General features: G+C 39.7%; 53 protein-coding genes and 1 pseudogene (2 of these 54 only partly in view). 12 read left to right on the forward strand and 42 right to left on the reverse strand.

The features are described from left to right. The 11 genes from MHB50_RS09065 to MHB50_RS09115 form a co-directional block, all read right to left on the reverse strand. Window positions 1-470: the 5' portion of a YitT family protein gene (locus MHB50_RS09065; RefSeq protein WP_340085318.1), read on the reverse strand. Its footprint begins 91 nt before the window's first position; only the first 470 of its 561 coding nucleotides appear in the window; it begins with the start codon at window positions 468-470; its stop codon lies beyond the left edge, outside the window. Between the two features lie 192 nt (window positions 471-662). Further along, on the reverse strand, window positions 663-809 hold the full coding sequence (locus tag MHB50_RS09070; RefSeq protein WP_171974007.1) for a hypothetical protein: 147 nt from the start codon (window positions 807-809) through the stop codon (window positions 663-665). A gap of 487 nt (window positions 810-1,296) precedes the next feature. After that, window positions 1,297-1,647 (reverse strand): ASCH domain-containing protein, encoded by a 351-nt coding sequence (locus MHB50_RS09075; protein ID WP_077113529.1) that lies wholly within the window; start codon window positions 1,645-1,647, stop codon window positions 1,297-1,299. Window positions 1,648-1,850: 203 nt separating this feature from the next. Then, window positions 1,851-2,366 carry a G/U mismatch-specific DNA glycosylase gene (gene mug, locus MHB50_RS09080; RefSeq protein ID WP_340085166.1) on the reverse strand — a complete coding sequence of 172 codons (516 nt, stop codon included), beginning with the start codon at window positions 2,364-2,366 and terminating at the stop codon, window positions 1,851-1,853. Window positions 2,367-2,438: 72 nt separating this feature from the next. Next, window positions 2,439-3,512 (reverse strand): branched-chain amino acid aminotransferase, encoded by a 1,074-nt coding sequence (locus tag MHB50_RS09085; RefSeq protein ID WP_077113483.1) that lies wholly within the window; start codon window positions 3,510-3,512, stop codon window positions 2,439-2,441. Window positions 3,513-3,559: 47 nt separating this feature from the next. After that, the gene (locus MHB50_RS09090) at window positions 3,560-4,831 is read right to left on the reverse strand and encodes a glutamate-5-semialdehyde dehydrogenase (protein ID WP_083717681.1); all 1,272 of its coding nucleotides are present in this window, start codon (window positions 4,829-4,831) and stop codon (window positions 3,560-3,562) included. Between the two features lie 24 nt (window positions 4,832-4,855). Continuing rightward, window positions 4,856-5,956 carry a glutamate 5-kinase gene (gene proB, locus MHB50_RS09095; RefSeq protein ID WP_077113484.1) on the reverse strand — a complete coding sequence of 367 codons (1,101 nt, stop codon included), beginning with the start codon at window positions 5,954-5,956 and terminating at the stop codon, window positions 4,856-4,858. A gap of 364 nt (window positions 5,957-6,320) precedes the next feature. Further along, the gene (locus tag MHB50_RS09100) at window positions 6,321-6,959 is read right to left on the reverse strand and encodes an MOSC domain-containing protein (protein WP_171974008.1); all 639 of its coding nucleotides are present in this window, start codon (window positions 6,957-6,959) and stop codon (window positions 6,321-6,323) included. A gap of 152 nt (window positions 6,960-7,111) precedes the next feature. Beyond that, complete coding sequence (locus tag MHB50_RS09105) at window positions 7,112-8,524, reverse strand: MBL fold metallo-hydrolase (RefSeq protein ID WP_321189696.1); 1,413 nt, start codon at window positions 8,522-8,524, stop codon at window positions 7,112-7,114. Next, on the reverse strand, window positions 8,524-9,087 hold the full coding sequence (locus MHB50_RS09110) for a hypothetical protein (protein WP_077113486.1): 564 nt from the start codon (window positions 9,085-9,087) through the stop codon (window positions 8,524-8,526). The genes MHB50_RS09105 and MHB50_RS09110 overlap by 1 nt, the downstream gene beginning before the upstream one ends. A gap of 19 nt (window positions 9,088-9,106) precedes the next feature. Beyond that, a complete protein-coding gene (locus tag MHB50_RS09115) occupies window positions 9,107-10,300 on the reverse strand; it encodes an FAD/NAD(P)-binding oxidoreductase (protein WP_077113487.1) in 1,194 nt (397 codons plus the stop codon). Window positions 10,301-10,950: 650 nt separating this feature from the next. On the opposite strand from MHB50_RS09115, the gene MHB50_RS09120 reads away from it, so the two are divergent. Together MHB50_RS09120 and MHB50_RS09125 are read left to right on the forward strand one after the other, a co-directional pair. Further along, window positions 10,951-12,297 carry a cytochrome ubiquinol oxidase subunit I gene (locus MHB50_RS09120; protein ID WP_077113488.1) on the forward strand — a complete coding sequence of 449 codons (1,347 nt, stop codon included), beginning with the start codon at window positions 10,951-10,953 and terminating at the stop codon, window positions 12,295-12,297. Further along, window positions 12,294-13,319 carry a cytochrome d ubiquinol oxidase subunit II gene (locus MHB50_RS09125; protein ID WP_077113489.1) on the forward strand — a complete coding sequence of 342 codons (1,026 nt, stop codon included), beginning with the start codon at window positions 12,294-12,296 and terminating at the stop codon, window positions 13,317-13,319. Before MHB50_RS09120 ends, MHB50_RS09125 begins: the two co-directional genes overlap by 4 nt. 381 nt (window positions 13,320-13,700) lie before the next feature. On the opposite strand, the gene MHB50_RS09130 is transcribed toward MHB50_RS09125, so the two are convergent. From MHB50_RS09130 to MHB50_RS09150, 5 genes are all read right to left on the reverse strand, one after another. Further along, a complete protein-coding gene (locus MHB50_RS09130; RefSeq protein WP_077113491.1) occupies window positions 13,701-15,140 on the reverse strand; it encodes a serine hydrolase domain-containing protein in 1,440 nt (479 codons plus the stop codon). A 7-nt stretch (window positions 15,141-15,147) separates the two neighbouring features. Then, window positions 15,148-15,660: a hypothetical protein gene (locus tag MHB50_RS09135; RefSeq protein ID WP_077113492.1), complete on the reverse strand. Its 513-nt coding sequence runs from the start codon at window positions 15,658-15,660 to the stop codon at window positions 15,148-15,150. Further along, the gene (locus MHB50_RS09140) at window positions 15,657-15,998 is read right to left on the reverse strand and encodes a PadR family transcriptional regulator (protein WP_077113493.1); all 342 of its coding nucleotides are present in this window, start codon (window positions 15,996-15,998) and stop codon (window positions 15,657-15,659) included. The genes MHB50_RS09135 and MHB50_RS09140 overlap by 4 nt, the downstream gene beginning before the upstream one ends. A 115-nt stretch (window positions 15,999-16,113) precedes the next feature. After that, window positions 16,114-16,968, reverse strand: coding sequence for a metallophosphoesterase (locus MHB50_RS09145; RefSeq protein WP_340085167.1), 855 nt, complete (start codon window positions 16,966-16,968; stop codon window positions 16,114-16,116). A 71-nt stretch (window positions 16,969-17,039) separates the two neighbouring features. Then, complete coding sequence (locus tag MHB50_RS09150; protein ID WP_340085168.1) at window positions 17,040-18,458, reverse strand: UDP-N-acetylmuramoyl-L-alanyl-D-glutamate--2,6-diaminopimelate ligase; 1,419 nt, start codon at window positions 18,456-18,458, stop codon at window positions 17,040-17,042. Between the two features lie 67 nt (window positions 18,459-18,525). Here MHB50_RS09150 and MHB50_RS09155 point away from each other — a divergent pair, with 67 nt between their 5' ends. After that, complete coding sequence (locus tag MHB50_RS09155) at window positions 18,526-19,689, forward strand: glycosyltransferase (RefSeq protein ID WP_340085169.1); 1,164 nt, start codon at window positions 18,526-18,528, stop codon at window positions 19,687-19,689. 22 nt (window positions 19,690-19,711) lie between these two features. Here MHB50_RS09155 and MHB50_RS09160 read toward each other — a convergent pair whose 3' ends face one another. The 9 genes from MHB50_RS09160 to MHB50_RS09200 all read right to left on the reverse strand — a co-directional run bounded on the left by MHB50_RS09160 (window position 19,712) and on the right by MHB50_RS09200 (window position 29,642). Next, window positions 19,712-20,734 (reverse strand): hypothetical protein, encoded by a 1,023-nt coding sequence (locus MHB50_RS09160; RefSeq protein ID WP_077113497.1) that lies wholly within the window; start codon window positions 20,732-20,734, stop codon window positions 19,712-19,714. A 101-nt stretch (window positions 20,735-20,835) separates the two neighbouring features. Next, window positions 20,836-21,264, reverse strand: a complete 429-nt coding sequence (locus MHB50_RS09165; RefSeq protein ID WP_077113498.1) for a cell wall hydrolase — start codon at window positions 21,262-21,264, stop codon at window positions 20,836-20,838. A 140-nt stretch (window positions 21,265-21,404) separates the two neighbouring features. Continuing rightward, window positions 21,405-22,343, reverse strand: a complete 939-nt coding sequence (metA, locus tag MHB50_RS09170; protein ID WP_077113499.1) for a homoserine O-succinyltransferase — start codon at window positions 22,341-22,343, stop codon at window positions 21,405-21,407. Between the two features lie 1,238 nt (window positions 22,344-23,581). Beyond that, complete coding sequence (locus tag MHB50_RS09175; RefSeq protein ID WP_340085170.1) at window positions 23,582-24,187, reverse strand: class II aldolase/adducin family protein; 606 nt, start codon at window positions 24,185-24,187, stop codon at window positions 23,582-23,584. Continuing rightward, window positions 24,180-25,457, reverse strand: coding sequence for a 3-oxo-tetronate kinase (otnK, locus tag MHB50_RS09180; RefSeq protein WP_340085171.1), 1,278 nt, complete (start codon window positions 25,455-25,457; stop codon window positions 24,180-24,182). The genes MHB50_RS09175 and otnK overlap by 8 nt, the downstream gene beginning before the upstream one ends. 322 nt (window positions 25,458-25,779) lie before the next feature. Further along, a complete protein-coding gene (locus MHB50_RS09185) occupies window positions 25,780-27,042 on the reverse strand; it encodes a TRAP transporter large permease (RefSeq protein WP_340085172.1) in 1,263 nt (420 codons plus the stop codon). Next, window positions 27,042-27,518 (reverse strand): TRAP transporter small permease, encoded by a 477-nt coding sequence (locus tag MHB50_RS09190; RefSeq protein WP_340085173.1) that lies wholly within the window; start codon window positions 27,516-27,518, stop codon window positions 27,042-27,044. The genes MHB50_RS09185 and MHB50_RS09190 overlap by 1 nt, the downstream gene beginning before the upstream one ends. A 71-nt stretch (window positions 27,519-27,589) precedes the next feature. Further along, window positions 27,590-28,597, reverse strand: a complete 1,008-nt coding sequence (locus MHB50_RS09195; protein WP_340085174.1) for a TRAP transporter substrate-binding protein — start codon at window positions 28,595-28,597, stop codon at window positions 27,590-27,592. Window positions 28,598-28,616: 19 nt separating this feature from the next. Beyond that, window positions 28,617-29,642, reverse strand: coding sequence for an alcohol dehydrogenase catalytic domain-containing protein (locus MHB50_RS09200; protein ID WP_077113045.1), 1,026 nt, complete (start codon window positions 29,640-29,642; stop codon window positions 28,617-28,619). A gap of 245 nt (window positions 29,643-29,887) precedes the next feature. Between MHB50_RS09200 and MHB50_RS09205 the strand changes: the two genes are divergently transcribed. Together MHB50_RS09205 and MHB50_RS09210 are read left to right on the forward strand one after the other, a co-directional pair. Beyond that, window positions 29,888-31,672 (forward strand): PrpR N-terminal domain-containing protein, encoded by a 1,785-nt coding sequence (locus tag MHB50_RS09205; protein WP_340085175.1) that lies wholly within the window; start codon window positions 29,888-29,890, stop codon window positions 31,670-31,672. A gap of 637 nt (window positions 31,673-32,309) precedes the next feature. Then, a complete protein-coding gene (locus tag MHB50_RS09210) occupies window positions 32,310-33,371 on the forward strand; it encodes a saccharopine dehydrogenase NADP-binding domain-containing protein (RefSeq protein ID WP_340085176.1) in 1,062 nt (353 codons plus the stop codon). A 187-nt stretch (window positions 33,372-33,558) separates the two neighbouring features. On the opposite strand, the gene MHB50_RS09215 is transcribed toward MHB50_RS09210, so the two are convergent. The 14 genes from MHB50_RS09215 to MHB50_RS09280 form a co-directional block, all read right to left on the reverse strand. Then, window positions 33,559-34,149, reverse strand: a complete 591-nt coding sequence (locus MHB50_RS09215) for a GrpB family protein (protein WP_083717647.1) — start codon at window positions 34,147-34,149, stop codon at window positions 33,559-33,561. Between the two features lie 473 nt (window positions 34,150-34,622). Then, window positions 34,623-36,155, reverse strand: a complete 1,533-nt coding sequence (locus MHB50_RS09220) for a cation acetate symporter (RefSeq protein ID WP_077113042.1) — start codon at window positions 36,153-36,155, stop codon at window positions 34,623-34,625. 2 nt (window positions 36,156-36,157) lie between these two features. After that, entirely contained in the window at window positions 36,158-36,466 is a 309-nt protein-coding gene (locus MHB50_RS09225; RefSeq protein ID WP_077113041.1) for a DUF485 domain-containing protein, read from the reverse strand. A 142-nt stretch (window positions 36,467-36,608) separates the two neighbouring features. Beyond that, complete coding sequence (locus tag MHB50_RS09230) at window positions 36,609-37,358, reverse strand: LytTR family DNA-binding domain-containing protein (RefSeq protein WP_077113040.1); 750 nt, start codon at window positions 37,356-37,358, stop codon at window positions 36,609-36,611. Beyond that, window positions 37,358-39,118: a LytS/YhcK type 5TM receptor domain-containing protein gene (locus MHB50_RS09235; RefSeq protein WP_083717646.1), complete on the reverse strand. Its 1,761-nt coding sequence runs from the start codon at window positions 39,116-39,118 to the stop codon at window positions 37,358-37,360. The genes MHB50_RS09230 and MHB50_RS09235 overlap by 1 nt, the downstream gene beginning before the upstream one ends. Next, window positions 39,106-40,656, reverse strand: a complete 1,551-nt coding sequence (locus MHB50_RS09240; RefSeq protein WP_077113039.1) for a cation acetate symporter — start codon at window positions 40,654-40,656, stop codon at window positions 39,106-39,108. The genes MHB50_RS09235 and MHB50_RS09240 overlap by 13 nt, the downstream gene beginning before the upstream one ends. Next, window positions 40,656-40,934 (reverse strand): DUF485 domain-containing protein, encoded by a 279-nt coding sequence (locus MHB50_RS09245; RefSeq protein ID WP_083717645.1) that lies wholly within the window; start codon window positions 40,932-40,934, stop codon window positions 40,656-40,658. The genes MHB50_RS09240 and MHB50_RS09245 overlap by 1 nt, the downstream gene beginning before the upstream one ends. An 828-nt stretch (window positions 40,935-41,762) precedes the next feature. Continuing rightward, a complete protein-coding gene (locus tag MHB50_RS09250; protein ID WP_340085177.1) occupies window positions 41,763-42,014 on the reverse strand; it encodes a hypothetical protein in 252 nt (83 codons plus the stop codon). A gap of 114 nt (window positions 42,015-42,128) precedes the next feature. Next, window positions 42,129-43,685, reverse strand: a complete 1,557-nt coding sequence (locus MHB50_RS09255; protein ID WP_340085178.1) for an FAD-dependent oxidoreductase — start codon at window positions 43,683-43,685, stop codon at window positions 42,129-42,131. A gap of 245 nt (window positions 43,686-43,930) precedes the next feature. After that, on the reverse strand, window positions 43,931-44,113 hold the full coding sequence (locus MHB50_RS09260) for a cold-shock protein (protein ID WP_077113036.1): 183 nt from the start codon (window positions 44,111-44,113) through the stop codon (window positions 43,931-43,933). A gap of 259 nt (window positions 44,114-44,372) precedes the next feature. Further along, complete coding sequence (locus tag MHB50_RS09265) at window positions 44,373-44,564, reverse strand: hypothetical protein (protein ID WP_340085179.1); 192 nt, start codon at window positions 44,562-44,564, stop codon at window positions 44,373-44,375. Window positions 44,565-44,955: 391 nt separating this feature from the next. Continuing rightward, entirely contained in the window at window positions 44,956-45,402 is a 447-nt protein-coding gene (locus MHB50_RS09270) for a hypothetical protein (RefSeq protein WP_340085180.1), read from the reverse strand. Then, on the reverse strand, window positions 45,399-46,007 hold the full coding sequence (locus tag MHB50_RS09275) for an ATP-binding cassette domain-containing protein (RefSeq protein ID WP_340085181.1): 609 nt from the start codon (window positions 46,005-46,007) through the stop codon (window positions 45,399-45,401). Before MHB50_RS09275 ends, MHB50_RS09270 begins: the two co-directional genes overlap by 4 nt. After that, the gene (locus MHB50_RS09280; protein ID WP_340085182.1) at window positions 46,004-47,971 is read right to left on the reverse strand and encodes a hypothetical protein; all 1,968 of its coding nucleotides are present in this window, start codon (window positions 47,969-47,971) and stop codon (window positions 46,004-46,006) included. The genes MHB50_RS09275 and MHB50_RS09280 overlap by 4 nt, the downstream gene beginning before the upstream one ends. Before the next feature lie 357 nt (window positions 47,972-48,328). Here MHB50_RS09280 and MHB50_RS09285 point away from each other — a divergent pair. From MHB50_RS09285 to MHB50_RS09300, 4 genes and pseudogenes are all read left to right on the forward strand, one after another. After that, window positions 48,329-48,588, forward strand: a pseudogene (locus MHB50_RS09285) (group II intron reverse transcriptase/maturase); the annotation flags it as partial. 624 nt (window positions 48,589-49,212) lie between these two features. Continuing rightward, window positions 49,213-49,947, forward strand: a complete 735-nt coding sequence (locus tag MHB50_RS09290; protein WP_077113035.1) for an ABC transporter ATP-binding protein — start codon at window positions 49,213-49,215, stop codon at window positions 49,945-49,947. Then, on the forward strand, window positions 49,925-51,253 hold the full coding sequence (locus tag MHB50_RS09295) for a hypothetical protein (RefSeq protein WP_340085183.1): 1,329 nt from the start codon (window positions 49,925-49,927) through the stop codon (window positions 51,251-51,253). Before MHB50_RS09290 ends, MHB50_RS09295 begins: the two co-directional genes overlap by 23 nt. A 94-nt stretch (window positions 51,254-51,347) precedes the next feature. Next, window positions 51,348-51,656 carry a hypothetical protein gene (locus MHB50_RS09300; protein WP_077113033.1) on the forward strand — a complete coding sequence of 103 codons (309 nt, stop codon included), beginning with the start codon at window positions 51,348-51,350 and terminating at the stop codon, window positions 51,654-51,656. Window positions 51,657-52,854: 1,198 nt separating this feature from the next. Here the strand turns inward: MHB50_RS09300 and MHB50_RS09305 are convergent. Continuing rightward, window positions 52,855-54,043, reverse strand: a protein-coding gene (locus tag MHB50_RS09305) for an IS3 family transposase (protein ID WP_340085184.1) whose coding sequence is annotated in 2 segments (ribosomal slippage) — window positions 52,855-53,772 and window positions 53,774-54,043 — 1,188 coding nt in all. Because the reading frame shifts where the segments join, the coding sequence is not laid out codon by codon here. Window positions 54,044-54,157: 114 nt separating this feature from the next. Here MHB50_RS09305 and istA point away from each other — a divergent pair. Genes istA through MHB50_RS09320 form a run of 3 tightly spaced genes read left to right on the forward strand, consistent with a single transcriptional unit; the run spans window position 54,158 to window position 56,507 of the window. After that, complete coding sequence (gene istA / locus MHB50_RS09310) at window positions 54,158-55,558, forward strand: IS21 family transposase (protein ID WP_340085319.1); 1,401 nt, start codon at window positions 54,158-54,160, stop codon at window positions 55,556-55,558. Next, a complete protein-coding gene (gene istB, locus MHB50_RS09315) occupies window positions 55,555-56,310 on the forward strand; it encodes an IS21-like element helper ATPase IstB (RefSeq protein WP_340085185.1) in 756 nt (251 codons plus the stop codon). Before istA ends, istB begins: the two co-directional genes overlap by 4 nt. Next, a complete protein-coding gene (locus MHB50_RS09320; RefSeq protein ID WP_340085186.1) occupies window positions 56,307-56,507 on the forward strand; it encodes a hypothetical protein in 201 nt (66 codons plus the stop codon). Before istB ends, MHB50_RS09320 begins: the two co-directional genes overlap by 4 nt. A gap of 457 nt (window positions 56,508-56,964) precedes the next feature. On the opposite strand, the gene MHB50_RS09325 is transcribed toward MHB50_RS09320, so the two are convergent. Together MHB50_RS09325 and MHB50_RS09330 are read right to left on the reverse strand one after the other, a co-directional pair. After that, the gene (locus MHB50_RS09325; protein WP_077112053.1) at window positions 56,965-57,489 is read right to left on the reverse strand and encodes a PepSY domain-containing protein; all 525 of its coding nucleotides are present in this window, start codon (window positions 57,487-57,489) and stop codon (window positions 56,965-56,967) included. Window positions 57,490-57,592: 103 nt separating this feature from the next. After that, a protein-coding gene (locus tag MHB50_RS09330) for a PepSY domain-containing protein (protein WP_077112055.1) crosses the window boundary here: on the reverse strand, window positions 57,593-57,671 show its 3' portion. The gene runs 611 nt beyond the window's last position; only the last 79 of its 690 coding nucleotides appear in the window; the start codon falls outside the window, past its right edge — the gene reads right to left on this strand; it ends in the stop codon at window positions 57,593-57,595.

Consider the following 57,671-nt stretch of genomic DNA (forward strand, 5'->3'; position numbering starts at 1 on the left):
CAGACAATCGCAAAAATGACAATCTTATAATCTATCACGAGCGATGTAAGCAAAAAAATGCCCAAATTAATACACATCATCACTTTTCCAGGGCTCCAGTTTTTATGAAAGGCAATCATGAGTGCCGGTATAACCATTCCTCCGCTCGATGTCCCCGCCCTGATCAGCAGCCCCACTCCCAATCCAAAAAACAAGCTGCCAGCTAATAGATCGATTACAATATGCCCGTGGGGAAAAGTGACTTGGGCTGTTAAAACACTGATGGTCGCTGAGGTCGTGGCAACAGAAAGGATCGTTCGAAACGTCCATGTATAACCAAAATAATTTAAGGCAAACAACAAAAATACGGCATTGGCGAGCCATAGAGAAAATCCGAGTGTTAAATCAAACCAGTGATTCAATAACAACGCTATGCCGGCTGCCCCTCCGGAAGGAATAGAATGTGGAAAAAGAAAGATGGACATGGACATCCCTTGCAAAAAAGCGCCGCCAAATAAACAAGCATATGTTAGGAATAGACGTCTCATAAGAAGTGGTCATTACCTTTTAAACGGACATTTATATCTTCCACATCGTTTCCCCTCCGAAAAAATTTCCTTCCTTGTCCATTTTATGAGCAAGTAAGAAGATTATGAAACATCGAGGAAATCTTACGGCTTTTCTTATTCATATACATCATCGGCGTTTTTGTAGCGCATCCTCTCAGATTGGACAGACTTGCGGTTTTTTCTTTTAGTGTTTGTTGTCGCGTCGTCATGGTGAAATGGTTGTTTGCTTGTTTGCTTTTCACTACCCGCCTTACGTTTCATAAAAAAACCTCCTCCTTTTCGGAATGGGATTATTATTTCCGGCTTTTTTAATTTTACCCATAATCAAAAACCACCACATCAGCAATTTATCGTTTAAGTAGTCCCGAACAGACGACAATACAATGAGTTGTCAAGTATGTTATCTACATGGCGGGAGCCATGTTAATCGTCTTTTGTTCAGAAGCTTTTCCACTATATTTTTGTTAAAAGCATAATAGGCGATTTGAATGATTAAAAAATGAGTATCTCAGCCTTGTGAAATACTCATCCAAATTATTTTTCAATAAAATGCAATTTCGTTAAGTTCAATAGTAGCAACAATTCTGGCCGCCAAATCCTTTGAGCTTGGAAAAAAGCGCTTTAAGATTTGTATCTTTCATTTGTCGATGAACATGATTAACCTCATCATCGAGCCTATGGATCACATAGCAATAAACTCTTGCATGCCTGGCAACAGCTTGGATATCTCGGCATTTGGATTGAGGGCTTATTTTTGCAACGGTGAAAATTCATGTACCCACACTTTCATCTTGGGAGACCACGGCATGCCTGGATGCAGCTTCAATATATTTTCTTTATACTTTTCCAGACTTTCATAGCCTTCTTGTTGCGCATGCTCGTCCTTCATCTCTCCCAGTGATTGGGAATATACATTATGAACGACAAATTGATATCCATTCAAATCCATCACTTCGCCAATGTCTGCATATCGTCCATTTCTTCGTGTTGCGGTTTTGATTCCTTTAATGACATTTTCAACATCTCTTTTTACAGTAACAAGTCTTTCAATCGTACATGTTTTTGGGGGAAGCTCTCGATTTTTATCTGTAGTCGTCATGTCAATCACCTTATTTCTTTTATTATTCAAGATATATTTTAACATAGCCGAAATATAAAGAGTCATAAAAAACAAAGGGCTATGCTACTCTTAGCCTTGCTACTTCATGTTCCACCTTTTTGATATGTGCGGGTGTTCTCCAGTAGGTGGATCTTATAGCCGTTTGCCTATTGGCTTTTGGCGGATTTCTTCTATCCGAGCTTTTACTTTTCCAGTTGCGAAAGCAGTTCTTTTAGTTCGCGGTAGATTGCGGCTATTTCAACGATTTTCATGCGGACTAGGCCACTCGAAGAAGGCGCGACAAAATCAATTGTTCCAGGGACAACCGAACGCTGTTGCTTCCCCCAGGGAATGTTCTTTTGCCTGCTGAATTGCTCATAGACTCCCTTCCCAACAAAACAAGCGATCTTCGGCTTATATCGGCTTATTTTTTGAATTAATGCTTTTCTACCCGCCTCATATTCTGCTTTTGTAAGTTCCGCGGCATTTTTCGTCGGTTTTGCCACAATATTTGTCAAGCCATATCCCAAATCAAGAAGTTTGTAATCTTCTTCAGACGAGTATTTCCTTTCCGTAAGCCCCGACAGTTGCAATATGGTCCAAAAGCGATTTGTCGGATTCGCATAATGGTGTCCTGTCTCACCGGAGCGAATACTGGGGTTAAAGCCAATAAACAACACTCGCAAATTTTCTTTTGTATGGTCTGGTATCGATTCCAATTACATGCCTCCCTTGAATGGAAAAAGCCTCCGAAGCACATATTTCAGCTTTTTAGAGGCTTTATTTTTTCGTTATTGAACTGTCACTCGCCAACCAAATGGATCTTCGACCTTACCTGTTTGTATGCCGGTTAACGCATCATATATTTTTTTGGCCAACTCTCCCGTTTTTCCATCGTTAATGATAAGTTTTTCGCTTTTCCAAAATAACTCGCCAATAGGTGAAATAACGGCTGCAGTACCGGTTCCAAACGCTTCTTCGAGCTGTCCGTTTTTATACGCATCATAAATGTCGTCAATCGAAATTTTTCGTTCCGATACAGGGACATTCCAATGTTTCAGCAATTCGATGACCGATTTTCTGGTAATACCTTCCAAAATGCTGCCGCTTAGTTCCGGGGTTACCACTTCCCCGTTTATTTTGAAAAATACATTCATGCTGCCGACTTCTTCGATATATTTATTTTCTTTACCGTCCAGCCACAAAACTTGCGAATAGCCGGATTTTCCGGATTGCTTTTGGGCGAGCATGGCTCCGGCATAATTCCCGGCTGTTTTGGCATTTCCCGTTCCGCCCCTGACCGCCCGGACATACTCTTGCTCAACCGCTATCTTTACAGGATTTATCCCCTCTTTGTAAAAAGCACCAACAGGCGAAAGGATGATCATGAATGTATACGATTTTGACGGAGTCACGTCCAAATTGGGCTCCGTAGAAATGATGAACGGACGAATATAAAGGGCCATCCCTTCGACATTCGGAATCCATTCCCGGTCAATGTCAACAAGCTTCTGTAAAGCTTCCAAGGCAATTTCCTCATCGACCTGCGGGATACAGAGTCGTTCACATGACCGATTTAACCTTTTGATATTTTCTTCTGGTCTAAAAAGAAAGACTTCTTCATTTTCTGACAAATATGCTTTTAGTCCCTCAAAAACGGTTTGTCCGTAGTGAAAGATGGTTGCTGCTGGATCGAGCGTGATCGGTTGGTAAGGAACAATTCTTGGATGATGCCAACCTTGATCTTCCGTATAATCCATGACAAACATATGGTCCGTGAACGTTTTTCCAAATTGAAGGCTCGAAAAGGCGGGTTTTTCCTTTCGATTATCGCTAATTTCAACGGTAATTTGATTACTTTTCAAGATACTATCTCCTTCTCTCATAATCTGCTTATCTCTATTTAATCATTTTATTCCCGGATTTGTCCATCTCCATAAACATAAAACTTGGATGAGGTGAGGGCTTTTAATCCCATGGGACCCCGCGCGTGCAATTTTTGTGTGCTGATGCCAATTTCGGCCCCGTAACCAAATTCAAACCCATCTGTAAAACGGGTAGAAGCGTTGTGGTAAACCGCTGAGGCGTCAACGCTGCTTAAAAATTTCTCGGCATTGGCTTCGTTGCTGGTCACAATTGCTTCGGAGTGTTTTGTTCCGTATGTGTTAATATGGGCAATGGCCTCATCTACGGATTGAACAGTCTTTACACTGACTTGCAGGCCCAAGTATTCTGCTGCCCAGTCTTCTTCAGTGGCGCGTTTCGCACTTGGAAAGCTGGAACACACTTGCTCATCACCATAGATTTCCACTTGTTGTTCAGCAAGTTTTTCCAAAATCCCCTTGCCATTTTGCCGCAACCAATGCTCATGTATCAAAATGGACTCGGCCGCATTACATACTGAAGGCCTTTGTAATTTTGCATTTAAGACAATCTTTTCCGCCATTGTCTTATCAGCATGTTCATCAATATAGATATGACAATTTCCGGCACCTGTTTCAATGACTGGCACGGTAGATTCCCGAATGACTGTTTCAATGAGGTTTTTACCTCCACGGGGAATTAATACATCCAAATATTCGTTCAACCGAAAAAGTTCCCTCGCCGTTTCCCTGCTCATATCCTCGATCAATTGCACCCCGTCTGCCGGAATACTGCTTTTGTCAAGTGCTTGATGAATGATCTTGACGAGTGCCATATTCGAATATTTGGCAGATGAGCTTCCTCTTAAAATCACTGCGTTTCCAGTTTTCAGCGAGAGCGTGGCCGCATCGATGGTCACATTGGGTCTCGCTTCGTACACCATGCCGATCACACCGATGGGAACCCGTTTTTTCTGGATGGACAGACCGTTATCTTTTTGAATCGTCTCCAATGTTTCACCAATCGGATCTTGTAATTCAGTAAGCAACCTTACAGCATGCGCCATATCATTGATTCTTTTTTCATTCAGCATAATTCTGTCCAACACGGCATCGGACAAACCATTTTCTTTTCCCAACTGCAAATCTTTGGCATTTTCCGTCAAAATCAAGGCTTGTTGCGCCAACAACTGTTCTGCGATCAACTCCAAACCTTTGTTTTTCTCTGCCGTTGACAAATTCACCATCTTTAGGCTAGCCGCTTTTGCGGCCTTTCCCTTCCTCTTCACTTCGCCCGCTGTTACCTGTTCCATAATATCCATGTTTTTCATCCCCCTTTAAATTGATTAAACACTGACCCAACGGTTTCTATGAATAACCTCAACGGTCGGTATCAATGTTCTTTTGTTTATATTCGCTCGTTTACTTTGAATAAAATCTCGTAACTCATCCGCGGAACATTCCACCTCGCCCCGGCCAAGCAAGCCGCTGACACCAAATACTTCTACAACATCCCCTTTTTGAAATGTTCCTTTTACTTGATCTACGCCTGCGGGCAATAAACTGCTGCCCCTATACAAAATGGCTTCCTCCGCCCCTTCATCAACGTAGATTTTTCCGGAAGTCTCGGAGTGGAGCGCGATCCACTGGCGAATCGCATTAATAGAGCCGAGCGATTCATTTGTAATATAAGTTCCGTCTCCGCATCCCTTTAAAATCTGAAGCAGTTTATCTGTTCCTTCCCCTTTGCCGATAAAAACGGGAACTCCCAAAGATAACGCCGTTTTTGCCGCCAACAGCTTTGATTTCATGCCTCCTGTTCCGACCTTCGAACCCGTTCCGTTCGCCAAGGCAAGCAGTTCATCCGTAATTTCCTCGATTCTGTCAAATCTTTTGGCGTGTGGATTCGTCTGAGGGTTTGAATCATACAGACCGTTGATGTCCGTTAAAATAATCAGCATATCCGCATGAATAAAGCCGCTCACGAGGCTTGAGAGCATGTCATTGTCCCCGAATGTCAATTCATCCACAGCAACCGTATCGTTTTCATTAATAATCGGCAATAAACCGCGATCCAATAATTCTGTAATCGTGGCAAACGCATTTCTAAACCGCGATCTGTCCGCAAAGTCGCTCCTCGTTAAAAGCAGTTGGGCAGGAACAATGTGAAATTCGCTCAATTTTTCTGAATATAATTGGATGAGAAGGCTTTGTCCGACAGCAGCGGCAGCTTGGCGACCTTTGACCGTAACAGGGCGGGTCGGATATCCTAGCTTTTTAAAACCTGCCGCCACCGCCCCCGAAGAAACCAATATAACCTCATGTTTAGCCTTTTTTAAAGCTGCCAATGCGTACACATGATCCATAAACTTTGTTTGATCTATTTCCCCTTGGTCATTTGTCAAGGAGCTACTCCCTATTTTGACGACAATTCTTTTCTTTTTCATGATCCTTCTCCTCGTACATGATCCTTCAGTAAATAAATGGAAAATAAAATAGCCCTTCCATCCTTCCATAAGGACGAAAGAGCTTCTTCCGCGGTACCACCATTATTTGAGTGCCCGCAGGCACTCCTCTTTCCCTGATAACGCCAGGACGCGCCCGTGTTTGCACGGGACTCGGGAGGCAGGTTCGGCGGTTTTCTTGTGACGAAATCTTCCAGCTTATAAATTTCGCTCTCTTGCACAGAAAGATCCGCTTACTGATCCTCCGTTAACGTTCATAGTTTGTAACTCATTATGATGATTATCACGAAAAAAGTCAAGGGGCATTAGTTGACGAGAGCGCTTTTTTCCTTCTGTTGATCACTTTTCATATTTTATCCAGCAACTGCTTCAGTCTGGATCTCATATCTTCTGCCAGTTCGGGGATGGAGACCGCTCTTTCAAGTTCAGGCTTGTTAGTACGGTCGAAGAAAAACAAATGGTTTAAGTGAGCAACGGTCATCGCTGATTCCAGACGATCAGCCAATTTCACCGGACTATTTTCCGTAACTGTCCCCTCTTTAAGCACCCTTGCAAAATAACCTGTTTTTCCTGTTTGAATCACTTTATAAAACATGCCATTGACACGGTTAAAAATATCGATTTTGGCACATGGTATGCGGCCATGAGTAATTTGGACAGCCGCTTCGCCAATTTCTATTACATCTCCCACACATGCTTCGGTTTCCGGAAAATGGGCAATCGTGATGTTTTCGCCAAAAGCCGGTATGGAAAGCTCTCTTTCAACCAAATCGTTCCATTCTTCATAGTGTTCATATGGATAAAAACAAACCGCCCGATCATCCCCGCCATGATTCGCTTTATCAGCGACATCATCCCCTTGGAATCCGTTTTTTGCAAGGAAGACGGAGGCGACCGGCTTTTTTCGAATGCCAGACTTCACGACTTGTCCCTTTTGATTACTGACCAACTGGGGCAGGCCTACATTTAACGAATAAATCTTCAATTTAAGCACCTCCCGGTCATTTTTTCGACCAAATCGCAAACTATTATTTGATTATACCTTCTTTGGTGCATGAAGACGACATGTATGCTTCCATAAAACAGAAATAGCCGGCAAAAAACGCCGGCGAACGATCTTATGATCCGGAAATCCGCTTAGACGGACGCTTCCGCCCCCTGTTTCCACTTGTTATACCCGCCTGACAAATTAACGACATCTTTGATCCCTTGCGCTTGCAAAATACTGGCGGCTATTGCCGAACGGAAACCAGAAGCGCAATAAACAACAATCGGCTCCTCTTCCGGAATTTCATTCAGCCGTTTTGGCAATTGTCCCAGTGGAATATGAAGCGCGCCGGATATATGCCCCTGCTCCCACTCTTTTACATTACGAACGTCAAGGAAAGCGTATTTTTTAACATTTGAGCTGTTTTGAATATGATCAAGCTCCACGTTATCGAACGTTTCCAATTCTAAATATTTTCTTAATGCAGTGTGAACATTCATATATCCCGCTATAGAATCGATACCAATTGATGAAAGGACTTGCGCGATTTCCGCGAACTTTCCGTCAGCCGCCAATATATATAGCGGTTTGTCATAATCGATCAGCCAGCCTGCCCAATTGGCAAAACTTTGATTGAATGGGAGGTTGATGGAGCCCGGAACATGCCCGTTGCCAAAATCTTCCGCTGGCCTTGTGTCGACTACCGTTCCTTTTTTCAGCCAACTGTATAAAGAGCCCGCGTCATTGACTTTTACAGGAGAGCAAAGGTGCTTTAATAATGGAGGGCCTGATTGGTTCACTTTTTTCATAATAGAAAAATAAGGTGGTGGTTCGGGCTGACCCGCCATCAAATCCTTGGCAAATATTCGGATATCATCATACTGCAAAGCCCAATTATACATTTTTTCATAGCCGACAGTTGAGCTTGGGATCGCGCCCAAAGCTTTTCCACATGCGCTTCCGGCGCCGTGAGCCGGCCAAACTTGTAAATAGTCCGGCAATGCCTTAAAACGTTCAAGTGAACGAAACATTGCTTTCGCCCCATCTAATGCCGCCCCTTCAACTCCTATCGCCGTTTCCAAAAGATCCGGGCGGCCGACATCCCCGACAAACACGAAATCTCCCGTAAATATACCGACCGGCGCCTCTTTTCCATCAGATGTATCTGTCAATATCAAGGAAATACTTTCAGGTGTATGTCCCGGGGTATGAATGACCATTAATTCCAGACTCCCGATTTGCAGTGTGTCCCCTTCCCTTACTAGCTGATGGCTCACATGTTCGAGGTTTTTGTATTGCCAATGCTCGCCACCTTCATCTGATAAATACAATGTCGCGCCATATTGATCAGCCAGCTCACGGGAGCCGGAAACGAAATCGGCATGGATATGTGTCTCGACCGCCGCCGTCAATGTCAAGCGCTGCTGCTCGGCCACTGTGACATACGGATCAATATGCCGCGCCGGGTCAATGACAATCGCCTCCCCTGTTTTTTGACAACCGACCAAATAAGAGGCATGGGCAAGGTATTCATCATAAAAATAGCGCATAAACAAGACCATTACACTTCCTTTCTATTTTCTTCCGCTGGAAGAACATAGATCAATGCTTGCACATAAGCTAAAAGCTTTTGCACTTTCGGCTCCTTCATCCATTTCATGACGGTAAACAGGGTGATTTGCTTTTCGTTGTTTTCGGCCATTTGTTTGACTTGTTCCCAAAGTTGCTTCCCTTCTGCCACTTTGTCAGTGGCATCGGACAAATATTCTTCCATATTCCTTTGTAAATAGCTCAGGGACTGTTCATCTTTTAAAACACTTTCGATAAATCTGATGAAAGTCTCTAGCCGATCCGCCACTTCCACAAGAAATGGCAATTTCTCAAGTAAACGGATCGCGGCTGTAATCGTTCCAATATCCAAATTGGAATGATCCAAGAACAATTTGACTTTGTGTAATGTCTCGTCGTCTTTCAGCAGTGTCTCACCAAAAGAGGCGGCCCGATTCATTTTTTCGATATGATCTGCCAGTTCGGGCAGTTGCTTCAAAATGTTTTGCAACGCCTCTTGCGTGTCGGGATCACTTTGATCCAGCCAATCTTTATTCGAAACGATTGTCTTGGCCATCACGCTTCCCCTTTCTACTTTACAACGTTCCTTTCAGCATCCCATTCCAATACATAATGGGTAAAACGTCCTTTTTTAACATATACATGCTCTTCCGTTCCTTCGCCTGATCTATTGGAAATGATTCAACCGGCTCTTTATCATAATTAAATTCAGCCAGAATCAAAGAGTTATATCCCGTTACCAACGGACAAGAAGTATATCCGTCATATGTGGCGGCAGGCACTTCCCCTTTCATCATTGCAATGATATTCTCCGTGACTACTGGAGCCTGCTTACGAATGGCAGCACCTGTTTTCGAAGTTGGCAAATTGGAACAATCACCGAGAGAAAAAATATTCTCATATTTTGTATGCTGGAGCGTACGCGGGTGTACATCGACCCATCCCGCTTCATCCGCGATGGGACTGTTTCTAATAAAGGAAGGCGACCGCATCGGAGGAGTAACATGCAGCATTTCATAGCGAATAACAGCTTCTTCTTTTGTTTCAATATGTTCAAATACCGCCTCTTTTGCATCAGGGCGTACTTCTGTCAAATTCATCAGGAACCGGGCATCGATTTTTTTCCGATCCAAAACTTTTTCGAGCGCTTTCCGATATTTGACAACATCAAATATGGCCGGGTTGGCTGATGCAAAAATGACATTCGTTTTATGCCTAATACCTGTTTGGGTAAAATAATCTTCCGCCAAGTATGCTATTTTCTGCGGTGCCCCTCCGCATTTAATAGGTGTTGCCGGTTGGGTAAACACGGCATTTCCCCCATTAAAGCCGCGAATCACCTCCCACGTATAATCGGTATACTCGTAGGAATAGTTGGTGCAAACACCGCCTTTGCCAATCGATTCTCGCAATCCTTTAATTCCGCCCCAGTCTATTTCAATGCCAGCTGCCACAACCAAATAATCATAAGAAACTTTGGAGCCATCCGCCAGATCAATGACATTCTCTTCCGGATAAAACGAAACTGCCGCATCTTTCAGCAAAACGGCTCCATCCGGAACGAGTTGGCCCATGCTTCTGACCGTATCTTCCTTTTTAGCCGCACCGCCGCCAACCAGTGTCCAAAGCGGTTGATAATAATGCTTGTCAGACGGATCAATCACCGCAATCTCTCCGGACAGGTTTTTCAATTCTTTCAACAGCCTTGCCGCCGTACTAATTCCGGCGGTGCCGCCGCCAATGATGACAACCCGATAATGCTCGCCCACATAGTTCCCCCCCCCAGGCTTTACTTTGAAAAAAAAGCTTTGCAAATGAAATCTTGCCTTTACTAATATAGTGGCTGTTACAGAAATTTATGCCGTCTCTGCGTGAAATCCATTTCGATCAAGAAAAGCGCCAACACCAACCCTTTAACTGCTATATGCCGGGAGAAATTTCATGTTTACTTCATTAAATAACTTTTGTGCCAACATCTGCTACCCACTAAAAATCCGTTGCACGCAACGAATGAATAATATTCAATTATGTTTTTTGATTTCAAGGTGATGAATGCAATTCAATTGCATCATGAAGTATTATGACCTACCATAAATATCAGAAGCCTTTTTATGACCTGGTCATGATGCCGCAACTGCCCACCTTCAACATTATATGAAAATAACTTTTCTGTCTTTCTGTTGTTTTCACTCTATTCAAACACCTTCTGGATTTCACCTTTTTATCATAAAGACGAGATGAATTTGCCACACAATATCCGTTCCAAAAAAGAAAATGAGGGTATGATAAGAATAGAGGTGATGTGTTTTGTATAAAAAACATGAACGTTATTTGATCGGACTTGCATTTGGTGTTGCGATCATCATGCTATTATCACTCCTCGGCCGGATATTTAGTTAAACGAAAAGGGTGAATAGGATTGATCAACGAAGATGCGTTATTTTATAGCCGAGTTTTGACGGAGCTTACTCTATCTTTTCACATTATTTATGCCACTATCGGTGTTGGAGTTCCTTTAATGATTATGATCGCCCAATGGGTCGGGATCAAAAAGAACGATGAGCATTATATTTTGCTCGCAAGAAGATGGACACGCGGTTTCGTTATTACGGTCGCGGTTGGTGTTGTCACCGGGACAGCCATTGGTTTGCAATTATCGCTCCTATGGCCCAACTTTATGGAATTGGCGGGCAACGTAATTGCTTTGCCGTTATTTATGGAAACTTTCGCCTTTTTCTTTGAGGCCATTTTCTTAGGGATCTATTTATATACTTGGGATCGGTTTGAAAACCAGCGCAAGCATTTATTGCTGCTCATTCCGGTTGCCATCGGCGCCTCGTTTTCAGCTGTATTTATCACGATGGTAAACTCATTTATGAATGCGCCGCAAGGGTTTGACATTGTGAATGGAGAGCTTGTAAACATCAATCCAATTCTCGCCATGTTCAACCCGGCCATGCCGACGAAGGTGGCTCACGTTGTCGCAAGCGCCTATATGACCTCCGCGTTTGTATTGGCAGCCATTGCCGCATTCCGATTGATAAAAGGCTCCGATCATATTTATCATAAAAAAGCACTTTATTTAACGATGAAGCTTGGGTTGATTTTTTCGATTGCGACTGCAGTGATCGGAGATTTCTCTGGTAAATATTTGGCGGAATATCAACCGGAAAAATTGGCTGCGGCCGAATGGCATTTTGAAACAGAAGCCGATGCACCCCTTATCTTATATGGGACGCTGGAAAATGGAGAAGTAAAATACGCCATTGAAATTCCAAAGGCACTCAGCATTTTGGCGCATGGAATACCTTCTGCAGAAGTGATAGGTCTGGAGGAATTTCCGGAGGATGAGATCCCTCCATTATATATTCACTATCTCTTTGACATTATGGTAACGATCGGCGTATGGATGATGTTTTTGTCCTTCCTCTATTGGTTGGGCACAAAGAGGTCATGGGCATTCATTCATACAAAGTGGTTCCGCTGGTTGATCGTTCTTGGCGGACCGTTATCGATAATCGCCATCGAAATGGGCTGGTGGCTGGCGGAAGTCGGAAGACAACCGTGGGTTCTCCGGGGTATCATGCGTACGGCCGAAGCAGCCACTTCAAGCGACCAAGTTGATTTAATGCTCATATTATTCGCAGGGCTATACGTGATTCTTGCGATTGGCAGTGTCGTCATTTTAAGCCGGATGTTTAGACGAAACCCGGTCGAACGCGAGTTGGAAGACCGCGAGGCGGACAAAGGCGGTGTCATTCAATGAATCTTGAAATTATCGGAATCATGGTGCTTTGGACGTTTCTGTTCGGTTATGTCATCGTCGCTTCCATAGACTTCGGTGCGGGCTTTTTCAACGCATACAGTTTATTTACAGGAAAGCAGCATATTTTAACCAACATTATTCAGCGTTATTTGTCTCCCGTTTGGGAAGTGACCAACGTTTTTCTCGTTTTCTTTTTCGTCGGTATCGTTGGGTTTTTTCCCAAGACAGCCTTCTATTATGGAACAACACTGCTTGTCCCGGTGAGCATTTCGATTCTGTTGTTGGCGATCAGGGGCTCGTATTACGCATTTGAAACATACGGTTCGCGAGGACATAAAGGATACTCGTTCATGTATGGATTATCCGGCCTGTTCCTCCCGGCTTCCCTGTCGATCGTGCTCACCATTTCTGAAGGCGGGTTCGTATCCATCGAAAATGGCCAACCTGTACTTGATTACTTGGCTCTTTTCAAGAGTCCGCTCACGTGGAGCATCGTGGTTCTTAGTGTTGTGGCCGTTCTCTATATTTCAGCTGTTTTTCTAACCTGGTACGCGAACAAAGCCAATGACAAAAAAGCAACAGAATTGATGCGCAAGTATGCGCTCATCTGGTCTTTGCCTTTAATTATCACGGCCTCCGGAATTATCGTTGAGCTTCGGCGTCATAACATAGAACATTTTGACAGAATGCTCGATGTATGGTGGATGTTTGCCCTTTCTTTCTTGCTGTTTCTAAATACAGTATGGCTCATTTGGAAAAGAAAACATTACGGCAGAGCGTTCTGGCTGCTTGTAGGCCAATTTGCTCTTGCATTTTATGCATATGGCATCTCTCATTATCCGTATTTGCTGTATCCGCATTTAACACTTTATGACAGTTTTACAAATGAAGCCATGGCCATTTCGCTGATCATCGCTTTCATAGCGGGCCTTGGATTATTGATCCCATCCCTGTACCTGCTATTGCGGCTGTTCCTTTTTGATAAAAATTATGTAAAAGGCGATAAGAAAAACAAAGCTTAAACGGGGGTTCTAACATGCAACAATTTTTTATCTTTTATGCTCCATTTATCGTTTTGATTGTTTCTATCATTGCTGCCTTTTGGTCGGCGCCAAAAGATGACGCCGTCAAAAAATAATTGAGGATTCGTAGCCCAAAGACGAAGAGGGATTCGTTCTTTGGGCTCATTTTATTTCCCTTTTCACCTGTCACTTAGCCAACGATTGAATTGGATAAATTCCAGCTTGATTCTGACCCTCCCTCCTTTAGCTGATGAAGCTTTCCCGAATAATTGCCAGCTTCGCCGCTCCGTAAAAAAATGAATTACAACACATACATTCATCCTATTGAAATAAAAAAGCTTGCAGAGCACTTTTTCTACAAGCTGAACAATTTTCACTTTTTTATTTTCTAAATGATCTGATGATAATGGATATCCCATTCACTGCCAACAAGGCAACTAATACTAGCGTAAGCAAGGCGATATCAGCAGCAAATAATGTGATCGAATGCCACGGGGAGCCTGTACTATAAATGAACAATGGAATAATGGCAATGGATAAACCTAACAGGATGACTCCGGAAATACGCCACAACTTTCTTTTGCGAACTGTTCCTGATTTCACCTTGACTAACTGATAAATACACATGGCAAGAAGCAAACATATGATTCCAAGCATGATAAATTGAACAGTAGGTGTGTATTCAGGAACTTCAACAGGTTCTTCTCCATGTAAAATGTTGATGATCCCTTGCTTCAGGTAGATGAGTGCCTCTTCTTCTAAAATATGATTTTTATTCGTAAGAATCGCTCCACCCCAACCGGTTTCTGGTATAAAGAACACCTCAGCATGCGAATCAGGGGTTGAGCCTGAATGCCAGATCATTTCTTCTGTAGAATCTGGGTTTGTAATCCTTATTCCAAGACCATAATACCGATGTTCACCGGTTTGAACATAAGGAGTTGTATAAAGGTCCATCGTCTTCTTGCTTAAAAAAGGACTTTCCTGCTGACGAAGCAACGATATAAAATGGACCATATCTTCCGCACTCGCAGTTATGTATCCATAAGGCGCGCCTCCATTATCATAAGCCACGGCACTCTTTCGGGGAATTCCAAACCATGATTGGTAACCGGCCAAATATCCTTTTTCATACGCCGAACGCTTATCAGCCGCTGCATGCTTCATCCCCAATGGCGAAAAAACTTGCTGTTCCATGTACTCAGAATAAGTTTGATCTGTCACTTCTTCAATGATAGCGGCAAGAATTAAGAAGTTGGCATTGCTATACTGGTGTTTTTCTCCGGGTTTAGCGGTTAGCGCAACATTCGAAAAACTTTTTGTATTCTCCCGGATCATGCCCATATCTTGAGATTCTTGATCCGATATAGATAGACCTGAATATGTACTCATTCCGCTTGTTTGCGTTAATAAATGTTTAATAGTGATTTGCGAGGCGGCTTGGCGATCTTTTAGTGTAAACCATGGAAGATATTGTTGGACCGGGTCCTCCAAGTTCACAGCACCTTCTTCTATTAATCTCATGATGGCTAGTCCAGTCAATGACTTACTGATTGATCCTATCGTAAAAGGTGTCTTAGTCGTTACTTTTTCCCCCGATTCTCCTGTTATACCCCACGCTTTAGAATAAAAGAGGTTATTTTCATGTACAATAGCAATAGCGGCCCCCGGAATCCGTTGTTCTTCTAAATAGGCTTCTACATAATTGTCTATCTCAACCTGAATATCTCGTTCGGCGGAGACATTCGCGACCGGCAGAAATAACATGAACGGATTTAATAATAAGCATACAAAAACGACTTTCACTTGCAGTATTTTCATGCTTTTTTCACCTGTATCCTTTTATTTTTCGCATAGAAAACACCACAAGCGCGGAAACGAGCAAGGATGCAGATATGCTAATCATCATGAGTAAGACATTCCACCATGAATGTTCCGAAATCCGATAAAAAATATGATAATCAAAGGAGTTATATGTTTTTTGCGGGTTAAAGGCTTCTGTTAAAAACATCGATAGTATAAGCTGAGAGCAGAGATAAGCCAGTATAAAAGCAAAGAGGCCTGTCACCCATAACAATCCTGGCCTGCTTTTGAATTTTTGTATTTGCTTCATTTTAGAATGGAGATCTATGCCATTCACTTCTAAAAAATCCTTGACAAATGTTGTCGGCTCCCCAAAATCTTGGATACTGTCTTGGCCGTGTTCACGCGATTCTTGGATATGCTCCAGAAGCTGCAGTCTAATATTTCTTCTATCCTTTGAATGTATTTGATATTGCTTGAGTTCTGTCATCACTTCATGTAAAAATTGCTTTTCTGCCAAGGTTAAGTGAATGTTCATTCTAAAAGCTCTCCTTTCAACCCTTTTCGCAGTAAGGATTTAATATCCATTTGCAGTTCCAACCATTCAATGATCTTCTTTTGAAGGTACAATTTCCCTTTTTCATTGATTTCATAATAAACTCTCACCTTGCCGCTTTCTGTCATTTCACGATGTGTATGGACCCATTCTTGCTCTTTGAGCTTCGTCAAGATGGGATAAATGCTTCCCACTCCTTTCAATTTCAAATTGTGTTCTTCCAACTTTTTCATTATTTCATACCCATAGCTTTTTTCCTTTGATAAAATCGATAATACACACATTTCTAAATGGCCTTTGATTAAACTTGTCCTATCCATGGGATAAATGTAACAGAAATATATATTTCAATCAAGTATATATTTTTCACAAATATATACTATGCTTTTTTTCCATCAAAAAAAGCGCTCCCCTCAGGAACCGCTTCAAGAAAGACTACATAGCTGCCCCAACTTCTTTAACTTCTTCCGGTATGGTTACGTTATGGACAGTAATTTCTGGCCGGCTTCCAATCCGGATATTCACACCTGTTTGGCCGAGGCCTTCGTTGATATAGAACGGCCGTTCTTTGTAGTGGTGCAACCCTTTGAGCATATTCATTTTTACTAATTTTCCCATTTTTACAAGATGGTATGGTTTTGGCCAATGAATTTGCCCGCCGTGGAAATGGCCGGAAAGAAGATAGTCGAAATGATATTCTTCTTTCATCGAAAGGACAACATTCGGGTCATGGGTGAAAACGAGATTATATCCATTTTCCACTCCTTTATAAGACTCTTTTAAGTTGCTGCGCTTGGTGCTGAAGTCATCGATGCCAATAATATTGATCCGTTTGTTTCCGATTTGAATCAGGTCATTTTGATTTTGCAGCGTTTTTAAGCCAAAATCATTCAGTATTTTTTTAAGCTGATGAAAGTATTTGTCTTTTAAGACATAATCATGGTTGCCAAAAACAGCATATGAGCCGTATGAGGGATTTAATTTATTGAGAACTTTCAAGTATGGGATGAGCTTTGGAAGGCTGCGCTTTCGGTCTAAAAAATCACCCGTCACCGCAACGAGGTCAATGTCGAGTTTTTTTACACGATGATATAGCGTGTTTGGGCAAATTGAAATATTTTCAAGATGCAGGTCGGATAAATGCAAGATTTTCAGTGAACTGCCGCCAGCACGATCAGCAGAACGATGATTTATATGAATTTCGTTCATAACGACAGAATGAGTATTTTGATAGCCTTTATAGATGACAATCCCGATGAGGATGGCCATCATGATGGTAACAATGAACATTCATGATCCTCCTCTCACCACTCCATTATAAAGAGAAATGAGAGGAGTTTTAACCTGTAATTTATGGATATTTATTGGGAGCAGACGAAACGAACTGTTTCAACGTCGGATCTTGCAGGAAGCGAAAATGTTTGCTGATAAGTTTCCGTTCCTTTTCCAGTGATCACGATCCAGTCTCCTTTACGGGCATTTTTGACAGCATACTCGATGGCTAACGTTCGATCAGGGATCACAATTCCTTTATTCGCCTCATTTAGCAAGTGAAGCTGACCAACCATTTCCTCATATAAAATGCCGTTTAAGTCGTCTAATGTAAGAATGATAAAATCACTTAATCGCGAAGACATTTTCACCATTTGCTGTCTCTTGCTCTCATCACGGCTTCCCCTAAATCCAAACACATGAATAATTCGTTTTGCGCCATTATAACGTGCGGTGTTCAAACAATGAAAAAAAGCGTCGGCTGTATGGGCATAGTCAATCACAATAATCGCTTCACTTTGATGTAGAAACAGTTCAAATCTGCCGGGAACTCCTTTGAACGACGCTAAAAAGGAAATGATTTCTTCTTCGTTCAAATCCAGCATTCTTGCCGTCCAAAACGCCATCGCAGCATTGTAAAGATTATGGATGCCCAACACGCCAGGCTTTAACTCCAGTGATTTCTCCTTTGTCTTCATCAAAGCGATGGGACGCTCCTTTTGATTCTTACGGATAATTTGCAACGGATACTCTTCGTCGCCAATGACATGGGTGGCTTGTCCTCTGGATCGCAATTCCTGAACGACCTTTTTTCCCCACTCGTTATAGGCATTCACAATCGCTTTTCCTTTTGGCTTTAACTGTTGAAAAAGTTTGCTTTTCACATGAAAGTACTCATCCATGTCTTTATGATAGTCAAGATGCTCATGATCCAGATTTGTAAATAAACAATAATCAAACTCAATTCCCTCAACCCGGAACTGGGCCATTCCATGTGACGAAACCTCAATAATAATCACATCATCCCGGCTGTCTGAAAGCAGCTTATACAGGTTAAGAGGATCTATCGTTGTCAAGGATGAGGCCCGTTTTTGTCCATTTATCATGTTCTGGACACTGGTAAACATGGAGCAGGAAATACCCGCTTGTTCCAATATATGCTTAATCATAAAACATGTTGTTGTTTTTCCGTTCGTTCCTGTTACACCTATCAACACTTTTTTCTCTAACGGCGGCCGATAATAAGCTTTTGCTAATCTGGCAAGAGCCTTCATATACGGAATTGTCCGGAGTCGGAGATCTTTTTCTCCAATAACTGCCGCCGCACCAGCTTTGACAGCTTCCGGTATAAATTGATGGCCATCATGGCGATAACCACTGATCGCAATAAATAAATAGTTCTGTTGTATGAGCTTTGAATTTGTGGCGATGCCATTTACCTCTATATGATGAAATGGCCTCCATTCATCATGTTCGTCTATCGTTTCCAACAATTGACTTAATTTCATTTTTCGGGACTTCTCCCTTTTCAGCATATTTTTATTGATATTTTTGTACTGAAGGAAGAAAATATGAATGGAAATACAAGGGGGTAAAAAAGAATACGATAAGGGGTGCATATCATTGTTCCGTATCCTGTTTTTGCCTTTATTGAACATTCCTTCGGGCCATCACCATGTTGCCGATGTCATGAAAAGGCAATTGGAGACTTGCGAAACAGAGATACAGTGTGAAAAAGTTGATCTATTGTCATTTAGCTACGGAAAACTTGAAAATCTTGTATCCTCCGCTTATCTGTATTGGATTCATCGCTTTCCAAACCTATACAGCTCCCTTTATAAATTTGCGGCGGTAAAAGAAAGAAAAGCGGAACATCGCTTCTTTGCATATGAGTTGTTCTTTTTAGCAAAAATGAAGCAACTGATTGATGAAGCCAAACCGGATGCCATTATCTGCACCCATGCTTTTCCCTCCTATTTGTTATCCCGCCTTAAACAAATGAGGATATGGGACGGACTGGCCATCAATGTCTATACTGATTATTTTGTCAACAGTTTATGGGGGATGAAATGGATTGATTATCATTTCGCTCCCAGCGTTCATGTAAAAAACCATCTGGCAAGCATGGGAATTAAGGAAAGCCAAATTTATATTACAGGCATTCCGATCGATCCCGTGTTCCAGACTCAACGGGGGAACCGGGACAAAAAAGAAAAGCTTACTGTTTTAGTATCTGGAGGAAATATGGGGGCAGGTTCCATACGCCGGTTTATTTTTATGTTACAGCCATCGGGCAATATTCAATATAAGGTTCTTTGCGGAACGAATGAAAAGCTTTTCCAATATGTTAAGCAACACAACGACCCATACATTGAACCCTTGACTTATATTACATCAAAAGAAGAGATGAACCGGCTGTATGAAGAAGCCGACGCTATTATAACGAAGCCGGGAGGTGTAACAATCAGCGAGTGCATCGCAAAAGATTTGCCCATTTTTGTATATGATGCCCTGCCCGGCCAAGAAGAACAAAATTTGCGTTTTTTAAAAGAGGAATGCTTAGTACAAGAATTAAGCAATTGGGACAGAGGCATAAATCCCGAAAAAGAAATGTTAAGGGTATTAAAAAGCGATATAAAGGATCATCAGTCAAAAAAAGAGCAGTACAAACAGCAAATCGAGCTTACCGATCCACACTCCTTTATTATCCATCATTTAAAGAAGCTGAAAAGAGCCTGAGCCTCATGGACCCAGACTCCCTCTACACTTGTTCATGAAAGCGGGATCTCGCAAACGAAGCAACATCTTCAGGCACTTTATATGTAAGCGGCTCCTGATGAAGCGCCTGGAAAAAGTTGATATCGCTTGTATGTAATGCGCCAATCGTTAACCGGGGAATAAGCCTGGCGTGGATCGGGCTTTTTCCCTTGGGATCAGCCGATAAAATAAAGTTGAAGCTCGAAAAGCCCTGTTCCCGCATAGCAGAAAAAATGGCCTGCAGTCCGGCTGCAAAATGATCCCAGTCAGCTTCTGTAATCGAATCAAAAGTGTGGCACCCCTTAAAAAGAGCCACGTAATCATGATGGCTTTTGGGAGCAAAGGCATGCATCCAGGCAACATTTCCTTTTTCCCCAATCCACCGTTCTCCTATCGTCTTTTCCGCATCATAAAGCGCTGTAAAAAATTCCTTTCCTGTTTCTTTTTCAAATGAATCGGCTTTGCTTCCTGTCAATGCTTGGTAATTTGTCCCGGTCTCTGAAATAATGACATGCAGATGAGGATGGATGATGCTGCCGCCTGATGTCGGAAGATAGTTCCAATTAATGGAAGCATATGTTGCTGTTGAATCGAAGGCTGCGGCTCTTTGTATGTATGTCTGCGCGGCCATGAAGGCATCCTTTATCAATTGGCGTGTAAATTCTTCTAAACGCACATAATGTTGGCGCGACATGACTACAACACCATTATGTTTGCTATACGGAAACAGGTTGGGAAATAAAGTCGCTTCACCTTTTACGATCCGCCCGGTTTCTGTCATTTCTTTTGAAAAGACAGGTGTCATTTTCATAATGTTTTCCGGGCAAAAAGGACATTTGGCACCTTCTGTTTGTTCGGCCGCCTTCTGATAATCAGCCGGGGTAATGTGTAAGCCGGGATCAAAAACAAGCCGGGATGATTCCCCTGTCAACGGATCGAAACGCACCTCCGTTTTGCGCTCAATTGTGTTTCCTTCACCATCATAAAACGTAAATATTTCGGGTTCCATTCTAAACGTAATCGCCACAAAAATTCCTCCTCTCCCTTTTAATATATCATGTTACAATTAAAAAGTCTGTAAATTCAATCTAATAAAAAACCCGCACTTCCGGCGGGTTTGCAAACAATTCAAAAGGTGCTGTAAATATTCGGACATTCTTCTCCCGTCGGCTCATAAAAACAGTGTGATTTATACCGAGCGACAAGCGGCTGGCCATACCATTGAGCGGGACAGTCTCCTTCCGGGCGGAAATACCATAAGCTGTATTTGGCGGGCCATTGTCTCTCCCCCCGGATCGCTCTTCTCGCCAACCTTCTTTCACTTTCCCTTGCCCTTTGGTAAAAATAACCATGTATTACCGCTTCAAACGCATGGGGCTGGTAGATCATTTGCGGAACTGTTCTAATTCCAACAAAATCAGAGCAATTTGCCCGGATTCTGTTCACTCCAACCGCCCCTACATGCAACATGCCTTGGATTCCTTCACCCTCTGCTTCAGCTCTTAAAAGTCTTGCCAGCAAATCGATATCAGACTCCCTGGCTTTTACGACCGCCATGCCATCACCTCCGAATTCACTTTGCGATCCATGAATAGTATATTGACACGCGCCCGGTTTGTTGAATGGTGAAACAGGCTGTTCTTCCTCATGACAGAAAGCATAAAAAACGAGGGACGGTATATTCATCCCCCAACAAATTAAAGCGAAGTCGGATACTCAACTTTGATTTTTCGATCCTGTTCATAAGGAGTTTCTTGGTAAACGTAATAATTTAACCAGTTAGAAAACAGCAAGTGGCTATGGGATCTCCACGTGTTGACCGGTTCTTCGTTTGCATTATTATTTGGAAAATAATTTTCTGGAACGCGAATATCCAGTCCTTTTTTGATGTCACGTTCATATTCGGTTGCCAGTGTGTCTGTATCATATTCAAGATGCCCGGTAATCATAATATGCTTTTCATCCTTCGATATGATTAAAAACGGCCCCGCCTCTCCATCCGAAAGCAAAATCAGTTCGGGATGGTCATGAATTTCTTTGCGGCTGATGCTTGTATAACGCGAATGAGGAGCCAAAAATATATCATCAAAACCTCTGACAAGCTTTATTTTATGATCAGACACCTTATGTTTGTATACACCGGAACACTTGCTCGGCAATTCGAATTTTCCGATTCCGTAATGGTAAAAAAGCGCGGCTTGTGCTCCCCAACAAATGTGCATGACAGATGTTACATGTTCCTTGGACCACTCCATAATCGCTTTTAATTCTTCCCAATAATTCACCTTTTCAAATGGCAGATGCTCAATAGGCGCCCCCGTAATGATCAATCCATCGAAATAGTATTTTTCAACATCGGAAAACGTTTGATAAAACTGTTCCAAGTGCGATTTGCTCACATTTTTAGACTGGTGGGTTTCCATGCGTAAAAAAGTAATATTCACTTGGAGCGGCGTATTGCCCAAAAGCCTTAGCAATTGAACTTCTGTTTTTTCTTTTTCGGGCATCAAATTTAAAATAAGTATATTAAGAGGACGGATATCTTGCGTACTGGCCCTTTCCTCATCCATCACAAATATTTTTTCTTTGTCAAGAATTTCCCGCGCCGGCATTTCCTTCGGAATATTAATTGGCAATTAAAACCCCTCCTGCTTTCACAAGCTAATAAAACTTATTATAAAGCTGAATGAAAATTTCAGCAACGGTTATTCCATTTTAAGTTAAGAATTTTCATTTCTGTTTAACATTTGGAAAAGCTACTAGACGAAAAGCGGCACGTTTTGAGATTGAATGGTTCATTTCAAAGGACGAAGCTTATTTTGATCACCACACTTCAGTCTATGTATTAAAGAGGAAGGAACCAGACATAAAAGGATTTAAAAAGATTAACAAGCTACATATAGAGCTTTTTCGTGCACGGACATTCATCAGGGGTTCACAAAAGGCTGGGTCACAACTAAATCAGCTGATGAAAAAACGAACAATAAAGTGAAACTTCATTCAGTAGGAGTTTTCTTCCATCTCCTACTGGATGTTAGTTGAACCAATCGGGCATTTAGGTGCCGTTTTCTTCCACTTAGACCTTTTGTATTCACTCAAGATTTTGAAGTGGGAGTCTTACGGCACCTTACATGCGGGATAAAGTGAAACTTCATTCAAGGAATGCTTTTCTCCTTGAATGTTAGTTGAACCAATCGGGCATTTAGGTGCCGTTTTCTCCCACTTGGACCTTTTGTATTCACTCAAGATTTTGAAGTGGGAGTCTTACGGCACCTTACATGCCGGATAAAGTGAAACTTCATTCAAGGAATGCTTTTCTCCTTGAATGTTAGTTGAACCAATCGGGCATTTAGGTGCCGTTTTATCCCACTTAGACCTTTTGTATTCACACAAGATTTTGAAGTGGGAGCTTACGGCACCTTACATGCCGGATAAATTATCCCAGTGTATAATACGCAACGTTTTAGCGTAGTAAAAATAGGTAGACTCCTGCGGGAATAGCTCGAGCTGAAGATCCCGCAGGAAAGCGACTTTTGCTTTCCAAGGAAGCTGAAGAAACCTGCGGAAAGCGAACTATGTTGACGTAGCGATGATAGGGATTTTTTTGAAAGCTGATTCATATTCGTAAAAATCGCGAAAATAAAACCGCGTGAAATCAAGGGGTAACCACCGTTTTTAAACTTGATTCCATGCGGTTTATTTCATTTTACAGGGTTTTGTCCCGACCCCTTTTGCTGTTCCGTATTTGCTTATGTCCCAGCACCGTTTGGCATAATTGATTCGTCAGTTCAAGCAAAACACTCTTGAAGTCGGTTAAATCTGCTCATCAATCCAAGCTACAGGTGGATAACCTATGCACTAGGAACTGACATATTTAGGCATCGATCAAAACTGCACGGTTACCTTCATTCCGTAATTCCCAAGCAATTCTTGCACTTTCTTCTAATTCTTCCAAGCAATAAAACGCGGTCATTAAATCTTTTCCGCCTACAACGGGGCCGTGATTTTGTAAAATATAGCCACCACTATCATGAACCCGATCTCTAAAATGACGAAACAGTGTTTCGGAGCCGGGCTTCCCATATGGAATTAATCCAATTGTTCCGATCATCATTTTTAAATAAGGAGTGTATGATGGCATAATATCTTTTTCATTTTCATGCTTTAAACAAGACCAAAGAGTTGAGTAAATACTATGGGTATGAATGACCGCTTTAGTGGCGGAATCTTTCTCATAAAGCGTTCGATGAAGAGGAAGCTCCTTACTTGGCTTTACTCCCGCAACATGCTCCCCTTCCATAGTCAATATCGCAAAATCTGATTCAGTCAAGTTGCCAAAGCATGTTCCACTTCCCGTAATATACATCTTATGATCGTGTAAAAAACTCATATTCGCGGAAGACCCTGTTGCTTTTCCCCGGTCAAACAGAACTTTTCCAATCCAAATGGCTTCCTCATATTTTGATTGCAAATCAGCCATTTATATCACCTCTTGTCATTTCCACCGCTTTAATGAAAAAGTCCTTATCACCAAAATTGCCAGATTTTAATACAAGACGTACTTTTTTATTTTCAACCGGCACCATAATCGGTACGCCGGGAGCAATACTATCTCCTACATAGTAAGCATTATATCCCAAGATCCTGGTTACTGCGCCGGACGTTTCTCCCCCTGCGACAATAACTCGGAAAAAGCCGTTTTCGACCGCTTTTTTTGCTATGTACGCCGTAGTGCTTTCCAATATGGCAGATACCTTTTCCATCCCGGCTTCTTGCGCTTCCTTCACTTTTTCAGGGCGATCAGAACTATAGATTAATATTTTTTCTTCTTGTAAGATTTGAATTTCTTTCCATAAATCCTCTTTTGATAGTTTGCCGGAAAGCAATTGTAACGGTTCAATTTTGATTGCTTTGCCTCCAGAATTTATAAATTCTTCGATTTGCCGCAACGTTGCCGCGGAACAGCTTCCAGCCAAAATAATCGCTTTTCCGGAAGTCCCGCTTGTAATAATGTTCGTTTGATCGTTATCTTTTTTATATTTTTTTCCTAGCTCGCCCATCAAGCCGGACCCGCCAGTTAAGAACGGCAAATCTCCAAAAAGCTCTACGATTTTTTGCGCATGCTTTTCTTCCATATAATCAGGGATAACATAAAAATGTTTCTTATCCTTGCCGAATTCATCCATCATTTCCATAATTTCTTCTTTAGAACGCTCAAGACTTTCATAATTGAGCTTAATACTCGGATACTTGCCTTGTGGTTCCAGTAGACGGGCAAGATCTGAATCCCACATTGGTGTTAATGGATGATGTTTCATATGAGTCTCATGTAAAGGGACACCATTCACAATTAATTGCCCGTTTTTAACGATTCTCCCATTGATAGGAAGCGCCGGAGCAATAATCGTATATTTGATTCCATACGTTTCTAATACTTCGTCTATGATTGGCCCGATATTGCCTTCCTTTGTGGAATCAAATGTGGAGCAGTATTTAGCATAAAGCTGTTCTGCGCCATGATCCCGAAGCCATTGAAAAGCTTTCATGGATTCATCGACTGCTTTTTGCTTCTCAGCTGTCCTTGTTTTCAGCGCAATAACAACAGCTACATTGTCTTCCATTTTCTGCTCATGCAGTTCGGGAATCCCATTATACAAAAATGTTTTAATCCCTTGTTTCACCAAGAAAGAGGCTGCATCACTCCCCCCTGAAAAATCATCTGCTACAATTCCTAAAATGATCTTCCCCATAATACATTCCCTTCTTCACTTGATTTTGTTCATCATATTAACTGCCAGTAAGCAACCCCCGCTAAACACTCATGCAAGTAAGGGGGCAACTGCCGGTAAAAGTTCGATTGATTCGAGGCAAAAGAACAAGAAAAGCTTCGATAGTATCGTGATCGCACGAAAAAAAGCATAAGTTTTTTCGAAGAAGCCCGTCACAAAGAGGTCCAGTACGAGCGCAAGCGAAGCGAGTGGATGTCGCTGCCTAAGCTGCCAACAGGACGTTTGCGATCATAGTCTTAGCTCCCCTTCTCATCACCGGATTAAAGCACCGCATGAATCTTGTCTATTGAATAACCATTGTTGTTATTCCTGGAATAAAGGTAATGAGTAACAAAACAGTGATCATAATAAGCCAAAACGGCATTAATTTTTTTGCAAGCTGCATGATAGGAACCCCTGAAACATTGCTGGCAACATACATGGACGTGCCAACTGGCGGTGTCAATAAGCCAATTGTAAGGTTAATCACCATTATGATTCCGAACTGTACCATATCCACACCTAAACTCTGGGCAACAGGAGCCAATATAGGAGCCAATAACATAATGGCCGGGCCGCTGTCCAAAAACATACCTACGATTAATAACAGTAGATTGATAATAAGAAGCAACAAGATGGGATTATCGGTTATGCCCAATAGAAAAGCAGTAATCTTTTGCGGAATTTGTTCACTGGATAATAACCACCCAAACAAAGATGTAGAAGCAATGATTGTCGATATGACCGCCGTACTAAGTGCCGCATCGTAGAAAATTTTAGGGATGTCTTTTAATTTGATTTCTTTATAAATAAAGGCACTAATGAAAAAAGCATAAACGGAAATAATCGCTCCGCCTTCAGTCGCGGTGAAAACGCCCCCACGAATTCCTAATATGATGATAACAGGCATTAACAGGGACCAGACCGCTTTTTTAAAGCTTGTCCAAACACCTTTAGCACTTACTTTTCCTTCCTTGGGATAATCCTTCTTGCGTGCCACAAAATAGGAATAAATAAAGAAACCCACTCCAATGGCGACACCTGGAATAATCCCCGCAACGAAGAGATCGCCAATGGATGATTGGGTTGTCACACCATAAATAATTAAGGCAATACTCGGTGGAATAATAAGTCCTATGCTTCCAGATGCTGCCACTAAAGCCGCGGAAAAACCAGCATCATACTTTCTTTTTTTCATCTCGGGAACCATCACCGCTCCCAAAGCAGCCGTATCAGCCACCCCGGAACCAGAAATACCACCCATCATGATCCCACTCGTGGCAACAACATGAGCTAACGCTCCTTTAATATTTCCAAATATGGATAGGGCAAAATCCACAATTCTTTTCGTTATACCTCCGTGGCTCATAATGGAGCCTGCCAGCATAAAAAGCGGGATGGCCATAAACGGAAATGAATCCAATGCTGTAAAAAGGCGCTGACTCAATATAACAAGTGGATAATCTGCTGAGAACATGGCGCCGACAGACGATAGTGCCAAAACAAATCCAATTGGCACCCCCAGTATTAAAAGCACGAGAAATAAGCCAAACAATATTGCCGCCATTACACGCCATCCTCCTTCCCTATGACCACTTGGATTGTTTCACTTAATACAAAATAAATGAGCAGCAGTCCAGAAATTGGAATGACTATGTATACAATATCCATTGGCAAACCTAGTGATGGACTATGTTGTCTCGCTCCCAATTCAACTAAGTTAAATCCACTAATCGTTAAAAAAACGGCAAAAATAAGAACAAGCAGGTTATTAAATACCGCAAGAATTTTTCTGCTCAATCCTTTTAATGCTCGTACTAACATATCCAGGGCAATATGTGAACCGACTTTAATAGCTGCCGCCATACCTAAAAAAGATACCCAAACAAAAGTATATCTACCCAGCTCTTCTGTCCAAGAAAATGGATTGTCAAATACATACCTGGAAACAACTTGAGCTGTAACGACTGCGGTCATTAAAAACATTAAAAAGCCACAAATATAAAACAGTAATTTTACAAGAATACCATCAAGTTTTTTCATGGGAAATCCCCCCAACTATCGAAATGAAAAATGAAGGGAGCAAAGATAGACTCTACTCCCATTACTTTTTATCATTCAAGTTCTTTCATGATTTTATGGTAAAGATCCAGGTCAACTGTTTTTGCAAAGTCCTCATGTGTGGCTCTTGCCGCCTCTGCAAACTCGTCAATATTCGGTTTTGTTACTTCCAACCCTTCACCTTTCATTTCGTCGAGTAATTTCTCAGTTTGCTCACTAACTAATTTATTCTCAAATTCCGTAGCTTTCTTAGCAGCTTGCTCAATTATTTTTTGTTGTTCTTTCGTTAGTTTGGACCAAGTGCTGTCACTCATCGCCAATGTGACATACTCATATTTGTGCGCCGTTAAAGCAATATACTTTTGCACCTCATGAATTCGGCCACCATAAATAAATGGAATCGGGTTTTCTTGTGCTTCTATTACGTTTTGTTCCAATCCTGTATAAACCTCATTCCATGCCATCGTGGTCGGAGCAGCGCCCAGTCCTTTCCATGTATGCTCCATTGCTTTTATTTCTGGTATTCTCATTTTCAAGCCTTGCAGATCATCCAATGTATTGATTGGTTTATTGGCTGTAATATGGCGCGGGCCACGTTCCCAAAAGTCCAATATCCGAATATCGGAAGCTTTTAGAACTCGATCAACAATTTCCTGTCCAACTTCTCCATTGACGATTTTTTGATAATCTTCTTCATTGCGGAAAATATAAGGCAACTCCAATAACTGAATTGAGGGTTCAAAATTCCCTAAAACTCCAGCAATCAAGGCAAAGTCAACCGTTCCTACTTGCAATCCTTCTGCCATATCTCTATCTCCGCCAAGGGTAGAGTTAGGATAAATTTCAATTTTGATTTTTCCATCAGAAGCTTCTTCCACTTCTTCTTTAAACTTTTCAGCTCCATCTTGCCATAGGTCATTTTCTGATTGAATGTGACCTAGCTTTAACACTAACACATCATCTTTTCCATCCTTGGAGGATGACTTATCATTAGAACATCCCGCTATGATGAGACCAACCAAAATCATTAATGCGATTAACTTGTAAGATATTTTTTTCATGATGCTGCTTCCTTCCTGATTATTGATTTACTTCAACGATTACTTTTACTACGTTTTCTTTTTTCTCGCTTAGAATATCCAAGGCTTGTTGTGATTGATTTAGTGGCAAACGCTGCGTTATGAAATCACTAATATCAAGCCCCTCATTGATTAGCTTACATGCTTTTTTAAAGTCTTTTGTTTCATAAGTCATAGCGCCAAACAACGAGATTTCGTTAAAAACAAATTGATATGTATTTACTGGGATTTGCTGCGTAATCATGGCCACAATCCCAACTTCCCCTCTTTTTCTCACAATCGACGCAGCTTGATCCACAATCACCTTGGAATCTGCCGCTACAATCGCTACATCTACTCCCCTCCCGTTTGTAAACTCTAAAATCTTAGCCGCCACATCTTCCTCTAAAGGATTTAAAGCCAATGCAGCTCCATGCCTTTCTGCCATTTTCAAGTTAAATGGCTGAGTATCTGTACAAATAATGTGCTTGTACCCTGCTTCCCTCGCAGCAACCAATGTGAGCAGTCCGATCGTTCCAGAGCCAAGAATAGCAATTGTGTCTCTTTCTGGAACAGAAATTCGCTCGATAGCATGAATTCCAACTGCAAGCGGCTCTATTAAAGTAGCAATTTCGTCACTTATATGATCGGCTATTTTATACACTTTGTTTTGGGGAGCGTTAAAGTAATCAGCAAACGTACCACCCCAGCTCTCCGTTCCGGGAACACATTTATTGCTACATAAATTAATGAGGTTTTTTATACAGTACTCGCACTTGCCACAGCCAATATGTGGTTCAACCGTGACACGATCACCCACTTTAAAATTCGTGACATCATTTCCTATCTTAATGATTTCACCTGCTACTTCATGTCCTAAAACCGCAGGAGGCTTTCTAAATGCATGGGTTCCTTTAAATAAATGCAGATCTGAACCACAGACACCAACTGTTTTCACTTTAATTAATACTTCATCACCCTTTATTTCTGGAATACCAATATCTTGGATTTCCACTTTATTCGGTTCAACTACTACTGCAGCTTTCATCCATTTCCCTCCAACACGTACTAGATTACAAAATATATTATGTATGACATGTTTCACAATTTCATTTTAGCACACAACCAAATGCTTTCTAGCACATATACAGTGTTTTTTGTATCAAATTGAAACATTTTGCGATTTTTACTAACAAAATTTTCCATTGATCTGTTTTAATTTGATACTATAATGAAAATATGGTTAGTATGTTACGATAGGAAAAAGTCAAATAGATGGAGGGAGGCAGCATCATGAATAAAATAAAAATTCTGGTAATTGCGCCGTATAACGGAATGAAAGATCTCATTTGTGAAATTGCCGAAGACATGAAAGAGTTGGAAGTTCACGCTTTTGTGGGAGATATGCTGGATGGCGTAAAAATAGCAGAAGAAAAAAAATACGAGGATTTTGATGTGATTATATCAAGAGCGGGAACTGCTGAATTAATTAAAGAAATAACCCACCTTCCCGTGATTGATATTAAACTTTCCGCAATCGACATGATGCGGGCGATTAAATTAGCTAAAAGTTATTCTGGAAAGTTTGGAATTGTTGGTTTTAAAAGTATAACCGATACAACAAAAGTCATTAGCCAACTAAATCATGGCGAACATCTGGAAATAAAAACGGTGCATTCCATTTCAGAAATCGATGACTGTCTTCATGAATTAATTGAACGCGGTATCAGTTTGATCATTGGTGATGTTATTACTGTCAAGCATGCCAAAAAAATGGGATTAAATACGATACTTGTTACATCTGGAAGAGAAAGTGTCATAACCGCCTTTACCGATATTATCCAGCTGTTTAAGCATATATCCACATTTAAAGAAAAAATTCTGTTAACTCACAACATTATTCGAAACGTGAATGATCATATAATCGCATTTAATGGAAAAAAAGATATCGCATTTTCCAATGTAGATGAACCAAAAGAAATAAAGGAGATGATCATTTCCGAAGCGGAAAAGCACGTCGATATGTTAACGCAAGAAAAGAAAGTAACGATTATGAAGCCATTGGGAAGTGAGTTATACCTTTTCCATGGAAAAATGATCTCATCGAACGGATTAAGCTATCCCACCTTTTACATTAATAAACAAAAATCGAAAATTAAGCCCGTTGACAAGTCGGTTATTTACACAAATGTCTCAGATGAGCCGACTATTCTACTGGATTCTTTGCCAACATCCAATAAATTATTTAAAAAAGTGATTCAAGACGCAAAAACTGTTTCTAAAACAAACATGCCGATCATCTTATTTGGCAAAAAAGGCACTGGAAAAGATACGTTCGCCAAAGCCATCTACCACGGCAGTAATTATCAGAAACAGCCCATGATTATAATTGACGCACATTATATGAATGAAAAAAAATGGAGTGCCATTTTTGAATCAGAAAACTCTCCTTTTCTCAATGAGAACTTTACATTTTATTTCAAAAATATGCATCTGCTAAATGAAGATAGCCAATTGCTTTTAGAATCTTATTTAACTAACACATACGTCCATAAAAGAAATCGTTTTATTTTTTCCTGTATGAGTGGTTATTCCCATTCCTTTGATCAGGGTTCTTTAATGCAATTTATTCAAAATGAATTATCTGCCTTCCCGTTGACTTTGCCTGCCCTAAATGAAAGAAAGGAAGATATTCCCAGTCTGGTAAGTATATTTTTAAGCGATTTAATGCCCAAATATGGAAAGCAAATTCTTGGATTAGAGCCGGAGGCAATCCACCTTTTGCAACATTTTCACTGGACATACAATTTGATCCAGTTGAAACGAATTATTGAAAAAGCCTTTTTATTAACAGATGATTTTTATATCGCTGACGAAACCATCGAAAAGGTGTTGGCTAACGAAAAAATAGAAGAGACTGAGATCATTAATCCAGTCCTCCATGGACATAAAACACTGGATGAAATAAATAAAGAAATTATTGAAAAAGTGTTATCGGATGAAAATTACAATCAATCAAGGGCTGCCCAGCGACTGGGAATAAGCCGCAGTACCCTTTGGAGAAAGCTGAAATATTAAACAGCCTCTCCTGTCAAGCCGGTTGTTTGCGACCGGCTTCCTGTTTGGGTCGCCCTGCTTGTTTAAGCTTTTACAGCCTCCTTTCCATCGGCCATATAACGGGTATGTCAAATTCGGCGCCAAAAAATATGCGGTCCTATTGATCCATAGTGACGATTGGATGGGAACTGTTGAAACTGTATTTCTTTTGAATGGCACTGTTAAAGATTAGTGTAGATATTTGAACCTTTAATAGCTCTGTTAAAGATTAGTGTGATATTTGATACCTTTTCAAAAACGTTGTTATAATTGGAACGGATATCCGCATTGGAGGGTTTAAAGATGAGTAAGGCGTTAGCAATTTATTACATACAGAGAAAGAACGAGTGTTTCAATGAATAAAACGCTATGTTGAACCTTCCTCTACTTCGCTGGTAAGAAGCACGTTTTAAAGAAGGCTTTGAATGCGAAAGTACAAAACATAACACCAAAGAGTTCTATGGACATTCTTTGTTTTTGAAGTGACAGAAATGTATCGCAGTCTACGCTTATCAAAATTCGCTGTATGGTATTTAGTACTCTATCGGAGCAGGATAGTTTAATCATTTTTACTATAAAATATGGTTAAAACACAAAAACAAATGGGTGATTTGCTGATATGAGAAAAATGATGGTTATTGGGGCGTCTGGGGTTCTTGGTAAATTAATTTGTATTGAATTAATACGGGTATTTGATAATCAAATAAAGCTAATAGTAACCGATTATAAAAACGAGAGAGGGAAACAGTTAGCAAATTCTTTGAAAAATGATGTTGAATTCAAATATTTAGATGTAAATAACATTGAGAATGTAAAGCAAGTTATTAAAAATATTGATGTTGTAGTAGTTGTATTAAAACAAAAAAATCCAACTATTCAAGAAGTTTGTATGAATAACAAGATATTATGTGTAGACGTTACCCCATTTTATGACTTTGTAGAGAAAGTAAATATTGTAAATCAAATGGCGGAAAATAATGATACAGGTTCTATTGTAATGTCAGGATTTTTCCCTGGTTTATCAGGATTAATGGTAAAAAAAGCTGTTTCAAATTTCGATGAAATAATAGAAGTTAATGTTGGATTGTTACAAAATACTAATGCTCAAGCAGGAATAACTGGAATGTTAGATATGTTAAAGATTGTTTCTCAACAAGTAAGCTTTGAAAATAAAATGATACCTGGATTTACTAAAAAGAGAAAAATGTATTTTGCTAATCACCTTAAAGAAAAAGAGCTTAGACTTATACATCATTCAGAAAAAATCGTCTTACAAAACCAATTAGCAATTCAATCTATAAATTATTGGACTTGTTGGAATGTTAATGTTTTCAATACATTAGTTTCTTTTCTAAGACAAATTGGATTTATTGAAGTAATTCATAAGTTAAATCATACATTTTTATCCCAAATAGTTAAACATAATCCAAATAAAAATGAAAATGCTTTTCTTACCGTTGAGGTAAAAGGAATCATTAATAACAAAGAGAAGGTAAAAATAGTATCTTTATCTACCTTTTCTGATTATCATACAACAGCAATGGTTACTGCTTCCTTAACAAAAATTGCTCAACAAAAAAAGTTGCAAGGTGTCATTTATCCTTTTGAGGTAGTACATTTAGATGAACTGTTATCTGAAATAAATTGCAGCAACATTGTAGTGGAGGAATTTGAAAAGTAAATTGCTATATTAGTAGACCTGCTAACGTATCCAGCTTTCGACTGAGACTTTACCGCCTAGTCGTTATAGTGCATTTTTCCAAAGTTGTTTTCTTATAAAAATGGTTTCACTAGTGTGATCTGTCCCCTTGAGTATAACGTAAAAATAAGCCCTGCCAGCGATGCAGACAGGGTTTATTTATATCAAGCTACACATCTGCGTTCGCCCGAGCCATAATCTGGTGAATAATCGAGGTTTTCGCATCCGCGTAATGCTGCACATGCCGCCACTTGCGTTGTGCCAAAGCGCGCTTGGCGCGTGCGTATTTGTCCCGATCAGTATGATTGGTCCGCAGCCAATCACGGAAGCGCAGCATTCGTTCGATCTCAGACACTCCTGCGCTGAATACGTGGAGGTTGATATCAATATCGGGTCCCTTGAACAGACGGTGCTCAAACCACTCGGGCTCGCGGATACGCAACATGTAGCCGGCTTCCTCCAAATCCGGGACATAGGCCGCCTCATCGGCTGCATCCGCCACGACCAGCAGCATATCGATAATAGGCTTGGCGCATAATCCTGGCACCGATGTCGATCCGACATGCTCTACAAGCAATGCTTCGTCGCCAAGTACAGTCCGAATCCGGTTCGCTTCTCGTGCGAATAACTTGGGCCAGCACGAATCATACTCGACAAGAGTGATGGGTGCGTTATGCGGTTGCCGCTCTCCCAGCGTGACCTTCTGAAGCTCTTCATCACTCTTGGCTATAAATCTCGAATCATCCTGCATCGCTGACATCTAAACTCCCCCTGCCGGTAAATTAGCTTTCAAGCGTACCATAATAACTGTTTATTGACAATAAATGAACGAATCCATCTCAATCCTCGACTCCATGGTTGGATTGCAGGCAATTCAATCATGCAGTCCTTTTGGTAAAAAGCTATTTTTCAATGGCGTTTTTTCTTTATGAAAAAGATCGACTGGTTATCTTGTATCATCCGGCATATCCTTTAAAAAGTGGCTCTACCCTTTGGGTGGAGTGAGGTGGAATCTCACCCTTCCCAACACTTGACATAGAACCAAAAAAGTGTGGAGCTGCCGAAAGTGGAAAACGATTGGCAAATACAAAGGTTGAAAAAGTATCCTAGCAGGCCTTCTTCCCAAACGGAATGATGCTTTTTTTATGGAGCATGATAGATTGGAAACAAAGACAAGCACTGTTCCAAAAGAAGTTTCTTTTGAAACAGCGCATTTCAATGGCTATTAAATCGTTACATTTCCGCTCCCAAGCCGGTATTCGATTTTACATCCAACTCATCGAATTTCTCAGCTGAAGATTCTGGCTTTGTGATTAATGTGACCACAATAGAGGTGAGGAAGCCTAACGGTATGCTGATGATACCGGGATTGGCCAGCGGGAATATGGCATTTTCCCCCATGACGCTGGGCCCGATAAATACAAGGGTTACAGCACTTACCATTCCGGCAAGCATACCAGCAATTGCCCCGGCTGTATTGAACCTTCTCCAATAAAGAGAGAAAATGATGACCGGCAAGTTGGCGCTGGCACCGACGGCAAAGGCCAAGACAACCAAATAGGCAACATTCATCCCTTTGGCGACAATGCCAAGTGCGATGGAAATGGCTCCGATTGCAAGAGCTGTGTTTCTTGCCACTTTAAATTGCTTTTTACTATCTACCTTTCCACGTTTAATGACGTTTGTATAAATATCGTGGGCAAAAGCACCGGAACCAGCGATAACGAGCCCGGCAACAACAGCGACGATCGTGGCAAATGAAACTGCCGAAATGAGCGACATAAAGATCTCTCCGCCAAGTGTTCCTTCTCCCCCGCCTATAAACTGCGCCAAAAGTGGAGCTGCCATGTTTCCGCCCTGGTCCGCCGCCCGAATGGCATCCGGCCCGACAAGAACCGACGCGGCAAACCCGACAAGAGCGATCATGATGTAGAAGACCCCGATTAAAATCATTGCCCATATTACGGACTTTCTCGCTTCCTGGGCAGAAGGAACCGTGTAAAAGCGAATTAAAATATGCGGCAGGCCCGCTGTTCCCAAAATAAGTGCCATCCCAAGAGACAACAGATCAACCGGATTTTTATACAGCAGTCCCGGAGATAAGAATTCCGCCCCGTTGCTGGCAACGACTTCTCCGAATAAACCTGATATATTGAACTTAAAAATCATCGCTACAAACAAAACGAGAATAAGCGTAGCAAACATTAACAACACCGCTTTAATGATCTGTACCCAGCTAGTGGCAAGCATGCCGCCGAGCATGACATATAAGATCATTAAGGCCCCAATCAAAATAACCGATATTTCGTACGGTATTCCCACCAATAGCTGGATGATGCCTCCCGCTCCCACCATTTGGGCAACCATATAAAACAATGTTACTACTAATGTGACCGTGGCAGTCATCATTCTGATGGGCCGCTCTTTGAGTCGTGACGCCAGCACGTCTGCCACAGTAAATTTCCCTGAGTTTCTAAGTGGTTCCGCTACGACATATAACACAATGACATAGCCAACCATCCATCCTACGGCATACAAAAAGCCGTCATACCCGTTCAATGCAACCAGCCCGGCAATGCCCAGAAAAGAGGCAGCACTCAAATAGTCGCCGGATATGGCAAGACCATTTTGCCATCCTGTCAGAGAACGGCCGGCTGTATAAAAATCAGAAGTACTTTTATTTCGTTTGGCCGCCCACAGCGTAATATAAATGGTTGCTGCTACAATTGCCACAAATAAAATAATGCCGAATGAATGCGCTCCCATATTTATGCCCCCTTTTGATGCCTGTACTTTTCAACGAGTGCTTTTGCTTTTTGATCAAAGCCTTTTGCTTTCAAGAAATAAACAAAGGCCAGTGCCCAAGCAACAAAATACAGGGACACCCCAAATAAATATCCGAATGTAATATTGCCAAAAAGGAATTTGCTCATTAACGGTTTCGCATATGCGGCCATTAATGGAAACGATAAATACAAACAGAAAAACAAAATAACGATTGGCCAAATAAATTTCATCTTGGAACGCTTTAATTCGACAAATTCTTTTGTGCAGGCGATTTTATCATAATTTGCCACTCTTTTGCACCCCCTATTATTAAAAATTTGTGAAAAAAGATTAATATAACTATATACAAAAAAGGGAGTGTGGTGGCATTATCGTCGTGATTTGCCTGAATATTTGTGCGAGTGGCATAAATATGTTTGCAAACGGTTACATTTATTCTTCAAGAATTTGGAACAACTTTTTTTGGGCATGGCGGCTTACTGGTATGCTCGTTTCTTTCCCATCCTTTAAAATCAAATTATAGGCACCGTTAAACCACGGCTTGATCTCCTGAATATAATCCAAGTTGACTAAATAGCTCCGGTGGGGACGAAAAAAAGGATAGCCTTTCAGTCTGTCTTCCAGTTCTTGAAGTGTCATTCTGCCGTGAAACAGCTCGTCTTTCGTATGAATTTCCACAACTCGCTCTACTCTCGTTGCGTAGCAAATGGTGTCAGGAGACAATACGACTACCCGCTCCCCATCATCGATCAACAACTTGGATTTCGTTTTGGAATTTACCGAACCACGGCTTTTTTCTTTTTGGGCGGCTTCTTGATTCAGCCTGCGCACCACCCTCTTAATCGCTTGCTTTAACCGTTCCTGATCATAAGGTTTTAATAAATAGTCCACTGCTTCCACTTCAAATGCGTCAACCGCATAATCATCATACGCAGTCGTAAATATAAAAAGTGGCGGGATTTTTTCTTTTTTAAAAATTTCTTTTGCCACGTGTACCCCGGACATTTTCGGCATTTGAATATCCAAAAAAACAACATCCGGTTTATATTTTTCATATAATTCCAGCAATTGTTCACCTGTTTCTGCGCTGGGACATAAAACAAGGCCCTCTTCCTGCTGCAACAAGTAAATGAGCTCTTCCCTTGCGAGGCGCTCATCTTCAGCAACCATTACCCTGATCATTAGGCCAGATGCCTCCTTTCTTGAGAAATAAGCGGAATATCAAAAAACACTTCGCATCCGCCCTTTGGGTGATTTCGAATCTGAAGTCTCGAATCCTCACCAAGCATTCCAATTAACCGTTGATTCACATTATACAAACCTGTGCCGCCTTCCCGCTCACTCTCGATCGGCGCATGTCCCGCACGGGAAAGTAATGTGCTCGAAAATCCTATTCCATTATCATACACAGTTATTCGAAGCTTCCCATGCATCTCTTTCATATCAATCCTTATGATTCCTCCTTTGGCAACGTTTTTTAATCCATGATGAATGCTGTTTTCCACTAAGGGCTGGATGGTTGATGGAGGAAGAAGTGCCTCCCCTTTTCCTTCATAAGGAGAAAAACTGATCGTAACCCGATCCAAGAATCGCGCTTGAATAATGGCTATATATGATTGGACATGTTCACATTCCTTTTTCAGTTCAACAAGAGAATTCGCAGCCAGGCGCAGATTAAATCTCATGAAACTTCCAAGCTGCACTGTTAAATGCCTTGCTTTTTCGGGATCCGTCCGAAAAAGAGTGGCGATCAAATGCAGTGTATTAAAGAGGAAATGAGGATTAATTTGGGCTTCCATATTTCTAAGTTCCGCATCACGGATGAGCGTTTGCAACTTTTCGGATCTCGCGACCGCAAGCTGATTAGACAATAATTTGCCGAGACCTTCAGCCAACACAATTTCCACGGCTCTTATATGCTGTGATTTTCTAAAATATAGATGGATCAATTGTATTGTTTTATTTGCTTCTTTTATCGGCAGAACAATGACCGCCTGTAGCGGGCAGTGGGGATGCGGGCAATGGATATGTTCTTTCGTATAAGCCACTTTCACTTCTCCCGTCCGCATCACTTCTTCGGCAACATCATCCTGCAGGGGGTCTCCGGTCTGGTGATGATCGTCCCCAAGGCCCACATAAGCCAATACTTTCTCACAATTGGACACCGATACCGCAGCCACTTTCAACCTTTTATACAACAACTCCGCTATTCCCCGAGCCATGTCAATCTGCGACTCTTTTTTCAAATATGGGAGCGCATCTTCTGCAATGGTAAGCGCCCTTTTGGTTTCTGAAGCTGCCTCCCGCTCCTGTTCATTAATCGCAGCGGCAATCATGGCAGTAAAGATGGCAATGGCAACACTGTTCGAAAAAACAAGCGGCAAGCTTACTTGATCGACAACATGTAAAATAAAAGCGGAATGGGGATTAAATATAAGCAGAAGTCCCATTTGTAAAATAGGTGGAAAGATGCCAATAAAAAGGGCCTTTAAAGGAGAAATGACCCGTTCCTGCGCAAAAAATCTGGCAGTCATTCCAACTAACAGACCTGTAAGAATATTAACCAGGCAGCTTGCCGAATAGCCCATTCCGCCAAGGAAAAAGAGGTGGATGCCGGCAATCCATCCTGCCCCCATACCAACGGCCGGCCCGCCTAACAGTCCGGCTATGACAATGGGAACAAGACTTGAGCTGACAAGTAATTGGTCATCCTCAACAGGAGAAAAGATAAAATTTGAGACGATTTCCCCATCCTCAAAAACGACACCCGATATTGTACCCACAATACCGAACAACCCGTAAATAACCGAATGCACAATTGTCGTTTTGACATCCATTTCCCGATCCAACAAAGATCGAAAGCCGGGAATTCGTGAAACTAAAAAAGCGGATATTAACAAAAGCCCGAGCCGCTGCACCAATATCATTGTCAAGAATCCCACCAGCCACGCCCCCTTGTGTCAATTCCGGTTTGAGCGCGCACGAAAGTTCTGGCAAATTGGTGTGCGTCTTCTTTTTTTCGCGATAAATATGTTCCTGCAACCGCCCCGATAAATCCGGCGGGAATGGCAATGATTCCAGGGTTTTCCAGTGGAATAAGAGCTTCCCTTGCGATCCATCCACTCTCGATATTCATAATATGCGGCCCAAAAGATACAAGAATGATGGATGTAATAAACCCGCAAAACATGCCGGCCAATGCCCCAGCCTCATTAAAGCGCTTCCAGTACAGTGTAAATATGATGACGGGCAAGATACTGGAGGCGGCAATGACAAAAGTCAGGGAGACGAGAAATGTAACGTTGATGTTTTCCAACCCGAGCGAAAATATAGTTGCCACAAGACCAATGCCCACAGCCGCGACTTTTGCCATTCTGAGCTGCTGCTTTTCTGTTGCAGTGCCTTTTTTAATGATATGGTGATATACATCATGCGAAAGAGCAATTGTTGCCGATATGACAAGGCCAGTAACAACGGCTACAATCGTTGTAAATGCCAAAGCAGAAATAAAAGCAAGCAAAAAGTCTCCCCCCAGCACTTTGGCAAGCAAAGGAGCGGCGAGGTTTCCAGTCGGGTCCGCGGCGACAAGCTGCTTCCAATTCACCAATGCCACAGTGCCCAAGCCCAAAATGAGTGTCATCACATAAAAACAACCGATGATCCACGTGGCAGTGATAACAGACTTTCGTACCTCCACGGTGTTTTTCACCGTAAAAAACCTGATCAGAATATGTGGCAAACCGGCGGTACCCAGTATGAGCGCCATTTGTAATGAAAACATTTCCAAAAAATCATGAAATAAGTTTCCTGGAACGAAAAACTGGTCAGCAAGCGGCGTTCCCAACTTTACCTGGCGAATTAGTTCAGCCACTTGCCAATCAAAACGCGCCAACACGAGCAAAGAGACAAGAAATGTTCCTGACATGAGCAGGACTGTTTTGATAATTTGCACCCACGATGTCGCAACCATTCCGCCCAGAATGACATATACAGTCATTAAGCTTCCAATGATCAATACTGATATCGAATAATCAATACCGAGCAGCAAGCGAATCAACAGTCCCGATGCGACCAGTTGCGGTATCATATAAAATAAAGAAACAAAAAACGTTCCCCCTGCCATCATCAGCCGGATTTTATCACTGGGAAAGCGGCTGCAGATGACATCTCCGAGAGAATATTTCCCCAAATTTTTGACAGGTTCCGCAACAAGAAATAACACAAATAAATACGACGCCAGAAAACCAATGGAATATAAAAAGCCGTCATAACCATGAAGAGCAATGGCACCCGTAATGCCCAAAAAAGAGGCAGCACTTATATAATCCCCCGCGATGGCCAGTCCATTTTGCACCCCTGTCAAATGGCCGGACGCCGTATAAAATTGAGATGTTGTTTTATCACGCATTGCGGCCCAGTGCGTAATAATGAGTGTGCATATGATGATACAAAGAAAAAAGAAGAAGTAAATATAATTCATTACCCATTCCCCTGTTTCAACAATTCAACCATCTTATCGTATCTTTTTAATTTTCTGTAATAGATCCAGCCAAGCAGCCAGGTCATGATAAATTGCAAAAAAGCGAAAATCCACCACCATGGAATGAATGAAACCTTATCCCCTACAACAATGAACTGGGGGAACAACCAAATGAACAATGGCAAACTGAAATAAAAAATCATGAAAAATAACGTAACCACTAAAAGAAAACGAGCCTTTTTCTTCATCAATTCCAGAAAGATTTCTTTTTCTTTCAAAGCCTGCACCACCAGACTCTTACATATATTTTACCAAAAAACATCCCAATATAAAGAATTTTTCAACTGTAGCCATTATTAGATTATACCATAATATTGAGAAAAAGAGATTGCTCTTTTCAACCCGAAAGTAAACAGACGAAAAAACAAATCGTCTGAGCCACCGCCTCATTTCGCATTTAAAGAAACTGACGGATGCTACGTCTTTGATCGCCAAAGCTCCCCATCGCTAATAACCAAATTTCTCACCGCCATAAAAAAGCTCCCCTGGTTAGTTTCTCCAAGAGAGACATGAAACAAGGCGTATAATCAGGATGTATACATACAGGTTCTTGCACATGAAGTGGGAAAAGGAGACACTCCGAGAAGTTAGCAACTCGAGTGAACATACAGGTTCTTGCACATGAAGTGAGTGCGGAATGATTTTTAAAACAAGCTGTTGCGGTGGACTCTTGATATATGAAAAATTTGAGGATACTTGGTGCCGATCTTCTTCACTCGTTTCTTCTATCCGTGTAATGCGCAAATGGAGTTCTTAGGGGTTAAAAACGCTCTGCTCACTTCTATTTATGGCCCGGACAGTCAATTTTAGAAATAGGGAAATGGTTATTTTTATCTGAATATCGAACAATACAGCACATATTGACTTTATCGTTTTTGGAATTGTCTAGGTTGGGGAATCGTGTTGTTCCTTTAAAAAGAGGAACAATCGCGACTGAACAAAACGAGATGGCGTGAAAATGGTCACCAAGCACAGTTGATAGCCTTTGATGACAGAGGCTGTCCAATAGGTCGATTTTTCGGCCTTTGGACGCCTTCTGTACACTTTTAGGTCAGGTTGTTTTGCCTGGACTTCTTCTGCTGGGCCGCCACTTTCTGTGGCATCAGCTCTTCGGATATTTCGACGAAAGCATTTCGATTATTGAACATTCCACCCATTTTCTCCATTCCGGGAATGTTTTTATCTTTCATAAAGTCCTGGATGCGGCGCATATATTGCCCATTCCGATATTGGGTCAAGCCGTAAATGGCCGCACCGATTCCCAATGTGGCCAATAAAGAAGTCCACATTCTCCTCATAGAAATCCATCTCCTCCGGAATTTGGTCATTCAAAGCTTTTTTGCTTTGACATTTTTATTGTTTCTAGATTCCCGTATCATTATCCGGGTAAGTTCCAGGAGGAATCATCCAGCTTATGAAGAAGTGTGGTCACTTTTTTGAGGATCGATCTGCGGCAACGGTTGATCTGCGGGACCTTCCAGCACTTGTCCGTCATAAGAAAAGCGTGACCCATGGCACGGGCAGTCCCACGTTGTTTCCGCACTGTTCCAATTCACCTCACACCCCATATGGGTACAAGTTGTATCAACAACGTACAGCTTTCCGTCCGGTGTTTTATAAGCCCCGGCCCTTTTACCCTTGATCGAAATCGCCGCACCTTCGCCACTTTGAATATCTTTGATTTCTTTATCCGGCAATTCCAGTTTGCCTCCAACCAATTGGCCGGCAACGTTGATATTTTCCTTGATGATTTTTTTTAGGCTTGGATCGGCTTTGAATCTGGAAGGAGTATAGAGATGTTCATATCTGTTTTCTTTTCCCATTATTAAATCCCTAATGATAAACCCGGAAAGTGTTCCATGGGCCATTCCCCATTTGCGAAACCCGGTAGCGATAAACATATTTGGCTGAGTTTGAGATACCCTTCCAATATAAGGCACTTTATCTGGTGTAATAAGATCTTGCGCAGACCATTTGTACAGGATTTCTTTGGCCTGAAATACATTCATTGCTTCTTGCTTCAATGCTTCATAATGATCTTTTTCGGGAATCCCCTGACCCGTTTTGTGATTCTCTCCGATAACCAGCAGCATTTCTTCCCCATTAATAGTGACACTGCGAAAGGACCGTGTCGGCTTACCGGCAGTAATGTACATTCCCCCGGGAAAAGAAACTTCCGGACGAACTGCCAATACATAAGACCGATCAGGAAAAAGGCGCGCAAAATATCCTTTTCCATCGTGAAAAGGAAAGTGCGAAGCGGAAACAACATATTTGGCTTGTACTTTCGTATTATTTTTCATCCGGATGACAAGAGGATTGTCTTGCTCCATCCTCATCGCAACCGTCTGTTCAAATATTCGAACACCTTTTTTCTCCAAATTTTGAACAAGATGGATTAAGTATTTGAGCGGGTGAAATTGCGCCTGATTTTTCATCACAATCGCCCCAGACGTCTGAACCGGCAGGGGTATTTTATCGACAATACCGCCTTCAATGCCCAATTTTTCATATGCTTTGGCTTCTTTCTCCAGTTTTTGCCGTTCGCTCTCTTTCGTTGCATAAACGTATGCATCTTCTTTCTTGTAATCACAGTCAATTTGATGCTTCCGGATATAATTTTCTATGAAATGGGCGGCCTCCATATTGGCCTCAAAATACAGCTTTGCCCCACTTTGACCAAAATGACTGATTAGTTCATCATAAATCAATTCATGCTGGGCAGTCACCTTCGCAGTTGTGTGTCCGGTTGTTCCATTCATTAAGCGAGTGGATTCAAACAATGCCACTTGAAAGCCTTCTTCGGCCAATAAATGGGCGGTTGTGATGCCAGTAATTCCTCCACCAATGACCGCCACTTCCACACTCATATCATGTTCAAGCTGGGGATATGAAGGAATATTCGTTGAATCAACCCAAAATGATTTCGGGTCTTTCGGAATGTTTAGCCCCTTTTTTCCTTCATTCATGTTCAAGTCTCCTCCTTCCAACACTCTCTTTAAACAATTCCCCCATTTCACGAGAAATATGTATATTTGGGCAGATTTATTTGTTTGTAAAAACAATGCACGATCAGTTCCCAAACCTTTCGACAATGGCCCAGTTTGGCTTGTATACTAGAGACTGAAGCATGTTCATCCTCTGCACCAATTTGTATATTTCTATCCACAATAAAAAACCCGTCCCGAAATTCAGGACGGATCGTCTAAAACCATTACGTGATAACAGGTAAAACCCTTGTTTCCTGTTCCATTTCCGATTTGCAAATGGGACAAATCGTTTTATTTTCTGAAGAAAAGGCATCCCTCATCCAACATGAACATTGTTCATTCGTACATGACCAAACAATTGTTTCCTCTTCAGGTACCGGCTCCTGAGGCCCTCTTCTATAAGCCATGATCGCTAGATCCCCTTTCTTATTCATCACTTCTATTATACCCTATTTACGCAAGAAAAAAATGTAGGGTGGAATGGATTCCTTCGGGGATTCTCGACATATCCTGGAAACATGAAGCCATTTATGATGAATTATACCGGTACCGCCATTTTTCCAACCTGTCCCTGGTTCATGGTTTAACAACTGAAAGAACCGTCCTGTCTCCTTATTAGCAGGTTATTGATGAACATCTCCGCTGAAAAATAAAAGAAGCTACAGGTTATTGTTCTTCCTCAGAATCATTTAAATCAACCGTTATCTCATTTCGACTAATGAAAAAATTCACATTCCACCTTGGATGGATCTTAAACTCTTGGTTTTCATTTAAAATAGCGTGTATTTCATTATTCATAAAAAAATGCATTTCGTTATTGTAATGAATATTCAAGCTTTTGAACTTTGTTTGTTTCATCTTCTCACTTCTCCCCTATGAAAAAAACGATAAAATTCTTTCCATTCTCTTCTACAATTTCATTGGATTTTTTAAAAAGATGATTGCATACGTCTCTCCATAAAATTGATGCTTAAGAAGCTTAGTGTCCGCCTATAAACACTTCCTCCATATACATCTTCAGCAGTGCAATATGTAAGTTATGTAGATTTTTTATAATCTTAATCCCAACAGCTTTTGCCATGCTATTTTAGAAAAACGCTGTCTGTCTTTATAGCGTTTCAGGAGAGACTATCCTTGCCGCTTGCTAATCTCTTCGTTAATCATTTCTTCTTCACATCACTCGTTTACTTGGTGTGTATACCCATCGGTCTTTCTTTTTTTAAAATTCTAATGATACTGCTTTTAACATTTATAAATTCCAAAATCTTTTAGCTTCAGACATTAGCAACTCTAATTCACTCTTATTATCATTTATTATCTTCTCACTATCTGGATCACTTTCAATAGGTCTCAATTCTTCATCAACCGTTATACCGACGGAAGCCTCACCACCAATATGGACTAGAACTCCGTATTCATCATTATCATCTAAAAAGGATGGCCAAATAATGACTGAATTATCGGATTCTAAATCCGTAATAGTTAGATTTCCAGACCAACTTAAGTAAATTGGTTTGTCAACATAATAGGAATATTCATCCTTTTCTAAAAAGAAATCACCATGCTGATCTTTCGACATGTTTTCTGTCAATTGATTATAGGTGGTTGCTATTGTAAAGTACCAGACTGAATTCCATATTATAAACAATAGTAGAATGAATATGAATACTCCAGTAATCCATCTTTTTTTTTTCATAAAGAAACCACCCTTTTAAACTGACTCTTCACGAATTCATCATGAGTAACGAGAATAACTGTTTTTCCCTGCTTATTCATATTTTTTAAAATGTCCAAAACGATTTTTGTATTGGCTTGATCAAGTGAACCTGTTGGTTCATCCGCTAAAATCACATCACATTTTTTGAGCATGAGCCTCGCTAATGCTACCCTTTGCTGCTCTCCCCCCGAAAGGGTATAGATTTTGTTTTCTATTTTTTCTTCCATACCTACAGATCTAAGGGCCTCTACAATGGACAATTCACTTCTCGATCCTTTGCGAATCATTTTAAGATTTTCTTTTACAGTTTTATTATCAACTAAAGCAAAATTTTGAAATAAAAACCCCACTTTTTCTCTAAAATATTTGAGATGTACCTTTCTTTTACTTACATCTAGCCCATCAACAATTACTTTCCCAGAATCAAATGGTTCCAATGCACCAATAATATTTAATAAAGTTGTTTTACCACAACCGCTTGGTCCTGAAAAAACAACAAATTCTCCATCGTCAATGGAAAGGCTAAAATCTGAAAAAATCATGTTACCATCATATCTCTTTAATAAATTTCTTATTTCAATCATAGATTGCCACCCTTTAAAATTTTAGGAACCTGCGCCCTCTCAACCTTAGAAATACAATAAAAAATAGCAGATAGTTCTAGTAACAATATGATAAATCCTATTGCTAACACGCTCCTAATTTCGGTTAATCCAAATTTCCAACCCACTAAAGCAGAAATTATTGTACTCATGACTGTAATAATTATTGTCAAAAAAATTAACCTTTTGTTCTTCTCTATCATGCTATGCCCCAGAATTTTTTTTACTGAAAACTCCAACGCATGTAAATTATACTCTAGTCTAATAACCAAACTTAAAATTAAAAACTCTAAAAATAATATTAAAAGACTAAAAGCTATATTTATATATAAAATTCTCATTGCTTTTTTTAATTGTTGTTTGTAGTTTTCATATACATTCGTCTTAATAAAAATTTGATCTGTAAGTTGATTTTCCTTTATAAAGCGTGTTAATTCGGTATCGGAAGGTTTATACATTGTTTCTAATAAATAACTTTTAAAATCTGTTCCTATGGGTTCCTGAATGTTGTTTGCAGGGAAATTGTTAAGAAACACAATTGGATTATCAACTATCTTCGTTTCATAAACATCTCCCTTTTTCATTTTGATTAATTCAATATTTTCTTCGTAGTAAATGATAGAATACTCACCGTATGAAGGATTTATATTTTCACCTTCGAAAATTCTCTCAATATCTTTTAATATGTTAGGGTTATTCCTTAATTTATTATGTATTAGAAAATAAAAGGGTTTATCGAGTTTATTATTTCCCAATTCACTTATTTGTTCTGATATATAATTCAATGAATTACGATTAGCTTGAATTATTTCATATTGAAGACTCATGGAGTATTCAGAGAGAACAATAGGGTTAAATTTATTGAAAAAGTTCCTGTAAAATTTTTCATTTATTATAGCATCTTCATCAGTCTTAGGGTCTATTGATCCATCGCTATTCTCTATAGGTAGATAGCCGAATTCAATGTAGTAATAATCAGCATGATTCTCAAAGAAATCCTTTTGTTTATATAGATTTAATGATTGAGATATGACGGCAAAATTACTTGAAAGAATAAGTACAACGAAAATAATTGACAAGGATTTTAAAAAATATGTCACAGTGAAAATTCTCTTTAGATTTGCACCATTAGAGAAAGCCTCTTTTAAATTTTGAAAGTAAAAATGAAAATATAAAACACTGTTTATAACAAGTAAAATGCATAACATCTTTATAGAAATATTAAGTGTGGGTGTAACTTCAGTATACTGTGATAAAAATAACATTTGAAGTGAAAAGATCATTAAAATCACAATTGTATCTATTAAAATATTTCCCGAGATAATTTTACTAATTCTTTCTCCGAAAGAAACCTTTATCATGACTTCTTTTTTTTGAAGGTTTATGTCATAAATAGTCATTAAGGCAATTACAAAAATAATGATTACCCAAATGGAAATTGTTAAATTTTGCTGCTCATTATCTATAAAACCATCCTTTGGGTGGTTTCCAGCATATTTGTTAATCAAGTCCATTTTGAATTGGTGAATATTATTTTTATTTCCAATTAAATAATAGTTCCTGATGTTACCAACTTTTTGCAACTCTTCAATTTTTTTAAATTCAAAACTCATATCTCCTAAGAAAAGGCTTGAATATCTTTTCTCAAAAATTCGAGACTTCTCGTTGATACTTTTTTCTGCATCCTCGGTTCCATAGATAGTATATTTTGAATAAAAAATATTAAGGGGGGAGTATTCGAAAACAAAAAAGTCAACGGAATTTTTTGTTGCAGCCTCTTGTACATCATGGAGCAGTTCAGCATCACTTATCCCTTTTTGAGGATATATAGTTGTATTTGGATACTCATTATAAAAGTTATTCAATCGAAACATATAACTTTCTCCGATAGCTAGTAAGGCAACGAAAATTAAACAAAAAATGACTGCATACTTAATTATTTTCAAAACTCCGCCACTCATTTCTACTTAGTTTTTTACCTCTTATTTAAACTTTATATATCTCAATAACTATAAGAGTATGTTACAGTATTTCCGCTATGTCTAACTTCCTTAGAATAATACCCTAAAACTGGATTCCATGAAGCAGTGAATGTACCATTTGCATTTTTCAGTTTCGCGGTAATTTTTCTTTTAGGATGCCAAGCGTGGACAAAATCTTCATTAATTTCAAGTGTATTGAATCCGTATTTAAATATCCAGTTTTATCCACTGTTACTTTTTTTACTCCAGGCTTTTTTGAAATTATTGGTAACTGTAAAGCAATGCGAGAGGTTTATGACAAGAAACGTGAAGAAGGAAAGCCTTTCTAAGTACGTGTTAGAACTCGACTAGGGACTTGAACACAGAAGGCATAAATTCGTCCGGTACGGAGATTCTACGTCCGAACGAAAAGAGCAGGCGACCGTGTTATGAAATCCATAACCTCGTTTATTGAGGCAAAACTTAAATTAAAAGTAAATCCTCATAAATCTAAGGTTGATCGTCCATGGAGAAGGAAGTTTCTGGGATTCGGCTTCACTAATAACCACGAACCTAAGGTTCGCATTGCTAAAGAAAGCATAGCTATAATTGATAAAATATTTCGATCATTTATAATTACACCATGTGAATTCGCTCGAAATATCAACTCCATTTTTCTGTCATATTTTGTCGCACCAGAACCTTTTAACCAGTATTGACACTAATAGGGTTGATTGTTATGTTGGTATCAATACATAATCTATGTACTAAAAAGTATAAGGAGTCGAGTCCACAATCTTATGTAAAATAGCCTAACAATTTTTTTGGGGTGCCCCCAAAAAACTTTTCTTAAAATTGACTATATTTTCTTGATGAGCTAGATGAGCTAGGCCTATCGTCATAAATGTCGATAAGGACAGTTCCGATTAATCGATTAGCTGATTCACTCACTAGACCGTTCAATCTGTTGCCTGAATGTATTCTTTCCATCAGTTGGTTAAACGCCTTGTAAGATGTTTTTAGAAAGATCACCTTGAACACATTTTTCAATTAGATTTTGTATTTTCTTTTGTTTTCAATGTGAAATGGATGTGGGCCTTATTGATTTGCCTCCAGAAAAAGTTTTTGTCGTAAAGAACATTGTCACAAAAAGGCAGTCAATATGGACTTTATCAAAAATCCATTCGTACAAATTACTATTTATAATTAATCTTATAGGAGGATATATGCTTAACGTTCAGAACATTGTTTATTTTTATGACAAAAAAAATACGGTTCTAAACAACGTAAGTTTTAATTTAAATAAAGGAGAACTATTAACAATTGCTGGCCCCAATGGAAGTGGAAAAACAACGCTTATTAAGTTAATAGTAGATTTACTTAAGATTCAAGAAGGGTCTATTTTCATTAATAAATCTTTCCATGATAATCCATCGGTTAAAAAAGAAATTATATATTTATCTAGTGAGGATTTTTTACCGGATTTTTTAACAGGTAAAGAATATATAGAAATGATATGTGATTTTTATGATACACCGTTGGATAAAGAAAAGTTATTTCGTTTAGTAGATTATTATTCTTTAGATTCTAAATTAGATCAATTGATAGAAAATTATTCTCATGGAATGAGGAAAAAGATTCAATTAGTTAGTGCATTTATGATTAACAATAAAATTATTATTATAGATGAAACATTGAATGGTATAGATGTGGAAGCAAAAGAAGCAACCAAACTATTATTTGAACAATACAAACGACGTGGTGGTTCCATAATAATGTGTACCCATGATTTAGAATTAGTTGAAGAGATAGGATATAGGGTGTTACTCATAAATAATGGTGTAATATACATAGATGATCTTATTGAAAACATTCTCAAGACTGGTTCTAATTTAACAAATGTTTTTAAAGAGCTTATAGATTATGAGGGCATGAAAAATGAAATTGAAAAATATTTTTAATTTACAAAAGCTATATTTCCTATTTATTTTAAGAAGAATTCTAAGTGTGGGTATATTAAAGGAGAAAATATTTAAAGCTTTCATCTTTATTGCCACAGTAGTAACTATTACGGTAACCACATTTTTTCTATATAATTTTTTAGATGACACCGATGTTTCCGAACAAATGAACTTTATATATTTTATTATTAAAATGCAAGGTGTAAATATTATCGTTTGGACGATGATTATATTCGTTCTTACTAGAATGATTTTCTTGAAAAAAGGGAATTTCTTAAAAATAACAAATCAGTTGCCAATTACACATAATGAAAGAAATAGTTCATTTATTATTTTTGAATTGCTTATGTCTTTAACTATTATTTTTCTAATTAGTATCGCCGTTATTATTGCAGTAGTATTACGCACTAACTTTCAATATATTCCTTTACTAATTTGCACAATTTTTTTTACGAGTCTAACAGGGTATTTATTATTACAACTGATTAATTCCATAATCATATACGTATTAAATTTAATTAAATTAGAAAAAGTAAGTGCACTCGTTTCAATTCTAAGTTTTATTGTTATGTTGGCAATATTATATCTAGATATAATGCAATCTATAAATAATATAAACTTTAAAACTGGAGAATTTAATCATTGGTCCCAATTTTACATAGAATTGTATAGTAATTATGGATTTATTGTTACATCCTTAATTTTTGTAATAATCATTTTTGTACTATTGTTCATTCTTTTTTATATTCCTAATAATTTCGGATCAGAAGATAATCTATATTTAAAAATTAAAAAGCCTACTAAACTTAGACTAACTATGTTTAATTTGTATATTTTACAAATATCGAGAAGAGTGGAAAACATAACAACTCTTATAATTGCATATTTTTTATCGATTTCTTTGCTTATTCTAGATATATTGAATCCGTTATATGCCATGTTTTTAGTTACTACATCAGGACTGTATATTTATACTCAAACTGATTCAATTAGAATAAATTACTATAGATTTAACTATAGTGCAATTAAAGATTATATTAATCTAATTATCAGTCAGTATCTATACATATTAATAACTTCATTACCAATATTGATATTAGGGCTTATTATAAATAAAGGTAACGTTAATCTTTATGATACTTTAATTATTTTTGGTCAATTACTTTTAATCATTATACTTTCAACTTTGATTGGAATTCTATTCCCGGCAAAAAAGGACAATCCATTCTCACCTATTATTGGATTTTTAATAATCGTAATAATTTCAGGATTTATATCATTAATATTACAATTCTTAAATTTTTAAAAACTGTACAATAGCATATTAATGATGATTTTATATATTTTCGTTATATACATAAGTTGTTTGGGATTAAAAAAACTAAAGGAGGAGTTTTTACATGAAGATAGTTAATATTATCATTGGAACTCTAGTGTCAGCTGTGATAAGTACGGTAATAATCTTAGTAATTAGTTTGATCAAGCTGATGTTTACTCATGATGAAATTGGATATACAACATCATTTTTCAATTCGTTATTTGTAAAAGTCGATGAAAATACCGACGGCTGGGATTTATATACAACTCTAGGGGTGAATACCGATAATTTAACACCCATTATTTTAACAATTATCTTTTTTTGGTTTTTCTATTTAATTTTAACTAAGGTCTATATAAATAGAAAAAAGAAAAGAGAAAATGTAAAGTAAAAGATTATGGTAGATAAAAAAATAAATATTAATGCTATCACATTTATTAACGTAATTAAGTACGTTCTAATTTATATGAAATGGTGCAATTATTTCTTTATCCTTTTCTTTATTGTTTCATTATTATTATTTTATATAAAAGTTAACATTATTTTATACACGTTAACCTATCTTTTAGGTGGAATATTATCAATTAGTATACATGAGTATATGCATATATTATTTATAAAAAAAATTACAAATAACAGTCATATTAGAATAAAAATTAGTTCCAATCATTTTAGTATAATTCCTTGCGATGAAATACATGGATTTAAATCCATACTTCACCGAATAGGATCAGCTTTTATTCGCAAAAAGTATTCAACTAACATCTATCATTTTGGTTCAAATTGGCTCAAGTAAGATCATTTTGAATCCTTTTTCATACACTTCCATCAATTTATAAGCGTATAAAAGATTGATATAAAAGGATTCCAATGGATTAGGTTTACTTAGAATTCAACTGTATATTTCTCAAAAATTCGAGACTTCTCGTTGATACTTTTTTCTGCATCCTTGGTTCCATAGATAGTATATTTTGAATAAAAAATATTAAGGGGGGAGTATTCGAAAACAAAAAAGTCAACGGAATTTTTTGTTGCAGCCTCTTGTACATCATGGAGCAGTTCAGCATCACTTATCCCTTTTTGAGGATATATAGTTGTATTTGGATACTCATTATAAAAGTTATTCAATCGAAACATATAACTTTCTCCGATAGCTGATTACCGCCAATGAAATGTACCACCAGTGACATAGTTTTTACCACCCAACGCCACAAAGTTTACCAGCAAGCGCCAAGTATATTACCACGTTCAACCGTGCCTTTATATAATTAATGAGCACACCGCCGGGTGTGACATTATTATATGGAGGTATTTTTTATGATTCATTATCGAAAGATATTGGAATTACACGATGAGGGAATCAGTCTCAGGGGCATTGCCGCAAGCACAGGCAACTCTCGTCAAAAGGTAACTGTGTAATGCCCCCCTTTGTCAAGACACAAGAAGATAAAATTTAAGTTATGTCTTTTCTCTCCTTTCGCTCTGAAGGTAGTGGGGGATCGATGAAGGCTTGACATGGAGCCTCTGCGGGCATGATTCTCCTGCCAAGAAGCCAGATGTCACAACATCGACATCGCCAACCAAGGCTATCATGCTCGCCGCTCCATATAAAGCCTCGTGTCACGTTCGAAATCACATACTCGGGCAAGATGAGGCTTTTGGTAAACCTTCCCCGGTGTTTTATACTCCAGCGATTGATGTGGACGATCGGCATTATAGAATGTCACATAGTGACGTATGCCTTTCCGCAACTCTCTGGGATTCTCATAATCATTGAGATAGATATTTTCATACTTTAAAGATCTAAAGAATCTTTCTGTACGGCTGTTGTCTGTTGCTCGTCCCTTGCCATCCATAGACACTAGAACATTATGTTCTTCCAATAGTTCCAGGTAGTCGGGATTGGTAAAATGGCTGCCTTGGTCGCTATTGACAATGTTCGGCGTACGATCCCGTAATACTCGCCTGAGACAACGGATAACAAACCCTTTTTCTAGTGTGCTGGATAACTCGTAATCTATCACTTTTCGGCTGAACCAGTCGATAATGATAAATAGGTACATAAATCCCCGGCCCATACGGATGTACGTAATATCCACGCCCCACACATGGTCAGGACGGATAATATCTAATCCACGGAGCAGATAAGGCCGGCAGTACTTGGCATGAAGTCGCTTACTAAGGTTAGGCTTAGGAAAGATGGCTTGAATCCCCATAAGACGCATAAGACGGCGTACGCGTTTCCGATTTACATCATATCCTTTCTCGCGTAATTTTGCTGTCATGCGTCGGTAACCAAAGTAGGGATGGTCTGTATAAATAACATCAATCTCGTGCATGATTTGAATATTTTCCTTGCTCTCCGTTTGTACTTTTGGTTCTCGATACACACTTGTACGATTGATGTTTAATAGTTCAGCCTGACGCTTGATGCTGATGGTTGGATGATCATGTTCGACCATTCCTTTACGCTCATCAACGGTATTATTTGAGGCCAGATTTTTTTTTCAGCCAGTCAACTTCAACTGTTAACTGACCAACTAATTTTTCCAAGTTTTCTTGTTTGGATTCATATTCTTTCCGAACTTTATCCACCTCGCTCGGGCCTTTCTCAAAGACCATTGAAGAGCGTTCTAAAAACTCTGCCTTCCAACGGCTGACCATGACTGGGCTTAGTTCATATTTGGCGGCTATTTCATTGACAGTTTGCTCTTCTCGCAATACTTCAAGAACCACCTTAGCTTTAAATTCTGCGGTATATCGATTTCTTTTTTTCATGGCACCATTATAACTTATTTATCAGGTTTCTGTGTCTCACCTTATGGGAGCATTATAACTGAGGCCATCCGTATTGCCGAGAAGAAGGGGTTGGTCTGTCCTTTAGAGGAAGAAATGACGGATCAATGGATTGAGGAGTTTCTCTTTCCTGAGAAAACGTTAGAGGCATCAGGCCGACAACCGTTGGACTTTGATTACATTCACGAAGAGTTAGCCAAGCCCAATGTGACACTTTCGCTCCTTCATCATGAGTATGAAGCTAAATGTCGGGCAAACAATAAAATTCCGTACTCCTATCGAAGCTTTTTGCGTCATTACAGTAGATACGCAGATAAGTATAAAGCAACTTTGCGCATTCGCAGAAAACCGGGAGAAATCATGGAAGTTGATTGGGCAGGATCGACATCCTTTGTCATCGATAGGGATACCGGGGAGAAAATAAAGGCGTATGTTTTCGTTGCGACCCTTCCGTGCAGCCAATTGTCGTATGCGGAAGCAACCTTATCAATGGATTTGCATTCCTGGATCACTGCACACAACCATGCGTATCAATATTTTGGCGGCACCACACAAATCTTAGTGCCGGACAACCTTAAAACAGGTGTGATAAAACATACTGCCCGTGAGTTGGTTTTAAATCCTACATACAGGGAAATGGCAGATTACTATCATACGGTGGTGATGCCTGCACGGGTTCGTACTCCAAAAGATAAGGCAAGCGTTGAAGGCTCCGTTAACACTATTTCTACCTGGATTATCGCTGCATTAAGAAATACGCACTGTTTTAGTATTGATGAATTGAACGAGGAGGTCTGGAAGAAATTAGATGAATTCAATCATCGTCCCTTCACCCGTAAAAAAGGATGTCGCTGGTCGGCATTTGAGGAAGAGGAGAAATTCGCGCTTTCCCCTCTCCCGTCAGTGCCTTACAAAATGTCTGAATGGAAAACGGCGAAAGTACGTCCTGACTATCACATCTCTGTCGAAAGTATGTTTTATTCAGTTCCATATGAATATATCAATCGACAAGTTGAAGTGAAACTCTCAGATAATCTGGTTGAGATTTTTTTCAATCATATGCGGATTGCATCTCATAAACGATTATATGGGAAGTTTGGCCAGTTATCTACTGTCCGTGATCATATGCCTGATAACCACAAGTTATTTGTGGATCAAACCCCAGAGGCAGCATTTGAATGGGCTGAAAATATAGGGGAATCAACCTTGAATGTTGTTCAATACATTCTGAGTACTTCCCAAACAGAAAAACAAGCTTTACAGTCCATATTTACGTTAAAGAAGTCGGAGCGTCGTTATACAAAATATGAAATTGAACGTGCATGTAAAATGATCATTTCTATGACAAAAAGACCCACGGTCAAAAGCATTCAAACGATTCTGAAGAACAACAAAAAGAATGACGCCGAGCAAGAATTAAAACGTAAAACGGAAATCAGCGAAAATAACTATGGCTTCACACGCGGAGCATCTTATTATGGGGGAACGGATCAATGATAAATGAACAAACGTTAACAAAATTACACGAATTAAAATTGAGTGGTATGGCAGAAGCCTATAAAGAACAAGCGTTGAACAAGGAATTCCAAAAAATGAGTTTTGAAGACCGTTTCTCTTTACTTGTCGACTTGGAACATTCCCGCAGGAGGAGTAATAAGCTGCAACGCTTAATCAAAACGGCCACTTTTATAAACCCAAACGCCTGTATTGAAGATATAGAGTATCACGAAGATAGAAGATTAGATAAAGATTTGATTTTGAAACTCGCTGGTGGTGCCTATATCCATGATCATCACAATATCATATTGAAAGGCCCGACTGGTACTGGTAAATCATATTTAGCCAGTGCATTCGGAGTATCGGCCTGTCGCCAATTCTATAAAGTGAAATACATTCGCTTACCGGAATTACTGGATGAACTGTCACTTGCAAAATTAGCTGCAGACGGAAGCTATCGGAAATGCATCAAAAAATACACAAAAGTTGGTTTACTCATCCTTGATGAATGGCTACTGACAGATTTATCAACTGATGAAGCTGCAATACTGTTGGAAATCGCTGAAGCACGCCATAAGGTAGCTTCCACTATTTTCTGTTCACAAATCGACCCTGCCGGATGGCATGTAAAACTGGGGAATGAAACGATCGCAGAGGCTATTTTAGACCGTATTATCCATGACTCCTATCAACTTTTAATAGATGGGGAAGTCTCTATGAGAGAGCGCCATGGATTGGGAGGAGCCAAATGATCCCAATAGAAGTGGAAAACCGTATAGCCAAGTATTTTTTACACATGTTTTTGCCTGTTGATGTGCTGATTAAGATTGAAGACAGGCTGTTACCCGCCTGCATATGGACCAAGGAAGAGGATTTAGACCATGATGAGCTCGTTCGTTGGGCAATTGATATTATGGATCGGCAATTGGAGAATAAGAGATTAAGATAGGATAAACAGCCATTGGAACGAACTCTGTTCCAATGGCTTTAAATTATTTTATACTTTACCAAAAATGGCTCTCTGTCCCGCACTTACTGGCACAATTATCCGCAATATACCAATCTGGTAAACTTATTGGCGTACACTGGTAAATTCCTTGGCGTGAAGTGGTAAATAACATGTCATTGGTGGTAAAATTTGATGGCTGTAATCAATAGCTAGTAAGGCAACGAAAGTTAAAACAAAAAATGACTGCATACTTAATTATTTTCAAAACTCCGCCACTCATTTCTACTCAGTTTTTTACCTCTTATTGAAACCTTATATATATCGATAATTATAAAGGTTCCAACCATCCGAATTCGATGGTTGGAACCATTTCTGTAATTATTTTTGGCTAGTTATGTCCCAGTCCCTCATCTCACAACGTCCAACACATTTATATAGCAAAACAAATGAATCATCATTAGTCATTGTCTTTTGTGATAATCTTTCCCGTTTCTGAATCAACTTTTATTTCTACTTCATTTTTGCCCGTTTGGATTTCAATCTCGTAATAACCGTCTTCTGGATCAAACTCTGAGCCCTCAACTTCACCAGGCGTGTCTTTGACAGCAACAGCGATGGCATCTTCCATTGAGACTTTTGCTTCCTTATTTGTTACAGGTTCGTTATCATGATCGTCATCTTGATCTACTTTGATGACATTTCCTGTTTTTGCATCAATATCGATATCGACTTTACGGCCTTTCTCATCACTTATTAATTCAATTTCATAGATAAGGCGGCCGTCGTCCTTTTCCAATTCAATTTCTTTTAGTTTTCCACCTGCTTCATGTAGCGCAATCTTTTTCGCTTCATCCATAGAAATGGCGCTTCCTGTATTCTCGGGATTTTTGTCACCGGCTATGGAATTGGCTCCAACCCCTATCGCGCCTCCCAATAACACCACCCCGGCTATTCCTGCAAACAAAATGTTTCGTTTTTTCATGATCTAAGTCCTCCTTTTGTCTTTCTGATACTATCGTAAGGTCCAAAGATGAGGACTCCCTTATAATAAAATGAGAAATTGATGAGAAATGACTCATCATATGTTAATCATCCCAAGTAATAGATAGAACTTCTCCCGTAATGCTATGAATTTGAACAGTTGCTTCTTGATCTTGATCACTT

The organism is Siminovitchia sp. FSL H7-0308 (genome assembly GCF_037980985.1).
Lineage (GTDB): Bacteria > Bacillota > Bacilli > Bacillales > Bacillaceae_C > Siminovitchia > Siminovitchia thermophila.

Coding starts and splice junctions, on each gene's coding strand:
- MHB50_RS09105 (WP_321189696.1), bottom strand. CDS start 8,524: ATGGTCTTGTTTATGCGCTATTTTTATGATGAATACCTTGCCCATGCC.
- MHB50_RS09205 (WP_340085175.1), top strand. CDS start 29,888: ATGAATAAAATAAAAATTCTGGTAATTGCGCCGTATAACGGAATGAAA.
- MHB50_RS09185 (WP_340085172.1), bottom strand. CDS start 27,042: ATGGCGGCAATATTGTTTGGCTTATTTCTCGTGCTTTTAATACTGGGG.
- MHB50_RS09275 (WP_340085181.1), bottom strand. CDS start 46,007: ATGATTGAAATAAGAAATTTATTAAAGAGATATGATGGTAACATGATT.
- MHB50_RS09240 (WP_077113039.1), bottom strand. CDS start 40,656: ATGAATTATATTTACTTCTTCTTTTTTCTTTGTATCATCATATGCACA.
- MHB50_RS09220 (WP_077113042.1), bottom strand. CDS start 36,155: ATGGGAGCGCATTCATTCGGCATTATTTTATTTGTGGCAATTGTAGCA.
- MHB50_RS09165 (WP_077113498.1), bottom strand. CDS start 21,264: ATGGCGGTCGTAAAAGCCAGGGAGTCTGATATCGATTTGCTGGCAAGA.
- proB (WP_077113484.1), bottom strand. CDS start 5,956: ATGAAAAAGAAAAGAATTGTCGTCAAAATAGGGAGTAGCTCCTTGACA.
- MHB50_RS09135 (WP_077113492.1), bottom strand. CDS start 15,660: ATGAACATTCACTTAACCTTGGCAGAAAAGCAATTTTTACATGAAGTG.
- istB (WP_340085185.1), top strand. CDS start 55,555: ATGATAAATGAACAAACGTTAACAAAATTACACGAATTAAAATTGAGT.
- MHB50_RS09320 (WP_340085186.1), top strand. CDS start 56,307: ATGATCCCAATAGAAGTGGAAAACCGTATAGCCAAGTATTTTTTACAC.
- MHB50_RS09290 (WP_077113035.1), top strand. CDS start 49,213: ATGCTTAACGTTCAGAACATTGTTTATTTTTATGACAAAAAAAATACG.
- MHB50_RS09210 (WP_340085176.1), top strand. CDS start 32,310: ATGAGAAAAATGATGGTTATTGGGGCGTCTGGGGTTCTTGGTAAATTA.
- MHB50_RS09075 (WP_077113529.1), bottom strand. CDS start 1,647: ATGACGACTACAGATAAAAATCGAGAGCTTCCCCCAAAAACATGTACG.
- otnK (WP_340085171.1), bottom strand. CDS start 25,457: ATGGGGAAGATCATTTTAGGAATTGTAGCAGATGATTTTTCAGGGGGG.
- MHB50_RS09295 (WP_340085183.1), top strand. CDS start 49,925: ATGAAATTGAAAAATATTTTTAATTTACAAAAGCTATATTTCCTATTT.
- MHB50_RS09265 (WP_340085179.1), bottom strand. CDS start 44,564: ATGAAACAAACAAAGTTCAAAAGCTTGAATATTCATTACAATAACGAA.
- MHB50_RS09155 (WP_340085169.1), top strand. CDS start 18,526: ATGGAAATACAAGGGGGTAAAAAAGAATACGATAAGGGGTGCATATCA.
- MHB50_RS09215 (WP_083717647.1), bottom strand. CDS start 34,149: ATGTCAGCGATGCAGGATGATTCGAGATTTATAGCCAAGAGTGATGAA.
- istA (WP_340085319.1), top strand. CDS start 54,158: ATGACGGATCAATGGATTGAGGAGTTTCTCTTTCCTGAGAAAACGTTA.
- MHB50_RS09250 (WP_340085177.1), bottom strand. CDS start 42,014: ATGAGGAGAATGTGGACTTCTTTATTGGCCACATTGGGAATCGGTGCG.
- MHB50_RS09200 (WP_077113045.1), bottom strand. CDS start 29,642: ATGAAAGCTGCAGTAGTAGTTGAACCGAATAAAGTGGAAATCCAAGAT.
- MHB50_RS09325 (WP_077112053.1), bottom strand. CDS start 57,489: ATGAAAAAACGAAACATTTTGTTTGCAGGAATAGCCGGGGTGGTGTTA.
- MHB50_RS09255 (WP_340085178.1), bottom strand. CDS start 43,685: ATGAATGAAGGAAAAAAGGGGCTAAACATTCCGAAAGACCCGAAATCA.
- MHB50_RS09195 (WP_340085174.1), bottom strand. CDS start 28,597: ATGAAAAAAATATCTTACAAGTTAATCGCATTAATGATTTTGGTTGGT.
- MHB50_RS09070 (WP_171974007.1), bottom strand. CDS start 809: ATGAAACGTAAGGCGGGTAGTGAAAAGCAAACAAGCAAACAACCATTT.
- MHB50_RS09090 (WP_083717681.1), bottom strand. CDS start 4,831: ATGGATATTATGGAACAGGTAACAGCGGGCGAAGTGAAGAGGAAGGGA.
- MHB50_RS09150 (WP_340085168.1), bottom strand. CDS start 18,458: ATGAAATTAAGTCAATTGTTGGAAACGATAGACGAACATGATGAATGG.
- MHB50_RS09260 (WP_077113036.1), bottom strand. CDS start 44,113: ATGGCTTATAGAAGAGGGCCTCAGGAGCCGGTACCTGAAGAGGAAACA.
- MHB50_RS09140 (WP_077113493.1), bottom strand. CDS start 15,998: ATGGATAGGACAAGTTTAATCAAAGGCCATTTAGAAATGTGTGTATTA.
- MHB50_RS09300 (WP_077113033.1), top strand. CDS start 51,348: ATGAAGATAGTTAATATTATCATTGGAACTCTAGTGTCAGCTGTGATA.
- MHB50_RS09230 (WP_077113040.1), bottom strand. CDS start 37,358: ATGATCAGGGTAATGGTTGCTGAAGATGAGCGCCTCGCAAGGGAAGAG.
- MHB50_RS09130 (WP_077113491.1), bottom strand. CDS start 15,140: ATGAAAATACTGCAAGTGAAAGTCGTTTTTGTATGCTTATTATTAAAT.
- MHB50_RS09125 (WP_077113489.1), top strand. CDS start 12,294: ATGAATCTTGAAATTATCGGAATCATGGTGCTTTGGACGTTTCTGTTC.
- MHB50_RS09175 (WP_340085170.1), bottom strand. CDS start 24,187: ATGGCTGATTTGCAATCAAAATATGAGGAAGCCATTTGGATTGGAAAA.
- MHB50_RS09270 (WP_340085180.1), bottom strand. CDS start 45,402: ATGAAAAAAAAAAGATGGATTACTGGAGTATTCATATTCATTCTACTA.
- MHB50_RS09110 (WP_077113486.1), bottom strand. CDS start 9,087: ATGGCCAAGACAATCGTTTCGAATAAAGATTGGCTGGATCAAAGTGAT.
- MHB50_RS09145 (WP_340085167.1), bottom strand. CDS start 16,968: ATGTTCATTGTTACCATCATGATGGCCATCCTCATCGGGATTGTCATC.
- MHB50_RS09190 (WP_340085173.1), bottom strand. CDS start 27,518: ATGAAAAAACTTGATGGTATTCTTGTAAAATTACTGTTTTATATTTGT.